At 47.5% G+C, this 57,671-nt stretch carries 51 protein-coding genes (1 of these 51 running past the window's edge); 32 read left to right on the top strand and 19 right to left on the bottom strand.

The features are described 5' to 3' along the window. From L1D44_RS10510 to L1D44_RS10480, 7 genes are all read left to right on the top strand, one after another. Nucleotides 1-1,287, top strand: partial view of a YhdP family protein gene (locus L1D44_RS10510; protein WP_239890449.1) — the final stretch only. 2,991 nt of this gene lie to the left of the window's left edge; only the last 1,287 of its 4,278 coding nucleotides appear in the window; the start codon falls outside the window, past its left edge; its stop codon occupies nucleotides 1,285-1,287. Next, nucleotides 1,211-2,041: a carbon-nitrogen hydrolase family protein gene (locus L1D44_RS10505; RefSeq protein WP_239890447.1), complete on the top strand. Its 831-nt coding sequence runs from the start codon at nucleotides 1,211-1,213 to the stop codon at nucleotides 2,039-2,041. The genes L1D44_RS10510 and L1D44_RS10505 overlap by 77 nt, the downstream gene beginning before the upstream one ends. 87 nt (nucleotides 2,042-2,128) lie before the next feature. After that, the gene (gene tldD, locus L1D44_RS10500; RefSeq protein ID WP_239890445.1) at nucleotides 2,129-3,577 is read left to right on the top strand and encodes a metalloprotease TldD; all 1,449 of its coding nucleotides are present in this window, start codon (nucleotides 2,129-2,131) and stop codon (nucleotides 3,575-3,577) included. 119 nt (nucleotides 3,578-3,696) lie between these two features. Beyond that, nucleotides 3,697-5,088, top strand: a complete 1,392-nt coding sequence (locus L1D44_RS10495) for a TolC family protein (RefSeq protein WP_239890443.1) — start codon at nucleotides 3,697-3,699, stop codon at nucleotides 5,086-5,088. Then, nucleotides 5,078-6,049, top strand: a complete 972-nt coding sequence (locus L1D44_RS10490; protein ID WP_220767060.1) for an efflux RND transporter periplasmic adaptor subunit — start codon at nucleotides 5,078-5,080, stop codon at nucleotides 6,047-6,049. Before L1D44_RS10495 ends, L1D44_RS10490 begins: the two co-directional genes overlap by 11 nt. 30 nt (nucleotides 6,050-6,079) lie before the next feature. After that, complete coding sequence (locus L1D44_RS10485) at nucleotides 6,080-7,243, top strand: ABC transporter permease (protein ID WP_239890441.1); 1,164 nt, start codon at nucleotides 6,080-6,082, stop codon at nucleotides 7,241-7,243. A 1-nt stretch (nucleotide 7,244) separates the two neighbouring features. Then, nucleotides 7,245-8,381, top strand: a complete 1,137-nt coding sequence (locus L1D44_RS10480; protein WP_239890439.1) for an ABC transporter permease — start codon at nucleotides 7,245-7,247, stop codon at nucleotides 8,379-8,381. Between the two features lie 270 nt (nucleotides 8,382-8,651). Here the strand turns inward: L1D44_RS10480 and L1D44_RS10475 are convergent, their stop codons facing one another. Further along, entirely contained in the window at nucleotides 8,652-11,198 is a 2,547-nt protein-coding gene (locus tag L1D44_RS10475) for an Ig-like domain-containing protein (protein WP_239890437.1), read from the bottom strand. Between the two features lie 171 nt (nucleotides 11,199-11,369). After that, nucleotides 11,370-11,912 carry a ribosome biogenesis factor YjgA gene (yjgA, locus tag L1D44_RS10470; RefSeq protein WP_239890435.1) on the bottom strand — a complete coding sequence of 181 codons (543 nt, stop codon included), beginning with the start codon at nucleotides 11,910-11,912 and terminating at the stop codon, nucleotides 11,370-11,372. Nucleotides 11,913-12,118: 206 nt separating this feature from the next. On the opposite strand from yjgA, the gene pmbA reads away from it, so the two are divergent. Then, complete coding sequence (pmbA, locus tag L1D44_RS10465; RefSeq protein ID WP_239890434.1) at nucleotides 12,119-13,459, top strand: metalloprotease PmbA; 1,341 nt, start codon at nucleotides 12,119-12,121, stop codon at nucleotides 13,457-13,459. 120 nt (nucleotides 13,460-13,579) lie between these two features. Here the strand turns inward: pmbA and L1D44_RS10460 are convergent, their stop codons facing one another. Further along, nucleotides 13,580-14,848: an alpha/beta fold hydrolase gene (locus L1D44_RS10460; protein WP_239890432.1), complete on the bottom strand. Its 1,269-nt coding sequence runs from the start codon at nucleotides 14,846-14,848 to the stop codon at nucleotides 13,580-13,582. Nucleotides 14,849-15,075: 227 nt separating this feature from the next. Between L1D44_RS10460 and L1D44_RS10455 the strand changes: the two genes are divergently transcribed. From L1D44_RS10455 to L1D44_RS10435, 5 genes are all read left to right on the top strand, one after another. Next, nucleotides 15,076-15,420, top strand: a complete 345-nt coding sequence (locus L1D44_RS10455) for a metalloregulator ArsR/SmtB family transcription factor (RefSeq protein ID WP_220767129.1) — start codon at nucleotides 15,076-15,078, stop codon at nucleotides 15,418-15,420. A 58-nt stretch (nucleotides 15,421-15,478) separates the two neighbouring features. Beyond that, nucleotides 15,479-16,516 carry an ACR3 family arsenite efflux transporter gene (gene arsB / locus L1D44_RS10450; protein WP_239890430.1) on the top strand — a complete coding sequence of 346 codons (1,038 nt, stop codon included), beginning with the start codon at nucleotides 15,479-15,481 and terminating at the stop codon, nucleotides 16,514-16,516. A 110-nt stretch (nucleotides 16,517-16,626) separates the two neighbouring features. Continuing rightward, a complete protein-coding gene (locus L1D44_RS10445; protein ID WP_239890428.1) occupies nucleotides 16,627-17,637 on the top strand; it encodes an ArsJ-associated glyceraldehyde-3-phosphate dehydrogenase in 1,011 nt (336 codons plus the stop codon). A 323-nt stretch (nucleotides 17,638-17,960) separates the two neighbouring features. Further along, nucleotides 17,961-19,187, top strand: coding sequence for an organoarsenical effux MFS transporter ArsJ (gene arsJ, locus L1D44_RS10440; RefSeq protein ID WP_239890426.1), 1,227 nt, complete (start codon nucleotides 17,961-17,963; stop codon nucleotides 19,185-19,187). A 251-nt stretch (nucleotides 19,188-19,438) separates the two neighbouring features. Continuing rightward, nucleotides 19,439-20,818, top strand: a complete 1,380-nt coding sequence (locus L1D44_RS10435; RefSeq protein WP_239890424.1) for a sodium:alanine symporter family protein — start codon at nucleotides 19,439-19,441, stop codon at nucleotides 20,816-20,818. 65 nt (nucleotides 20,819-20,883) lie between these two features. On the opposite strand, the gene L1D44_RS10430 is transcribed toward L1D44_RS10435, so the two are convergent. The 5 genes from L1D44_RS10430 to L1D44_RS10410 form a co-directional block, all read right to left on the bottom strand. Continuing rightward, a complete protein-coding gene (locus L1D44_RS10430; protein ID WP_220767070.1) occupies nucleotides 20,884-21,063 on the bottom strand; it encodes a hypothetical protein in 180 nt (59 codons plus the stop codon). 330 nt (nucleotides 21,064-21,393) lie between these two features. Beyond that, nucleotides 21,394-22,086 carry a TorF family putative porin gene (locus L1D44_RS10425; protein WP_239890422.1) on the bottom strand — a complete coding sequence of 231 codons (693 nt, stop codon included), beginning with the start codon at nucleotides 22,084-22,086 and terminating at the stop codon, nucleotides 21,394-21,396. 331 nt (nucleotides 22,087-22,417) lie between these two features. Beyond that, entirely contained in the window at nucleotides 22,418-22,690 is a 273-nt protein-coding gene (locus L1D44_RS10420) for an HU family DNA-binding protein (protein WP_202721201.1), read from the bottom strand. Between the two features lie 136 nt (nucleotides 22,691-22,826). After that, nucleotides 22,827-23,624 carry a response regulator gene (locus L1D44_RS10415; protein ID WP_239890420.1) on the bottom strand — a complete coding sequence of 266 codons (798 nt, stop codon included), beginning with the start codon at nucleotides 23,622-23,624 and terminating at the stop codon, nucleotides 22,827-22,829. A gap of 99 nt (nucleotides 23,625-23,723) precedes the next feature. After that, entirely contained in the window at nucleotides 23,724-24,116 is a 393-nt protein-coding gene (locus L1D44_RS10410) for a hypothetical protein (protein WP_239890418.1), read from the bottom strand. Between the two features lie 166 nt (nucleotides 24,117-24,282). Between L1D44_RS10410 and L1D44_RS10405 the strand changes: the two genes are divergently transcribed. Next, a complete protein-coding gene (locus L1D44_RS10405) occupies nucleotides 24,283-24,792 on the top strand; it encodes a DUF4240 domain-containing protein (protein ID WP_220767074.1) in 510 nt (169 codons plus the stop codon). A gap of 83 nt (nucleotides 24,793-24,875) precedes the next feature. Here the strand turns inward: L1D44_RS10405 and L1D44_RS10400 are convergent, their stop codons facing one another. Together L1D44_RS10400 and L1D44_RS10395 are read right to left on the bottom strand one after the other, a co-directional pair. Beyond that, a complete protein-coding gene (locus L1D44_RS10400) occupies nucleotides 24,876-25,184 on the bottom strand; it encodes a hypothetical protein (RefSeq protein WP_220767075.1) in 309 nt (102 codons plus the stop codon). 315 nt (nucleotides 25,185-25,499) lie between these two features. Then, nucleotides 25,500-25,805 (bottom strand): hypothetical protein, encoded by a 306-nt coding sequence (locus L1D44_RS10395; protein ID WP_239890416.1) that lies wholly within the window; start codon nucleotides 25,803-25,805, stop codon nucleotides 25,500-25,502. A gap of 246 nt (nucleotides 25,806-26,051) precedes the next feature. Between L1D44_RS10395 and L1D44_RS10390 the strand changes: the two genes are divergently transcribed. Beyond that, entirely contained in the window at nucleotides 26,052-26,576 is a 525-nt protein-coding gene (locus tag L1D44_RS10390) for a DUF3016 domain-containing protein (RefSeq protein WP_239890414.1), read from the top strand. A 3-nt stretch (nucleotides 26,577-26,579) separates the two neighbouring features. On the opposite strand, the gene L1D44_RS10385 is transcribed toward L1D44_RS10390, so the two are convergent. Further along, nucleotides 26,580-28,334, bottom strand: coding sequence for a bifunctional diguanylate cyclase/phosphodiesterase (locus tag L1D44_RS10385; protein WP_239890412.1), 1,755 nt, complete (start codon nucleotides 28,332-28,334; stop codon nucleotides 26,580-26,582). Nucleotides 28,335-28,437: 103 nt separating this feature from the next. After that, entirely contained in the window at nucleotides 28,438-28,749 is a 312-nt protein-coding gene (locus tag L1D44_RS10380) for a prephenate dehydrogenase (RefSeq protein ID WP_220767078.1), read from the bottom strand. A gap of 45 nt (nucleotides 28,750-28,794) precedes the next feature. Between L1D44_RS10380 and L1D44_RS10375 the strand changes: the two genes are divergently transcribed. The 3 genes from L1D44_RS10375 to L1D44_RS10365 all read left to right on the top strand — a co-directional run bounded on the left by L1D44_RS10375 (nucleotide 28,795) and on the right by L1D44_RS10365 (nucleotide 32,600). Beyond that, the gene (locus tag L1D44_RS10375) at nucleotides 28,795-29,679 is read left to right on the top strand and encodes a TraB/GumN family protein (protein WP_239890410.1); all 885 of its coding nucleotides are present in this window, start codon (nucleotides 28,795-28,797) and stop codon (nucleotides 29,677-29,679) included. Nucleotides 29,680-29,783: 104 nt separating this feature from the next. Then, nucleotides 29,784-30,650 carry a MaoC/PaaZ C-terminal domain-containing protein gene (locus tag L1D44_RS10370; RefSeq protein ID WP_220767080.1) on the top strand — a complete coding sequence of 289 codons (867 nt, stop codon included), beginning with the start codon at nucleotides 29,784-29,786 and terminating at the stop codon, nucleotides 30,648-30,650. Between the two features lie 237 nt (nucleotides 30,651-30,887). Beyond that, on the top strand, nucleotides 30,888-32,600 hold the full coding sequence (locus L1D44_RS10365) for a formate--tetrahydrofolate ligase (RefSeq protein ID WP_239890408.1): 1,713 nt from the start codon (nucleotides 30,888-30,890) through the stop codon (nucleotides 32,598-32,600). Nucleotides 32,601-32,679: 79 nt separating this feature from the next. Here L1D44_RS10365 and L1D44_RS10360 read toward each other — a convergent pair whose 3' ends face one another. Further along, nucleotides 32,680-34,299, bottom strand: a complete 1,620-nt coding sequence (locus tag L1D44_RS10360; protein WP_239890406.1) for a mechanosensitive ion channel family protein — start codon at nucleotides 34,297-34,299, stop codon at nucleotides 32,680-32,682. A gap of 302 nt (nucleotides 34,300-34,601) precedes the next feature. Between L1D44_RS10360 and L1D44_RS10355 the strand changes: the two genes are divergently transcribed. Next, the gene (locus L1D44_RS10355) at nucleotides 34,602-34,814 is read left to right on the top strand and encodes a hypothetical protein (RefSeq protein WP_239890405.1); all 213 of its coding nucleotides are present in this window, start codon (nucleotides 34,602-34,604) and stop codon (nucleotides 34,812-34,814) included. Between the two features lie 94 nt (nucleotides 34,815-34,908). Here the strand turns inward: L1D44_RS10355 and L1D44_RS21760 are convergent, their stop codons facing one another. Continuing rightward, nucleotides 34,909-35,034 (bottom strand): hypothetical protein, encoded by a 126-nt coding sequence (locus tag L1D44_RS21760; protein WP_275660447.1) that lies wholly within the window; start codon nucleotides 35,032-35,034, stop codon nucleotides 34,909-34,911. Nucleotides 35,035-35,265: 231 nt separating this feature from the next. Between L1D44_RS21760 and L1D44_RS10350 the strand changes: the two genes are divergently transcribed. From L1D44_RS10350 to rraB, 6 genes are all read left to right on the top strand, one after another. Then, on the top strand, nucleotides 35,266-35,547 hold the full coding sequence (locus tag L1D44_RS10350) for an ABC-type zinc uptake system zinc chaperone (RefSeq protein ID WP_220767084.1): 282 nt from the start codon (nucleotides 35,266-35,268) through the stop codon (nucleotides 35,545-35,547). Between the two features lie 78 nt (nucleotides 35,548-35,625). Further along, on the top strand, nucleotides 35,626-36,825 hold the full coding sequence (locus L1D44_RS10345; protein WP_239890403.1) for a hypothetical protein: 1,200 nt from the start codon (nucleotides 35,626-35,628) through the stop codon (nucleotides 36,823-36,825). Continuing rightward, nucleotides 36,809-37,735 carry a zinc ABC transporter substrate-binding protein gene (locus L1D44_RS10340; RefSeq protein WP_239890401.1) on the top strand — a complete coding sequence of 309 codons (927 nt, stop codon included), beginning with the start codon at nucleotides 36,809-36,811 and terminating at the stop codon, nucleotides 37,733-37,735. Before L1D44_RS10345 ends, L1D44_RS10340 begins: the two co-directional genes overlap by 17 nt. Nucleotides 37,736-37,847: 112 nt before the next feature. Continuing rightward, nucleotides 37,848-38,633, top strand: a complete 786-nt coding sequence (locus L1D44_RS10335; RefSeq protein ID WP_239890399.1) for a metal ABC transporter permease — start codon at nucleotides 37,848-37,850, stop codon at nucleotides 38,631-38,633. Between the two features lie 241 nt (nucleotides 38,634-38,874). Then, on the top strand, nucleotides 38,875-39,603 hold the full coding sequence (locus L1D44_RS10330) for a 1-acylglycerol-3-phosphate O-acyltransferase (RefSeq protein ID WP_239890397.1): 729 nt from the start codon (nucleotides 38,875-38,877) through the stop codon (nucleotides 39,601-39,603). Nucleotides 39,604-39,632: 29 nt separating this feature from the next. Beyond that, nucleotides 39,633-40,040 (top strand): ribonuclease E inhibitor RraB, encoded by a 408-nt coding sequence (gene rraB, locus L1D44_RS10325; protein ID WP_239890395.1) that lies wholly within the window; start codon nucleotides 39,633-39,635, stop codon nucleotides 40,038-40,040. Between the two features lie 84 nt (nucleotides 40,041-40,124). Here the strand turns inward: rraB and L1D44_RS10320 are convergent, their stop codons facing one another. Together L1D44_RS10320 and L1D44_RS10315 are read right to left on the bottom strand one after the other, a co-directional pair. Continuing rightward, nucleotides 40,125-41,087, bottom strand: coding sequence for a sensor domain-containing diguanylate cyclase (locus L1D44_RS10320; protein ID WP_239890393.1), 963 nt, complete (start codon nucleotides 41,085-41,087; stop codon nucleotides 40,125-40,127). Nucleotides 41,088-41,100: 13 nt separating this feature from the next. Then, complete coding sequence (locus L1D44_RS10315) at nucleotides 41,101-42,096, bottom strand: response regulator (protein ID WP_239890391.1); 996 nt, start codon at nucleotides 42,094-42,096, stop codon at nucleotides 41,101-41,103. A gap of 375 nt (nucleotides 42,097-42,471) precedes the next feature. Between L1D44_RS10315 and L1D44_RS10310 the strand changes: the two genes are divergently transcribed. Together L1D44_RS10310 and L1D44_RS10305 are read left to right on the top strand one after the other, a co-directional pair. Further along, complete coding sequence (locus L1D44_RS10310; RefSeq protein ID WP_239890389.1) at nucleotides 42,472-43,278, top strand: crotonase/enoyl-CoA hydratase family protein; 807 nt, start codon at nucleotides 42,472-42,474, stop codon at nucleotides 43,276-43,278. A gap of 173 nt (nucleotides 43,279-43,451) precedes the next feature. Further along, nucleotides 43,452-43,943 carry a YqhA family protein gene (locus L1D44_RS10305; RefSeq protein WP_220767094.1) on the top strand — a complete coding sequence of 164 codons (492 nt, stop codon included), beginning with the start codon at nucleotides 43,452-43,454 and terminating at the stop codon, nucleotides 43,941-43,943. 30 nt (nucleotides 43,944-43,973) lie between these two features. Here the strand turns inward: L1D44_RS10305 and L1D44_RS10300 are convergent, their stop codons facing one another. Then, nucleotides 43,974-44,849 carry a DUF3530 family protein gene (locus L1D44_RS10300; protein WP_239890388.1) on the bottom strand — a complete coding sequence of 292 codons (876 nt, stop codon included), beginning with the start codon at nucleotides 44,847-44,849 and terminating at the stop codon, nucleotides 43,974-43,976. 167 nt (nucleotides 44,850-45,016) lie between these two features. After that, a complete protein-coding gene (gene rapA / locus L1D44_RS10295; RefSeq protein WP_239890386.1) occupies nucleotides 45,017-47,923 on the bottom strand; it encodes an RNA polymerase-associated protein RapA in 2,907 nt (968 codons plus the stop codon). 318 nt (nucleotides 47,924-48,241) lie between these two features. Between rapA and L1D44_RS10290 the strand changes: the two genes are divergently transcribed. The 5 genes from L1D44_RS10290 (at nucleotide 48,242) to L1D44_RS10270 (ending at nucleotide 57,221) form a co-directional block, all read left to right on the top strand. Beyond that, nucleotides 48,242-49,636: a PhoH family protein gene (locus tag L1D44_RS10290; RefSeq protein ID WP_239890384.1), complete on the top strand. Its 1,395-nt coding sequence runs from the start codon at nucleotides 48,242-48,244 to the stop codon at nucleotides 49,634-49,636. 190 nt (nucleotides 49,637-49,826) lie between these two features. Beyond that, nucleotides 49,827-53,531, top strand: a complete 3,705-nt coding sequence (locus L1D44_RS10285) for a response regulator (RefSeq protein ID WP_239890382.1) — start codon at nucleotides 49,827-49,829, stop codon at nucleotides 53,529-53,531. 200 nt (nucleotides 53,532-53,731) lie between these two features. Continuing rightward, entirely contained in the window at nucleotides 53,732-56,137 is a 2,406-nt protein-coding gene (locus L1D44_RS10280; protein ID WP_239890380.1) for a zinc-dependent metalloprotease, read from the top strand. Between the two features lie 155 nt (nucleotides 56,138-56,292). Next, entirely contained in the window at nucleotides 56,293-56,769 is a 477-nt protein-coding gene (locus tag L1D44_RS10275; RefSeq protein WP_239890378.1) for a hypothetical protein, read from the top strand. A 137-nt stretch (nucleotides 56,770-56,906) separates the two neighbouring features. Continuing rightward, nucleotides 56,907-57,221 carry a hypothetical protein gene (locus L1D44_RS10270; protein ID WP_220767101.1) on the top strand — a complete coding sequence of 105 codons (315 nt, stop codon included), beginning with the start codon at nucleotides 56,907-56,909 and terminating at the stop codon, nucleotides 57,219-57,221. Between the two features lie 114 nt (nucleotides 57,222-57,335). On the opposite strand, the gene L1D44_RS10265 is transcribed toward L1D44_RS10270, so the two are convergent. Further along, nucleotides 57,336-57,671 (bottom strand): DUF6677 family protein (locus tag L1D44_RS10265; protein WP_239890376.1); only part of this gene is annotated, 336 nt, incomplete at its 5' end.

Below are 57,671 nucleotides of genomic sequence, written 5' to 3'. Positions count from 1 at the left end.
GAAGAGAATGCTCATTATAAGTCAGATACCATCATGGCTAACCTGCCGCCATTGGCGATAGATGTGGATGATTTCTCACTCTATGGGCGCTCATTAGGTCACTTAGTGCTGCAGGGGACTCCAAAAGGGGAGTCATATCAGATCCAGACGGTATCTATGACGACACCTAATGTAGAGTTGAAAGGTACTGGCGCTTGGGACATGAGTGAAGGCAAGAACTTAACCTCATTTAAGCTCTCGTTAGACGCCGATAAGTTTGATTACTTATCCGAGCAGCTAGGTATCGATCCAGGGCTGAAGAATGCACCGACCGAAGTAAAGGCCGAGATATCTTGGATTGGCGCGCCCTATGCGTTCTCGTTAGAGACACTCAATGGCGATGTCAGTTTTCAATTGGGTAAAGGCCACCTGTCAGAAGTCAGTGACAAGGGCGCACGGATCTTCTCACTCTTTAGTTTGGACTCGCTATTAAGAAAACTGTCATTGGACTTTTCCGATGTCTTCGGCAAAGGCCTCTACTTTGACTCTTTTTACGGCACGTTAAAGCTTGATAATGGCGTGGTGAAAACCACCGATACCGAGATGAAAGCCGTTGCTGGCGATATGCGCGTTCGTGGCTATACCGACCTAACCACCGAGAGCTTGAATTACGATATTCGCTTCGTGCCGCAGTTGGCCTCTAGCGTACCCACGGTTGTATTGCTCAGCACTGGCGGTTGGACCTTCGGCTTGGGGGCATTTGCACTGACTAAGGTGCTCGAGCCTGTGATTGAGGTGATCTCTGAGATCCGCTTTAGGCTAACAGGCACCATGTCAGAGCCGAAGCTTGAAGAGCTAGAGCGTAAGAGTAAAGAGATTGAGATCCCTGAATCTGTGCTACCGAAGAAGGTCACGGAACCTGAAACACAACAGGAGCCAATGGGGCCACAAGTCATAGGGCAAACTACCACCGACGTGAGTATTCAGGCAGATCCTAAGAATAAGATTAACTCTAAGGCAGAAACAGCAGAAGGTGTGCAAGCATCAGCAGTGGAGCTAAAGGTTGCCACTCCACCAAATACTGATTTTGTCGATAGTAGCAAGGAGCCTGCGAGGCTAACCCTGATAGAGGGTAAACCAAGTGAGCAAGCTAAGCAGAGTGAGCCAGCTGAAGCCCAAGTTGAGTCATCATCAAGGCCACAGCTAGATGAGAGAAAAGAGGGAGAGTTAGATGCAAGTCAGCCTACTGCAATGTCAAAGCAGCCGCAGCGTTTCGGACAACCTAGCGTTTATCGAATCGCAGCTTAGCCAGCTCTCCCGTCAAGCGGATGAGCCACAGCTGGTGGTGCTGCCGGAATGTTGTCTGCTCTTTGGCGGGCATGAAAGCCAACAACTGCAATATGCCACCGATGCGGAGCAAAGCCCGCTCAAACAAGCACTAGCCGAGCTCGCTAAACACTATCGAGTTGTGATGGTGGCGGGGAGCATTCCTATTTTGGCCGAAGATGGCCGTGTCTATAATCGCTGTTATGTATTCGATACCGATGGTAGCGTATTAGGCCAGTACGATAAGCTACACCTATTCGATGTCGAGGTGACCGATGGCACCAAGCAGTATCGAGAGAGCGATGCCTTTTGCCCTGGTAAGCAGATAGTCGTGGTCGATACCCCGATGGGTAAGTTGGGACTGGCGATCTGCTATGACATTCGCTTCCCGGATCTTTTCAGGGCGCTGCGCGAGGCGGGTGCCGAATTGATCGCCGTGCCAGCCGCATTTACTAAGGTGACTGGCGAGGCGCACTGGCAGGTGTTATTGCAGGCAAGGGCTATCGAAACCCAGTGCTTCATTTTAGGCGCTGCCCAGTGGGGACAACATAATCAGGGTAGCCGAGAGACCTGGGGGCAAAGTATGATAGTCAGTCCGTGGGGAGAGGTTATTGCACAGAAGCAACAACAGACGGGTTGGCTACAAGCCGAAGTGGATCTGCAAAGCCTGCAAAGGATCCGCGCTAAAATGCCAGTGATGACCCATAATCGATTTGTATCACCAAGGCTAAAATAGGCTAGAAATTCAGGGTAAACTGAGATTCTCATCGAGAGTGTTCGAGTTGCCGCAGTACTTTATTGAATTAATATTAAGAGAGAATAGATGTCACTTTTAACCCAAGTTGGACAGAGCTTATTACAAGATGGGCTAGCAATCGATGATCTGCAAAGCTATTTGAAGCGGATCCATGAACATCAAATTGACTTCTCAGATCTATATTTTCAAGGTAGCCGTCATGAGTCTTGGGTATTGGAAGATGGCATAGTTAAAGATGGTAGCTTCCATATCGAACGCGGTGTGGGCGTACGAGCCATTACCGGCGAGAAGACAGGTTTTGCCTATGCCGATGAAATTACCCCTGCAGCACTTGAGGCTGCGGCCACCGCTGCACGTGGTATCGCTACAGCCGGTGGTGAAGGGCAAGTTAATGCCTGGAAACAGCAGCAGAGCAAGGCGCTTTACATTAGCTCAGATCCTATTGCCGCGATGGAAGAGGTGAAAAAGATTGAGCTACTTAAGCAGGCCGATGCCTATATTCGTAGCTTAGATAGCCGCATTATTCAGGTTGTGGTTAGCCTGTCAGGTGTACATGAAGAGATTTTAGTCGCGGCAAGCGATGGCACACTCGCTGCGGATATCCGTCCGTTAGTGCGCTTTAACTGCAGCGTGATTTTGGAAGAGGATGGCAAGCGTGAGCGCGGTGCGTCAGGTGGCGGTGGCCGTCATGATTACAGCGTGTTATTGGATGAAGATAAAGATGGCCTACCGTACTGCTTCGGCTTTGCCCGTGAGGCGGTGCGCCAAGCTCAAGTGAACCTACATGCGATCGATGCGCCGGCAGGTGAAATGCCTGTGGTACTCGGTGCGGGCTGGCCGGGTGTCCTCCTGCATGAAGCGGTTGGCCATGGTCTTGAGGGTGACTTTAACCGCAAGGGCAGCAGTGCATTTAGCGGCAAAGTGGGTCAGCAGGTGGCTTCAAAGCTTGTGACTGTGGTCGATGATGGCACCATTGCTAATCGCCGTGGTTCATTGACTATCGATGATGAAGGCGTAGCGACTCAGAAGACAGTATTGATCGAGAACGGCATCTTAAAAGGCTATATGCAAGATAAGCTCAACGCACGCTTGATGGGTGAGCAGTTTACAGGCAACGGCCGTCGTGAGTCTTATGCTCACCTACCTATGCCACGTATGACTAACACTTATATGGAAGCGGGTGAGTCCGATCCTGCCGAGATCATCAAGTCGGTTAAGAAAGGGGTTTATGCGCCTAACTTTGGTGGTGGTCAGGTGGATATTACTTCGGGTAAGTTTGTGTTCTCGGCTTCTGAAGCCTACTTGATTGAAAATGGTGAGATCACTCAGGCGATCAAGGGCGCAACCCTGATTGGCAATGGTCCTGAGTCGATGAGCCAGATCTCTATGGTGGGTAATGATTTAGCCCTAGATAAGGGCGTGGGCGTATGTGGTAAAGACGGTCAAAGCGTTCCCGTCGGTGTCGGCCAGCCTACGCTGAAGCTAGATAAATTGACCGTCGGTGGCACCGCATAGAGCTAGAGTTTTATAAAGCCTAGGGTTTAGTTGTAGATTTTATAGCTAGATCCTAGCGAGCAATATTTAGCAATGCTAGTATCTACCAATTAATTAGAGTAATCACTCTAGAGGTGTTGATGAAACGTTCGCTGTGTGCGCTGTTGCTACTGTTACCTTTAACCGCTCAGGCTAAGACAATGGCCTTCGATGAGGCTTGGCAACAGCTGATTAAGGTCAGCGATAAGCTGCAAGCTGGGGCTCAAGAGGTGAAACGAGCCGAAGCTGAGCGAGAGGCGGGTGAAGATATGAATCTTCCCTCGATCAATCTCACAGGCAGCTACACTCGTCTAGAAAAGCCGATCGAATTAGATCTGCGCGATCTTAACCCTCTAGCCTCTCTCGATCCCGCCACCTTGCCTCCCGCTCTTGGCGGCGCATTAGCTGGTATTCCGGGATCTCTGTTCGTCACACCTTTTACCGAGCAAGATATTTTCCGTTCAAGTTTGCAAGCCATGTGGCCCATCTACACAGGTGGTAAAATTACTGCCGCTCAAGGGATCCATGAGGCCGAAGTGGCCGAGAAAGAGCAACAACTCAAGTTGACCATGCGTGAGCTGTTTGTGCAGCTTGTGGACCGTTATTATGCGGTTGCGGTGACCGAGGCCTTAGCGCAAACCCAAGCGGAACTCGTCGATTCACTCACTCAGCATGCATCTCACGCCGAGAAACTTGAACAGCAAGGACAGATCGCTCGAGTCGAGCGCCTCAATGCTCAGGTTGCACTGGAAAATGCCCGCGTGAGTTATGGCAGCGCCAAGCGTCAGTCTGAGATGGCGATGATCGCCCTGTCGAGAATGTTGCATGAACAGCAGGTCGATACTACCTCTCCGCTGTTTATGCTGAATAAGGCTCCCTCGCTGCCGCAGTTGACTCAACTGACAATTAATCAACATCCGGCACTTAAATTACTGGCGGCGAAAGAGGCTCAGGCTCAGGGCTTAGTGGATGTGGAGAAAGGCAGTTATCTACCGACGGTTTTCCTCTACGGTAATTACACCCTCTATGAAGACGACAGCCTGTTTGCGCAGATAGAGCCAGATTGGATGTTAGGGGTGGGCGTCAAGGTTCCATTACTGAGCCGAGACGGACGCAGCGGCAAGGTTGAAGCCGCTAAGAGTGCCCTGCTACAGGCGAGATACACCAAAGCGCAGACGCAACAGGATTTGAACTTATTGCTCGACCAGAGCTATCGCCAGTTGCTACAGGCGCAAGAGGAGGTGGTGTCGTTAAATACCTCCATGAGCCTAGCTGAAGAGAATAAACGTCTTAGGGATATCGCCTTTAAGCAGGGGTTATCGACCTCAATTGAAAAGGTGGATGCGGAGCTCAAGCTTAACGCGGTTGAGACGCAACAGTTAGGCGCGCAATATCGTTATGTACAAGCCTATGCAAGATTGATGGCCATCAGTGGTCAATTAGATGAATTTATTGGTAGAAGTATTAAGCAAGGGGAACCTAATGCGCACTAACCGTATCTTGGCCGCAGTGGCATTAATCGTATTAATTGGTGCGCTGGTATATGGGTTAATCCTTGCTTACACACCAAAGCCGCAGCTGCTACAGGGGCAGATTGAGGCCCGTGAATATAACGTCTCCTCTAAGGTGCCGGGTCGAGTCGAAGAGGTATTGGTTAGGCGTGGTGACAAGGTTAGCGAGGGCGACCTACTGTATGCCATCTATAGCCCTGAGCTAAAAGCCAAGTTGATGCAGGCAGAAGGCGGACGTGATGCCGCACTAGCGATGCAACAGGAAGCGGATAACGGCGCGCGTAAGCAGCAGGTTGCGGCTTCAAAAGAACAGTGGCTTAAGGCACAAGCGGCAGCAAAGTTAGCCCGTACCACCTTCGATCGCGTCGAAGTGCTGTTTAACGAGGGTGTGCTAGCCAGACAGAAGCGCGATGAAGCCTTTACTCAGTGGCAGGCGGCCAAGTATACCGAGCAAGCCGCGCTGGCCATGTACCAGATGACAGATGAAGGTGCCCGTGTTGAGACTAAGGCTGCGGCAGCGGGTAACGCACGCATGGCCGAAGGCGCGGTAAACGAGGTTTCTGCAATCCTCGCCGATAGTCAGATGCGCTCACCTAAAACTGGTGAGATCAGTGAGGTATTGCTGCAAGCGGGCGAGTTGGCTCCTAGTGGTTTCCCTGTGGTGAGCTTAATCGATATGAGTGATGCTTGGGCGGTGTTCCAGGTGCGCGAAGATCAACTGAAGAAATTTAAGCAAGGTGATCTGCTTAAGCTCAAGATCCCAGCTCTAGATCGAGAAGTGGAGTTCACCGTGAGTCATATTAGCGTCATGGGTGACTTTGCCACGTGGCGAGCGACAGAGAGCGGTCATGACTTCGATATGCGCACCTTCGAGGTCGAGCTACGTCCGAATGAGACTATCGCCGATCTAAGAGTCGGTATGTCGGTGCTATTCACCCTTTAAGGTGGGTCGCACAACTAAGAGGTCAAGGCTTTGATAAAGGTGCTCAAACGAGAGTTTACCGCCCTGCAAGATGATCCATGGCAGTTGGCGTTGATAAGCTATATCCCGCTACTGAGCATTATCGGCTTGTGGCTGCTGTTTAGTGCGGGTTTACCAAGGCAACTCCCGGTTGCTGTGGTCGACTTGGATAACAGCCAAGTAAGCCGCTCTTTAGCACGGCAGTTACAAGCCAATCCTGTGACTAAGCCCGTCAGTTATAGTGAACTCTCGAGTGCAGAAGTGGCAATGAAGCAGGGAGAAGTTTATGCCTTGCTGGTATTGCCATATGGGCTTAATCGCGATCTGCTCACCTCAAAAACGCCGATTATTGATATCCGCTATAACAGCCAATTCCTGCTGGTGGGTAAGTTGTTATCTAGCCAGCTACTAGCAACGATGGCCGATGGACTCAAACCGCTCGGTGAGCTGAAACTGCTCGCTGCCGGAGTGCCTGCAGAGCGGCTCGCAGTTAACTTAAGCCCTGTTAGTAGCCAAACCACGGCGCTGTTCAACCGTAATACTAACTATGTGGGATTCTTAGTCCCACCAGTTCTGATCGCGCTGCTGCAGTTGTTGGCCATGATGGTATTTGCCAACAGTCTTAATCGAGAGCTGCGCTGGAACACCACCAAGCAGTGGTATGAGCTGGGTTTATGGAAGGTGATTGCGGCCAAGGTGCTGTTCTATACGCCGCTAGTATTACTCCATGGCAGCTTTATTCTAGCGCTTATCTATCTGTTTCTTGAGCTACCCATAGCGGGTAGTATCGCCGTGTTATTGATTGCCCAAACCGTGATGTTACTTGCGGTTTGGTTGATAGTGCTGACCATCTTCTTCGCCCTCAAAGATAGCGCGAGAGTGATTAGCTTTTGCACCGCGATGTTTGCTCCGGCCTTTGCTTTTATGGGGGTGACCTTCCCCGTGCATGAGATGCCTATCGCCGCGCAGTGGTGGCGTGTCATCATGCCAACCAGTCACTATATCGAAACCCATATTGCGGTGGTCAGTTATGGCCAAGGCTTACTGGCTAGTTTGTCACAAATGAGTGGTTATTGGGGATTCCTATTGCTGTTCATTCCAATTGCTCTGTTGGCTAAAAAAGGCTTGCCAGAGACTGAAGAGAGCGAGCTTAGCACGTTGGCAAAGGAGCAATAACATGAGCCTTTTACAACTCATTTGGGCTGAGATAAAAGCGGTACTGGCGGATAAGACTATCGTCATCACAGTGTTCGGTGGCGTGCTGTTTTACTCGATTCTTTATCCATTGCCATACCTGAATCAGGTGCCCACCGAGCAGCAGGTGGTGGTGATCGATCATGACCACTCATCACTCAGCCGCCAGCTTATCCGCGATGCGAATGCCAGTCCTAAAATTGAGGTCATAGCTCAGCTAGGCTCTATCGATGAGGCTAAGCGCTGGATTGAAACCGGACGGGCTCATGGCTTACTGGTGATCCCGATGAACTTTAGACGCGATCTATTACTCGGTAAAGGTGTGACCCTAAGCTATGGCGGCGATGCCAGTTACTTCTTGATCTATTCAGCTGTTGTCGAAGGCCTTGTTTCTGCAGGCTTAGATATAGGTAAAGATGTTCAGCGTTTAGGATTATTGGCTAAGGGCGAAAACGCGACGGCAGTTAATCAGAGCCTGAATGTGGTCAAACTCAATAGTATTCCTGCGTTTAATCCAAGCTTAGGTTATACGCCCTATGTGGTGCCGGGACTCTTTCTGCTGATCTTGCACCAAACGCTGCTCATCGGCACCGGAATTTTGGGGGCAAGCCAATGGAGAAAGCAGGGCTATTGGCTGCAGGTGAGTCCGTTTAAGTTGATCTGTGGTCGCATGGCTGCCTTTATGTTGATCTACGGATTACTTAGCAGCTATTACGTGGGTTATTGCTACTATTGGTATGACGTTAGCCTACAGGCAACACTCGCTCAGGTTTGGCTACTGATGTTGCCATTTTTACTGGCTACCAGTGCCGCAGGCATCGCCTTTAGTAGCTTGTTTAGCCGCCGAGACCTACCGACTCAAGTACTGCTGCTAATCTCAATGCCTATTCTGTTTGTCTCAGGCTTCGTGTGGCCAACGGCATTGATCCCTGAGCCCGTAGTCGCCATCTCGCAAATTGTGCCAGCGGTTCCGGCCATTATGGCCATGCTAGAGCTAAATCAGATGGGCGCGCCGTGGCAGAGCATTATGCCCCAGTGGTTGCAATTATGGGCCATGGTGGTGGTTTACTCAGGCTTGGCGTATTGGGGCGTGACAAGGCGGCTCAAGCCCGCAGCATAATGGATGTCAGTTATAGTGCGATGCTAATTCTGATTTTAAGCATCGCATTTATTAACGGCTCATCTTGATATTGACTCCGCAAGACGCCGTGAACTCATCCATGCTGCAGATACTTGCTCTCTCAATACCAAGTTGGTCGTCATCGGACTGTAAGATTCATCGAATTGAATTGCAATTAGGCGATAGAATCAGATGAACTCATGATAAATAAAAGGCCCGCTGTAACCTAAGTTACCGCGGGCCTTTTGTTTGTTACCTGAAGCCGTAGCTTTAGGTTCCGCTAAGCTCAACGATGAATGATATGCCTGACTTCACCGCTTTTGGTGTCTCAACCTTGAGTGAAACCGAGCTACTCTTAGCGGGCTCGCCAACACTGCTAGGATCGATATCGTTAGTTAATACAAAACTGGTGTAACTGCCGCCTTCGCGCGTAAGGTTTTGTACTTCATAGCTATCGGCGTCTAGCTCACCTTTAGTGGCGGTTGTCGTTAGCGTGGTCCCTGCTGGCATGATCTGGTTGGCACTATCGAAGAAACGCACATGGAATACCGATGAGGTTCCCGCTGGGATCGCATTTGGTGTAATGCCTCCTTGTTGGCCGTCTGTGTAGATAACTGCGCCATCTTGATGAATCTCAAAGCGAGCAGTCGAGCCTGACATCGTCATGACTAGAGCCTTACGGATATAGGTCTTGTTAGCTTGCTCTTCAATTTTGCCACATTTGCTGCCTGCACATTGAGGGCCGTTAAATAGCCCATCTGCAACAGAGTACGTTGGATTAGAGGCTGTATTGAAGTATGGCTCGCCTGGTGTGTGTGTACCTGATTCATCATCATCCCGGAATGCATCACCGAGATCGCTATAGCCTTTTGCATGATAGGTCTCAATATCCATACCATTACCAGTGCATTTAGTTGGGGCGCCTTTTGGTGTTAAGCATGCGTTGTTAACCCAACCTTCATTAGTTGAGTTATCTGCATCGGCATCATCAAAAATATTATTACCGTTAGTATCGAAGAAGGTCTCATGACCGAGGGCATACGCTAACACTGTGATGCGATGATCCGGTACACGGGGATCGGCAGAGGTCCACACTACGCTACAGTTGCCGTTAATCGTGACGCAGCTTGGTTCAATTTGACCGCCTTCGGCGGTAAAGTTAATCGTAGTGTCATCGGGGGCCGGGTTACCAAAGCTATCCGAGGCATAAGCGGTAATCGTTACTTTTTCGCCATTGTGGTTTGCGGCCTCTGGATTAAACAAGCTGCTAGATAGGCTAAAGCCTAACTGCTGGGGCAAACCGGTATTAATGGTGAGTTGCTCGGATTGAGTGGTAACCGACTCATCATTAGCCGCTGCGGTTGCAACGACGCGCACTGGGGTTGGCATGGTGCCTGATAGTACCGTAGCGCTGACAAGACCCGCCGAGTTACTGGTGTTGCTAGTAGTCGTCTCACCATTAGCGAAGCTAATGCCGCCAACACTGGTGTCCAGTGAGAAGTCTACCGCTTGCTGAGCGATAGCCTGACCATTGGCATCCGATACCTTAAAGGTGATCAGCGATGACTCACTAGAACCTGTGCCGCCAGCGCCTTTAATGCGAATCGATGTCGGCTCGGCAGAGACAAAACTCAGGTTCGCCAAGGTTTGGCTCGCCAGTGAAAAGTCGAGTGCTGCCGACAGAGTTTGGTTACCCGCAACAACCGATGCGATGATCTGATCATCACGCTCACTGTTGCCGCTACAGCTGGTGTTTTGGAAGGTTGAGCTCGACGTACCTGATAAGGTGGTAACGGGGGAGTCGATGCTGGCATCACTGCTTGAAACACAGCTAGAGCTGAAGTTAACGCTGGTTGGCGTTTGTAGTCGTGTATAGCTACCGTCATCATTTTTAGTGGCCAAGTCGGCAGTTACGCCAAATGTGCCGCCTGCGCTGACAATATATTTACCAGCCTCTAAAGGCAGTGTGGTTGCCAATTCATTCTCTGTAAAAGTGTTGCCGTCTGCTGAGAAGTTACCGATAACGATAATTCCCTCGTCACTAACGGCGTCTTTTGCTAGCACTTCATAGAGGCCTGAACTCTGATAAGTCTTGCCGTCATCTTCTAAGATGACAGATAAGTTAGCCGCGCCAAGCTCGTTTTCACTCGGGGTGTAGCTGACCTGAGCAATACCATTTTCTTTAGTGAGAGCTGAAGCTGGATTGAGGTTGGCGCTACCAGCAGTAAAGCTGGCCATCTTACCCGCTACGCCTTGGCCCTGTTCATCTAAAAACTGGGCTTGTAACTGTACGGTTTCATCAGCTTTAAACTGAGTTACGACGGTAGTGCCGTTGATGATGGCGCTATTTAAAGTGAATTTAGGTTCCGATGGCGACGTTGCCGAAGTGAATTCAAAGTTTCGGCTAGCATCAGCACTGTTATCGCCTTCGGTGAAGCTGGCGCTTAAGGTCCCTGCTCCTTCGGTTGCGGAAGCATTACTCACTATCACCTCGGCTTTACCGTTTGAGTTGGTGAGCTTAGTCGAGACTGAAAGCTGGCCAAAACTTGTGGAGAATGAGATCAGTTGGCCGCTGCGGTCGCTATTGCCTTGCTTTAAATGGGCGACGGCGCAAAAACTGCTATTGGCTGCAAAGCTGAGCGAGTCTGTTGGCTCGGCACAAACGCCATTTTCGACGGTTTTATAGCTTAATGAGAGGCTGTAACTACCGCCGTTGTCGGTATCGCTATTGTCATCCGATGCGCCGTTACAGCCACCGAGTAGAGAAAGACAGAATAAAGATAGGGGGAGGGTAGCCAGTTTTGAGGGCAGGCGCATTTGCATATTCCTTAGTGCTACAAATTTTTACTGAGATAATACCGTTCGGTATAAGCTGGGACCTTCAGTAAAAGCCTAAGAAATAGACCCATAAAAAAGCTCCCTAAGTATGGTTAATACTAAGGGAGCTATTGTGTAGCTATATAGTGATGATGTCTACATATGTAACGATTAATCTTTGATCTCGTTACGTAAATATTTAGCAAATTCTTTCGCTGTCTTAGACACGGCGATATCTGGGTTCTTCGTTAGCTCTTTTTTAGTCTGACGAATAAACTGGCGTAGTTTCTGACGATCGAACTCAGGGTGTTGTTCGATTAGCGCCTGAACTGCCGTATCACCTTCGGCTAGCAGTTGATCGCGAGTCTTATCAGCGACGTTAGTCTTAGCACTCTCGTTACTGTTTTGGTTTAATACATTCTTTAATGCGACTTCTAACTCTTCGAGATCGACATAACGCATTAACTTGCCAATATATTGGATATGGCGACGATATGCTTCGGTATTGATCTTGATTGTTTTGGCTTTCAAGATGTTATCGTAAAGCGTTTCATCGAGTGCTAGCTTTTGCACTTGGCTTTTACTTAGTGCGACTAACTTTTTACCATATTCCTGATAGATAGCGATCTCGCGTTTAACGTCCGCTCTACTTTCGTAGTTATCATCTTGGTCATAGGGCTGGTGGAAGTGTTCTGAGTCACCGACAATCTTCATATCTAAAAATCTCTTACAAATTCTGAGCTAATAATAACATCTATACTCGCTTATTTCCTTTCCTATTTTAATTCTAGCCTAGGCTAAAGAGGCGATATGTTTAGCGATTTCACCACGATTGTGGCTGTTATGACGGGATTATTTAATGTGATTGGCATTTGGGTTTGTTATGCTATCGCCATTGCCGATAAATAAAGAGTAGAGCTGTGTCTTCACCTAGCATTGATATTGAATTGGATTCCTTGAAAGATGCCGTTTCTATGGCACTGGAATATGCAAAAACATTAGGCACCTCTGGTGCAGAAGTTGCGATTAGTAAGCAGCAGGGACTGTCTGTTTCGACGCGAATGAAAGAGGTCGAAACTGTTGAGTTTAATAAAGATGGTGCACTAGGCATTACGGTTTTTAGGGATGGCTGCAAGGGGAGTTCATCCACTTCTGACTTGAGTAAGGCAGCGATTCAACAAGCGGTAAAAGCGGCCGATGATATTGCGCGCTTCACCTCTGCCGATCCTTATAATGGTTTGGCTGAAAAGTCTTTGATGGCGACAGAGTTCCCGGATCTTGACCTGTATCACCCACAAGAGATCTCGCCTCAAGAGTTAACCCATTTAGCGGTTTTGGCTGAAGAGGCCGCACTAGATACCGATAAGCGAGTGCAAACTTCTGACGGTGCCAGTGCCAACGCCCACTCTAGCGTTAAGGTATACGGTAACAGCCATGGCTTCCTCAATGGGTTTTGTAGCTCACGTTACAGCTTGAGCTGTGTCGCCATTGGTGAACAAGACGGTGGTATGCAACGTGATTACGATTACACGGTTGCACGTAAATTTAGCGATATGCTTGATCCTGAGCTGATTGGTAAGAGAGCGGCAGAAAAAACCGCGGGTCGATTAGGCGGACGTAAAATTGCTACGACTCAGCTCCCTGTACTGTTTTCACCAGAGATCGCCACTGGCCTGGTAGGTCACCTAGTCGGTGCGATTAGCGGCGGTAGCCTATATCGTAAGTCGAGTTTCCTGCTCGATGCCATCGACACCCAAGTCTTCCCCGACTGGTTTAGCATTCATGAAGATCCGTTATTAAAAGGCGCGCTGGCAAGTTCTGCATACGACAGTGAAGGCGTTGCCACTAAGGCCAGAGATATTATCGATAATGGCCGTCTTGCGACGTATCTATTAACCAGTTATTCGGCGCGTAAGCTGGGCTTGACCAATACTGGCCATGCTGGCGGGATCTATAACTGGACCCTATCCACTACCGGGCAAACCTTCGACCAGCTGGTGAAAGAGATGGGCACTGGCCTGATAGTCACCGAAGTGATGGGGCAGGGCGTGAATACGGTAACCGGTGATTACTCTCGCGGCGCGGCTGGCTTCTACGTTGAAAATGGCGTAATTATGTACCCAGTCGAAGAGATCACTATCGCGGGTAACCTAAAAGATATGTATAAGAATATCGTCGGGGTTGCGAAAGACAGAGATCTACGTTCATCGATCCGCACAGGCGGGATCTTAATGGATAAGATGAAGATCGCGGGTAACTAGGAACGCTTGAATCTAAGGTTAACTTAGCCGCTTTTGAGCAGTAGAAGGCTTCCCAAGGGAAGCCTTTTTTATTGTATCTTGGCTAACACCAGCAAGATCTCGTTGCGGATTAGATCCGAATTATTGATTATTCGCCTTATGAGCTTGTTCGCTAATTTGCCAAAACGCATGTAGCGCCTCGGCGAGGCTGTTATTAGCAAGAATACTGACGTGATCTTCATTTAACCCGTATATTCGATCGGCCCGCTGCTGGGCGCGATCTCTTAGCTGACTCTCTAGGCTTATCACTCCATCGCTGCTCTTTTTGTTGATGATGCCACTGACTCTATAACCGAAAATAAGTTGATGTGGCGGTCGGCTGAAGTCATCTTCATGGCCTGAAAATCTGTCAGTAAACAGCGTGGCAATAAACTTACTGTTTGGTGCGAGATCACGCCAAGCAGGCATTACCACCGGGGCGTAATCTAGCCCGCTTTGCGCCGATTCGACGCCGCCAAAGGGCGATGATATCGAGGTGAAGCTGGCGATATCATCACAACCTAGTTGGTTACGGCACAGATCTAAATACCCTTGGGTGACGAGTCCTCCCATGCTATGGGCCACCAAGTGTAAGGTTTTAACGTCATAACGATAATCGATGATCTTAATCAGGCTATTAAGGCCATTGGCTAACAGCTCTAAGGGTAAACCACTGGGATAATTCATGACCCAAATCTGGTATTTTTGCCTGTCTACCTTAGCGATGAGCGGCTCGAAATCTCGTGCCGTGCCATTCATACCATGAATAAAAAGCACTGGTATCTTACTCTTATCGAAATCATCGAGAAAGAACACGCCGCTGTTGCCTTGTTTGAGGTGGGTGACAGGTTGCCACATACCTAATTCAGCACTTTCTCTATCAAATTGCGTCGCAGCTAGAGTGGCCATTTCACCTATTTTAGCGGGACTAAATTTGACGTTAAGCAGATTGATTAAGGGGCGATCGACTAAGGCTTGCGGGTAGTTGTCTTGGGTATTGCTGAGCTGAAGTTGTAGTGGCTTATCTGTCTCTTCGGGTAGCGCAATGATGGAAAATGCCTCGCCGACTTGAAAGCGGAGATCGTTGTTGGCGTCATTAAAGGTGAACAGGTATTGGCTCATGTTATCGCCGGTCACGGTAATTGGTTGATTACCAATCACGACTTCATAGCCATCGATGGTGTCGGCGCTGGGCTCTTGTAGCTGAATGAATACGAAAGACTCGGTTTCATGTTGTGACTCGATAATCACCCGATATTCGACATAGATACTATCGAGCATATCGACCTCTTTGGCCAGGTGGCGAAAGTTAGCGCAGCCAGTGACGAGCATAATCATGGTCACCGCGAAAATTATTTTTAATCCCTGCATGCTGGCTGATCCCTTGGCGCTTAATGCGAATGTCATCTAAATCATATAGATAACTTAGCAGCAATTTTACTCTATGTTTAATATTTCACCTTTTTCATCTTAATAGTTCAATTATTGCTTGAACATATGGAAATCCATATATATTATTTTTCATATATGTTGTTTTTCATATGCACCTGTTTCATGGAAATTGTCGGGCGCATATTAGAGTTTATCGAGAGATGATGATGACACCTTTAACCTTTTTTAAGGCGCTGGCCGATGACACCCGACTGCGCAGCTTGCTGCTGATCCAGTCTGAATCAGAACTGTGTGTTTGCGAATTGATGACCGCGCTCGATGAGAGCCAACCTAAGATCTCTCGCCACTTGGCACAGTTACGAAAGCTTGGCCTGTTGGTCGATAGGCGCCAAGGACAGTGGGTTTTTTATCGTATCAACCCAGAGCTTCCCTCCTGGGCGAATGATATTTTACATACCTTAGCTACCGAGCAGGCAGGCTTAATCGACAGTAACTTAGCTAAGCTATTGCAGATGGGTGATCGCCCGGAAAGAGCTAAGAATTGCTGTTAGTTGTCGATTTTATTGAGCAAAGGTTTTTGCTGTTTTTACTCTAATTAGGTCAAACATTATGGGTATTTTTGAGCGCTATTTAAGTGTGTGGGTGGGTCTAGCTATCCTTGCGGGTGTTTTTCTAGGTAATTTATCTCCGGAGACCTTTGCCATAGTTGCAGGGCTTGAGTATGCCCATGTGAACTTGGTTATCGCGGTACTGATCTGGGTAATGATCTATCCGATGATGATCCAGATTGATTTCTCGGCCATTAAAGATGTGGGCAAAAGCCCGAAAGGCCTGATGCTAACCTTAGTCATCAACTGGCTGGTGAAGCCTTTTACCATGGCAGCCTTAGGTTGGTTGTTTTTTAGGGTGTTCTTTGTCGATTTGGTCGATCCACAAACCGCAAACGAATATATTGCTGGCATGATCTTGTTGGGGGTTGCGCCTTGTACGGCCATGGTGTTTGTCTGGAGTCAGCTGACTAAGGGCGACCCTAACTACACCTTGGTGCAAGTGTCGGTGAATGATTTGATCATGGTGGTGGCCTTTGCCCCAATTACTGCCTTTCTGCTTGGGGTGAGCGACATTCAAGTGCCTTGGGCAACCCTGTTATCTTCTGTGGTGCTCTATGTGGTGTTGCCTCTTGTTGCTGGTGTGATAACAAGGCATCTGTTGCAGAAAAATGGTGATGAAACGCAACTCAATGGGTTTGTGGCTAAGCTAAAGCCTTGGTCTATGTTGGGACTGCTGGCTACGGTTGTATTGTTATTCGGTTTTCAGGCTGAGACCATTATCGCCCAGCCACAGAATATTGCGCTCATTGCCATTCCATTATTGATTCAAACCTATGGCATCTTCTTTATCGCCTTCTTTATCGCTAAGCGGATGAAGCTAACCCATAAGATTGCCGCCCCGGCTTGCATGATTGCCACATCAAACTTCTTCGAGCTGGCGGTCGCTGTAGCTATTTCATTGTTTGGTCTACACTCAGGCGCAGCACTTGCTACTGTCGTTGGCGTGCTGGTGGAGGTGCCTGTGATGTTGTCGCTGGTGGCGATAGCTAATCGTAGTCGCCATCTGTTTGCGGATGAGGCTACGGCAGCGAGTTAATCGAGAAACAGAGTTATCTGTGCTAGCAATAGATTCAAGTAATAGTACCGGCTGGCATGTTCAATTAAAGAGTTTACTTACACCCTTAAAAGTTAGGTTGAGAGATAATTATGACAATCAAAATTGGTATCAATGGCTTCGGTAGAATGGGGCGACTCGCATTGCGCTCGGCATGGAATAACAGTGAAGTTGAATTTGTACAGATCAACGATCCCGCCGGTGATGCAGCAACACTGGCTCACTTGCTGACATTCGACTCGATTCATGGCCGCTGGTCTGAAGAGGCGACGGCAGAAGGCGACACTATCGTCATTGGCGATCGCCGTATAGCGACCAGCCAGAACAAAGCGATTACCGACACCGACTGGTCTGGTTGTGACGTGGTGATTGAAGCATCGGGCGTGATGAAGACTAAAGCCTTGCTGCAAGCCTATCTAGATCAAGGGGTAAAAAGAGTCGTGGTTACAGCGCCTGTGAAAGAAGAGGGCGTACTCAATATCGTCATGGGGGTTAACCATGATCTCTACGATAAAGATATTCACCCTATCGTGACCGCCGCATCTTGTACCACTAACTGTTTGGCCCCTGTGGTTAAGGTGATCCATGAGAGCATTGGAATCAAGCATGGCTCGATGACCACTATCCATGACATCACCAATACTCAGACAATTTTAGATGCGCCCCATAAAGATCTGCGCCGCGCTCGTGCCTGTGGCTTAAGCCTTATTCCAACCACCACTGGCAGTGCGACAGCCATTACCCATATCTTTCCAGAGTTAAAGGGTAAGCTAAATGGCCATGCTGTGCGTGTACCGCTGGCGAATGCCTCGATTACTGACTGTGTGTTTGAACTTAATCGTGAAACAACAGAAGCCGAAGTGAACCAGTTGCTTAAGCAAGCGGCTGAGGGGGAGCTTAAAGGCATTTTAGGCTATGAAGAGCGTCCGCTGGTGTCTGTGGATTATAAAACCGATCCGCGCTCAAGCATCGTTGACGCACCATCGACCATGGTGGTTAACGGCACCCAAGTCAAACTCTATGTCTGGTATGACAATGAGTGGGGCTATGCCAATCGCACCGCAGAGCTGGCGATCATGGTCGGCAAGTTGGATCAGGCTTAGAGGGAAAAGCTGGTCCTAGGTTCTAGGTTCTAGGAAAAGCAGGACGCTTTGCTTCTAGGTTCTAGGTTCTAGGAAAAGCAGGACGCTTTGCTTCTAGGTTCTAGGTCCTAGGACAAGCAGGGCGTTTTGCTTTTAGGCTCTAGGAAAAGCAGGGCGCTTTGCTTCTAGGTTCTAGGTTCTAGGAAAAGCAGAGCAAGCGAAGACTGTGCTAGCTGGGACGAATGCTTTGGCTGTTGATTTTTCCTCGCAGCGAAGCGTCCTAGCAGTGGCGAAGCCACGCCCTAGTATCCTAGGTCCTCTTATTGGTATATAGAGAGTAAGCCGTGATAGCTAAATATCGTTCTTTGCCTGATAGCGTTAAGCAATACTTAATCGTTACCGGGAACTACTGGGCATTCACACTCACCGATGGTGCTTTGCGCATGTTGGTGGTGCTGCACTTTTATGATTTAGGTTATACGCCGCTGGCAATTGCCATGCTGTTCCTGTTTTATGAGATCTTTGGCGTGATCACTAACCTTGTTGGTGGCTGGTTAGGTGCGAGACTTGGCCTCAATAAAACCATGAACATTGGCTTAGGGCTACAGATTGTCGCGCTATCTATGTTGTTATTACCAGCTGCAATGCTCACCGTACCTTGGGTGATGGCGGCGCAGGCGCTATCGGGGATCGCTAAAGATCTCAATAAGATGAGTGCCAAGAGCGCGATTAAAACCTTAGTGCCTAAAGATGCCGAAGATAAGTTATATCGATGGGTCGCGATATTAACCGGCTCTAAGAATGCGCTAAAAGGGGCTGGTTTCTTCTTAGGGGGCTTATTGCTGTCGCTTGCAGGCTTTAGCGGTGCGGTGGCGATAATGGCGGTAATGCTGTTGATTGTGTGGTTTGGCAGTATGCTGAGTTTGAAAACCGATCTAGGCAAAGCTAAGTCAAAGCCTAAATTTACTCAGATATTTTCGAAGAGTGATAGCGTTAACATTCTTTCTGCCGCACGCCTATTTCTGTTCGCCGCGAGAGACGTATGGTTTGTTATAGCCTTGCCAGTGTTTCTCGCTAGCCAGCTTGGCTGGGAGCATAGCAGTGTAGGGGCTTTTCTGGCGCTCTGGGTAATCGCCTATGGCATGGTGCAGTCCATCGCTCCCTCTTTTACAGCACGCAAGCAAGCGCCCGATGGCAAAGTGGCAACTTGGTGGGTGGGCTTACTCACATTGGTAACCGCTATCCTTGCCGTGCTGATATTGACTGGCTGGGTTGCTCCTCAATTCACACTGATTGCTGGGCTAATGATTTTCGGCACCGTCTTTGCGATTAACTCCTCTCTACATAGTTACCTGATTGTCAGTTATGCCGGAGAAGACGGCGTCTCGCTGGATATTGGCTTCTACTACATGGCTAATGCGATGGGGCGGTTGCTGGGAACTGTACTTTCTGGTTGGGTCTATCAAGCGGCAGGCTTGTCGGCTTGCTTGTTTATTTCGGCTGCGATGTTGTTTATCACCTTTGTTATCTCCTTCAAATTGCCTCGGACTAACACTCAAATTAAAAGTTGAGCGCTGCTGTATAGCTATAATGCCGCAAGGCGCTATGGCAAAACCGTTCAAGTTTATTTTTCAACCTTTCCAAACGTTAACAATTCGTTGTACTCTGTTTGAAAGTTTGAGTGTGTTTTTCATTCTAGATTACGCACTCACTTTATTAGGACCTTTTGATCTTGCTAAAGCGAGGGAAGATCAAAAAGCCCTAAATGCATGATTATAAATATAAATAATAACGATAAATTCTCTGTATCGACGAGGTTTGAATGGAAGCTATTACGAATTTTGTAAGCATGATCAATGGTGTGGTCTGGGGGACGCCCATGCTGGTCATGATTTTAGGGGTAGGATTATTCCTGACCTTTGGTTTGCGCCTGATGCCAATTTTAAAGCTAGGCACAGGTTTTAAACTCCTGTGGTCTGGGCGTATTCCCGATAAAGATAAGAGAATGAAAGGCGAGATTAGCCCCTTTAACGCCTTGATGACGTCACTCTCGGCCACCATAGGTACGGGTAATATTGCCGGCGTGGCAACCGCGATTTTCATCGGTGGTCCCGGTGCGCTGTTTTGGATGTGGTGTACCGCGTTGGTGGGGATGGCAACCAAGTTTGCCGAGGCTGTGTTAGCGGTAAAGTATCGTGAAGTCGATGACAATGGCAACCACGTTGGTGGCCCGATGTACTACATCAAAAATGGTCTTGGATCCAAGTGGGCTTGGCTAGGCACAGCCTTTGCGCTGTTTGGTTCATTAGCGGGATTTGGGATCGGTAATACGGTTCAAGCCAACTCGGTCGCCGACGCGCTGAGCAGTAACTTTGGTGTGCCAACATGGATTACCGGTGTAGTACTTATGGTGCTGGTGGGTGCGGTATTGATGGGCGGTATTAAACGTATTGCCGATGTCGCCGGTAAGCTGGTGCCTATGATGACCATTTTCTATCTGGCAGCGGGGGTGGCGGTATTAGTTGTCTACGCCTCAGAGATCCCTGCGGCAATTGAGTTGATCTTATATAGCGCCTTTAATCCTGTTGCCGCGCAAGGTGGCTTTGCAGGTGCGGCAGTTTGGGCCGCGATTCGCTTTGGTGTGGCTCGAGGCGTGTTCTCTAATGAAGCGGGTTTGGGGAGTGCACCTATTGCCCATGCCGCGGCGCAGACCAACAATCCTGTTGCCCAGGGCTTAGTGGCGATGTTAGGAACATTCATCGATACCCTAGTTGTCTGTAGCATCACAGGTCTGGCGATTATCGTCTCTGGCGCATGGACTTCGGGTGAGAACGGTGCGGCGCTAACCTCTTTCGCCTTCTCTCACGCCTTCCCTATGGGGAATTATGTAGTGGCTATCGCTTTGAGTATTTTCGCCTTCACCACTATCTTGGGCTGGAGTTTTTACTGTGAGAAGTGTGTGCAGTTCCTATTTGGCATTAAGGCGATCAAGCCATTTAGGATCCTTTGGACAATCGTGGTGCCTTTAGGGGCGGTCAGCTCGCTGGAATTTATCTGGTTATTGGCAGATACGCTTAATGCCATGATGGCGATCCCTAACTTGATCGCCTTGGCGTTACTTAGCCCTGTGGTATTTGCACTTACCAGAGAGTATTTCTTGAAGAAGCGCCAGGCGGATATGGAATCACAACAGGCTAAATAGCCGCGGCTGCATAAACTAAAAAAGCTCCTGATGTGTATTCAGGAGCTTTTTTTATCGCGCTAGGCTTATGCCCAAAAGTCATCTTCACTTAAATCGCGCTTTAATTGTGCGCGTTCAAGATAATCTTCAAGGCGCTTTTTTACCGCTTTTTTGTGTGCTAACTCGTCAGCAGCCTGCTGATTCTTAGGCGTTGTTAATGCCTCAATTTCTGCATCGTTGGGCACAAAGTCAATAGTCTGAGCCATCACGAATTCCTCTTAGCTAGGTATCCATTGGCCCGAATCGCTCTATTAGCGTGTAGGGAATGCTGTCGATACCTTCAGGTTAATAACTAAACAATGTAAGCGCTCATTGGCTTGCTTGGTTAAACCTTATTAGTGAGTGCTTAATTTGGAATTTAGCAGGGAGTGATTTAAAAATATGCGATCAATGTAACAAAATTACATTTTTAGTTCGAAATTTATTATTTTGGATGTTTTTTAGTTGCTTAATGAAATTAAGCAACTAAAAGTCTTATATTAGGGCTTTGGTCATTTACCCTAAATAATAATTAAAATAGACCTTTAAACAGTGAGTTATAGCTCAAAACTGTAATTGTATCCGAGCAAAATCTTGGCATCGTCATTTTTAAGATCTGTATCACTGACAACAAAAGACACCGTTCCGAAATTGGTCTCTTTACTGAGAGTCAGTGAGTAATCGGCATAGCTGCTGACGCCGTACCAAGCGGTTACTACGTCGCCACTGGAGTACCCATAGTGGGCTGCAATCAAGAGGGTATCAGACAGGTCATAGCTTAAGGTGGTTTGCAGATACCCCATATCGGTGTTATCCAGTGGCTCAGTTGTGACGTCATCTCCAGCATTGACTAGGTGAGAGTAGCTTATTTCGATCCATTTCCAGCTAATCGCAGCACTGACTTCACCTAGGTCTATGTTGCCATCTGCGTCAGGGTAGGCGTAGTAGAGATAGCTCACATCATAGCCAAACTCCTCTCCAATGCTGCCAGCAAATCCACCATAGAGATCGATTTCATAGCTAGTGTCATCGCCAAAATCGACATTCGAAGCCCAGGTGCCAAGATAAAAGCCTGAATCGTGGCTGTAGTCGATACCACCTTGCACTGCTGTACTGTCATCGGTCTGAGTGATCCCACGCCATAGGTAGTTAGAGGTTGCACCTATGTTTCCTTCAACCGCTGCATGTGCAGTGCTACTCAGTAGTGTGGCCATTAGAACTGCAGTGCTCTTTATAAGTAACTTGTTCATTCTATTCCCCTTCGTAGAAACATTATTGTGGTTTTACTTCAGATAAGAATTAGCAAACTCTAAGCCAATAATTTTATCGTTTAAAAACAGTTGTTTGAGTTTTGTGGTGTAAGAGGGGGTGAGGTATATGATTCAGCTTGGGGCAACAGGCACCGTGATAGGGCAGTTACAGCAATAGCATTAAGTAATTAGTCTACTCAGCAGCACTCAAGGATTTTAATTCCCACTGAGTGAACAGATACTCAATGCAATTGGTATACGATGAAGACTAATTTAGGATACAAAAAAACCTCCATAAGGAGGTTTAGTTATTTACTGCGGAAACAGTGATTTAGTTAACGCTATCTTTAAGCGTCTTACCTGCTTTGAACTTAGGTACGGTAGCCGCAGGGATCTGGATTTCTTTACCAGTCTGTGGGTTACGACCTGTACGCGCTGCACGCTGTGTTGTTTCAAAAGAGCCGAAACCAACGATAGAGATCTTCTCTCCACTCTTCATTGCTTCAGCAACTGCTTCTTCAAAAGATTTTAGGGCGCGAGCGGCTTCAGCTTTAGTTAGTTCTGCAGATTCAGCCATTTTTGCAACAAGTTCAGTCTTATTCATTTGAATAGTCTCTTCTTTCCGTAGATTTATTTGTTAGTAGCGTTATGTAACATGCCACAAGCTTCTGCAATTTAAAAGCGCTTTAACCCTATGAAATAGGGCTTAAAGTCAAAAATAGGGGCGATTTCTCAGTTTTTTACTCTTCAAGTAGCTGATAAATGATCTGTTTCACGGTATTTGGCTCGAAAGGTTTATCGCACAGGGCATTCACACCAGCCTGAGAAACGTTATTTAAATGGGTCTCATTGGCCTCCGATGAGACCATTAAGATCGGAATATGTGATTGTTGGCTATCGTTGCGAATAAACTGGGTTAACTCGAGTCCATCGACACTTGGCATGTTGTAATCGGTGATGACTAAGTCAAACATCTGCTGCTGCATCAGTTCAATGGCTTGTTGGCCGTCTTCAGCCTCGGTGATGAGCCTTAATCCAAGGTTGGTGATGGTGCGTTTAATGACGTTGCGGGCCATTTTGCTGTCATCAACCACCAAGACGCGTAGATCTTGCACGTCAAAGTGGGTTAAATCTAATTCATCATGGCTGAGTAGGTCGATGGTGGCGTTTAATGCCTTACCTAAGTGTTCTGCTGTAAAAGGTTTAGGCAGTATGGCGACCACGCCAGATTGGCGGTAGCTCTCTAACTGTTCGCGACGACACTCGCTGGAGACCAACATAAACTGAATATCGCTAAAGTGCTGGGATGACTTGATCTGTTGCAGTAACTCCAGCGCGGTGCCATCTTCGTAGTGCATGGCACTTGCCACGAGATCCGGCTGGTGGCGATTGATGATCTTTAGAGCCTGAGCAAGATTGGTGGCTGTTTGGATCTGTTGGATCCCTTCCTGCTCAAGACGCTGGCAGATGATTTTTCTTTGAGTATCAGATGGTTCTACCAATAAGATTGACAGTTCGCTTGGCTGTAAATGGCGCATAGATTCAATTACCGATTTTAGTTATTGCTATTAATGACTGCTATTTTGGCGTTTTCTAGCCTAAGTGCTAACGCAGGAGCCCCTAAGGCAATGCTTTATTTAGGCAAGAGGTTCCGGCTTTAAATAGAGGCGAGTCTTGGGGCTGAAGGCCACCCAGAACTGAAATGTCATCGCGATAAGTGCTGCCACTACGATGGCGACGATAGGGATATTCTGCCCCTTGACGATAACCACGACATCTTCAGGGGTAATTTGATAGGCGATAATGGCTGCGGTTGCTAGTGCAAGCAGCGCAACGGTTTGAATCGCCAGATAGATCTTGAGTACGACACCAGCCCAGAAACGGCGCATGATAAGACCGTAAAGTACTGGGAAGACGCCGAGAGTTAGCAGATCGAATGCTTGCGTGCTCAAAGTGCGCCACAGTGCAGCAATGGCGAGTAGAGCATAGAGAAACATCAAAATAGCTAACAGTGGATGTGGTTTTGTCATTGGGTACCTAAAGTCGTCATATTTTTTATATTCTTGTTGTGTGGAGTTTAAAAAAAACCGAGTGTCGCGTCTATAAAACAAGCCGCTTCGCCGTGAGATTGTTTAGCTAAGCTGGCGGGGAATGCGTTAGAATAGCCAGCATTACAAGGTACGATTAGAGAATCCAATGACAGAATCTGAGTTTTGGGCATTAGTGACCCGAACATCACCACAACAAGATCAAACAGAGCTTGCCGAGGCACTAAAACAGAAGTTGAGCCCGCTGAGTAATGAAGATCTGAGAGATTTTGACAAGATATTTGGTCAGCAGATGCGTCGTTCATACACTTGGGATGTATGGGGCGCGGCCTATATCGTCACGGGCTGTGATTCTGAGTATGCCTTTGCCGAGTTTCGTTGCTTCTTAATCTCTTTAGGCAAAGAGTGGTACGACAGGGTGGTTGAAACCCCTGATGAACTTGGAAATCTAGCTCAATGGCCGGAAAAAGATGGTTATGCCTATCCGTTTGTTGATGAGTACGATCTGATCGCTGGTCAGCTTTATGAGGAACGTGCCGATGATGAGCTACCTTATGTGCCATCCGGTCAGGCAAACCCTGCTGGGAAAAAGTTCTCCCATAAGAAGAAGCAGCTTAAGGCGGCTTACCCTCAATTAAGTGCGGCCTTTCCATTTTAAGTTGCACTGCTTAATAGCAAAACGAGGCCAAAGGGCCTCGTTTTGTATTCAAGCAGCGGTAATGGATTGTGCTAGTCAGCTCTTTATTCATAGCAGACTTCAAATTCGCTGTCGAAATCGAGTCCGTGGCTGGCACAGGTTAGCTCCATAAACTCTTGCTCTGAATCTAGCACCTGTTCATCAAACTCCGCTTGTAACTTTGACTCTAATGCTTGGTCTGACTCGGCTTGATGTTCAGCGAGAATTTCGTAGTGTTCGCTGATTGCTGCTTTCTCTTTAGCGGTAAATTCTTGGGCGTTAGCCTGACCGATAAAGCTAAATGCTATCAGCAGTGCAGCGATAAATGCCATGGGGCCAGAGAATGAGATCTTGCTAGTCGTTGAGTAGTTCATATTTGACTCCAAACAATAAAATGAGTGACCAGTTTCAGTTGCTTACTCTATCGCTGCATCTGTGTTGGCAGCTTAAAGAGCGCTGTTCAATGTTTAACTTGATACGAATGTTAGCGGATGTAACATGTACCAAAGCTGAACAAAAAGTGAACACCTAGTTCGAAGGGCGGTCATTACCCGTTTTGATTATTGTTCAGGCGGGCTGAGGGAAAAGGGATAGAAAACTGGGGAGCAGAGTTAACGCTTGTACAATTTATGCTTATCAAAAGTGAGAGTAGGCTGTAACTGACCCATTTTCATGTCACTTATCACTCGTCACTCATTGGTCATGGTCTGGCAGTGGAAGCCTTGTCGCATAGAGTCAAAGCCACAATTTAAGCCGCACTCCCAAGCCACACCATTAAGCTTGTCAGATGCTTGCTGGGCATAGGCTTTGCAGCTTGGATAGCTGTCGAAGCCATCTTTCATCTCATACCGCCCTGAGTTATAACCATTTTTATAGATAAAAGCCGACCAGTTTTCTGGTTGTGAAGCCGTCTCGCCTTGATTGATGCTAAAAATCGCCGCGACAAGCGCAGTAAATAAGATAACGACAAAGATGATGGGAGTGAACTTTTGCATGGACTCGGTTTCCTAAGACTTACGGATAACGCTCATAGCTTAACGGCTCATTATAAAAATCTAAAGAGCCGTACTGATGGCGTGTGATTCTGATGCAATTTGATGCAACTAGTTTGTTTATAATATGGTCTACTAATATGATTGTATGAATGACAAAGATCTAATGTACTAGGTTAAGCAGCGATACAGGAACTGTGTTGTATAGTTCAATTGTTAATCACTCGCTTATGTTCAAGGGGGAAGCATATGACATTGAAAACTCTATTTGTAGCCGGGATACTCGCATCTAGCTCAGTTTGGGCGGCAGATGAAGCGGCTGAGAATCCAGTGACTGAAGACGGTGTGGTGAAAGTTGAGTGGCAAGACCCAAATAGTTTTCGTGATATTCGCTCTAGTGGCGATATTCAATCACGCTTCGAGACGCGCACCTTTGATCAACTAACCAAGAACCTGAATAAGGAAGCTAGCAAAGTGCTAAAACCGGATCAGAAGCTTGAGATGGTGGTAACCGATCTGGACTTGGCTGGCGATGTGAGACCTACATTTGGTGCAACCACTAACGACTTACGGGTAGTCAAAGATATCTATCCACCACGTATAACCTTTAGTTATAAAGTGATCGAGGGAGATCAGGTGATTATCGCGGGCGACGAAAAGCTAACAGATATGAACTTTATGCATTCAATCAATAAGATGAATAACAAGCCGTATCGATATGAGAATGAGATGCTAACATCTTGGCTTAAAACATCGATCGCCCCTCAGTTGTAGACGTTAACCGCCAACTTGTGCAGCAATAGCGTTATCGACTGTAAACAGGCTAAATGAGCTTACTGCTTGTTTAGCCTGTTTTTTTGCTTGGGCGCTATAAAGTGACAGTTGATGTTCATTGCAATTGATTGTGACGTTAGGTGGCAGGAGCCCCGCAGTGAGGGAGATAAGGCCATGGTAACAGCGTTTGCCATCCCTATCCTCAGCCAACATCCGCTTAGCTTGCCAGTGCTTCGCTGAATAGAAAGTTGCTTTCACTGCGTCGAAATCCTCGATAACTTGTACAGCCTGGCGCTCAATCTCTGGGCTGGTGCTTATTATTACAAAGTCATCTCCGCCCACATGACCAATAAAGTTGCTATTGGTTTGTTGGCGTAAGAGTAGCCGAGAGACTTCCATAATCACTTCATCACCTCGGTAGAAACCGTAAATATCGTTGTATGGCTTAAAATGAGATAGGTCAAAATAGGCCAGATAGAAGGGCCTTTTTTGCTGGCGTAGCCTCTGTAGCTCCTCTTGAATGGGGATGTTTCCGGGGAGTCCGGTTAGCGGATTCGCATGCCTCGCCATGGCAATTTTCTGTTCAGTTATCTTAGCTAACAGATCTTTGGTTTGGCCGATACCGAGTAGCTTGCCTTGCTTTAGGATGATAAATTGCTGCACGACAAGATCGCTCGATTCTTTAGTGAGTCGTTGGCTAACCTGAGAGATGGGCATATCGGCTTCGATATGGATAAGCTCAGTGGTTAGCACCTCATTCACGCTTCTATTTTCGTGCAAAGCTCGGCCATAGGGAGTGCTAAACAGCTCTATGATTTGACTTCTTTGCACCATACCTATCACGCGCTCGCCTTCCATCACAACGATAGCTTGTAAGCTAGAATTTTGATTGAACTGCTCACCGATAAGCTTAAGTTTGCTGTGAGATAGGCAAGTTGTGGCCTTGCTACACAGGCTCTGAGCTGACTCGGCAAAGCGCACCTTTTGCGTAGTGGGTTCTAAGGCGGGGTCAAATGGGATATGGCGGTTGGGCGAGGAAGCTGGGCGGCCGAGCAGAAAACCCTGACAATAGATGATCCCTAACTGCTTCAGAACCGCAAGCTCTCCATGAGTCTCAATGCCCTCGGCTATGACCTTGCAACTGAGGTTTTGACACAGGGCGATGATGGATCGAACAAACTCCTGTTTTACCGAAGAGGTATCGATTGATTCGATAAAGTGGCGATCGATTTTTACATAATCGGGGGCCAATTCTGACCATAGCCTTAATCCAGAATAGCCCGCCCCGAGATCATCGATCGCTGTTAAAAAACCTTGGCTACGGTAATGATTGAGACAGGACTTAAGCAGATCTATGTCATCGGCTGGATACTGCTCCGATAACTCGATGACAACCTGAGAAGGATCTAGCCCTAGCTCTTGTACTAGGCTTAGGGTGAGCCCTTTAGCATGGTTGGGCTCGAGTAGCGCCTTAGGAGAGATATTGAGAAACAGTTTGCCGGGGAGCTGGGTATTTTTAAATTGCTGAATGGAGATCCGTCGACACAAGGTTTCGAGTTCCGATAGGCGTCCCTCGTAGGCAGCCGTTGTAAATAGTGGTACAGGTGAAAATAGTGGACTATGCTCAGGCCCTCGGCTTAGTGCTTCATAGCCGTGAATTTGATGGGTAGAGAGATTACATATAGGTTGAAAGACTGCTTTGATTTTTTCTTTATCGATGATCTTTGAGAGTTCGAATTGCAGATCGATTGCGGACATCCTTTCCTACCCGATTGTGTGTGTGGTAGCAAAGTGTATGACACAGGTGTGACAGTGAGATGACAGATATCAATCCGCTTTTAACGGATTGATATTCTGGGTGTTACTTTGAATTTGACTTAAAAGCCTGCATGGTTTGTAGCAATAAACCAAGCTTAGGTACATGGCTTTCAAGGCCTTTAGCCATAGACTCTGGATCTTGAATAAAGCCTTCCATCTCGGCAGCTAGCTCTTGCACGTATGGGGTAAAGCGATTGCTTTTAGTGGTGAAGCCCTCAGATGGACTGAAAATGGCATCAAATTTTACGTGGCCAGCCTTTTTAAGCTCGTCGAGTCTCGCATCGGCATCGATGGCTTGGCGGTAGGCGGTTTGCAAACTGGCTTTAAGTTGCTCGATAACCTGTGTGTGTGGCATAACAGCCTCTCAATTAGAAATTTTGCTAAATTATAAGGGGCAAGCATGATAGCAACAAGTGTCGTTAAGCGTTTATTCGCCATGGTAGGCTTAGCTATGCTGTTTGTGGCATTGACTACCCAGGCAGCACCGAGTGATAAGCCGCCATTTTATCAAATATCCTATCAAGGAAAGGTTGCCTACCTACTAGGGTCCATTCATGTCGGTGAAGCCAACTTTTTTCCACTCGCACAGCAGATTGAGCAGGCGTACAAACAGTCGGCTGCTGTGGTGGTAGAGGCGGATGTACGAGATGCCGATGTGCCTGCGTTGTTAGCTAAATATGGCTCAAAGTCACTGCCTATGGATGATCAGACTCAATCGATTATTAGCCAATATTGCCAAGATAAGCAGCCCTTCTGTACGGCGATTGAAAACTATGCGCCCTGGCTACAGTCGATGCAGGTGAGCATAGGTCGTTATGCCGCATTAGGCTACAGCGGTGACTACGGGGTGGATGCCGTATTAGTGAGCAAGGCTGGCACTAAGCCCATATATGAGTTGGAAAGTACTGAGTTTCAATTTGAGCTATTGGCATCTTTCGATGCCAGCACTCAGTGGAGCATGGTGCGTGAGGCAATAGAGGCGCAAGATACCGATATGCTTAAGCTCATTTCGGCTTGGCGTAGCGGTGATGAAGCCGAACTGGCCGACTTGATGGAGGGGGAGATGCTCCGCGAAGGTGAGATTGAGATGGTTGAGAAAATGCTCTGGGGGCGTAACCAGACTATGGCGCAAGGGATCGTTAATTTAATGGAGTCTCCCGAGACGGCGCAGCCACTATTTGTTGTGGTGGGAGCCGGACATCTGGTGGGGCAAAAGAGCGTACAGTCATATTTGCAACCTCTAGGTGTGAAGACTAAAAATTGCTGGCAGCAGCAGTGTTTGTAAGCTGAATATTCTTCATTCTGGATGTGATTATCGGGTTTGGCCGTTTTGGGGTATAATGCGCCGCTTATTTTAGTTTTCCTGTCATTTTGAAAGGTTTTATCGGTTTGAATAAAGAATACTGTATCGATTTGAAGGCGTTGCCATCGCTATTCACTCTTTATCGCAAGATATTTTTTGGACGCAAGCCCGGTTGGGATGAGCAGCCATTGCCGATGATCAAAGTGAGCAGTGAGAATGTTGCTCTGTCTCAGGACAAAGTGGCGCAATACGCTAAAGTGTGTGGATTCGACTTCGATGGCAAAACACTGCCGCCGACCTACCTTTATGTGATGGCGTTTAGGCTGCATGCGGTTATCTTTACCCATGATGCGATTACTTTTCCATTACTTGGGATGATCCACCTAAAAAATAGCATCACCTTACATCGCAGTGCGCGTGTGGATGAGAAATTCGATATCCAATGTGCATTGACAGATAGCCGTATAACGGACTCTGGACTCGAGTTTGAGTTAGTCTCTAAAGCTTACATTGCTGGCGAGCTGGTGTGGGAGTCGGTGTCGACCTATCTGTACCGCATAGAAGGAAAGACTAAACGAGTCCGTCCACCTAAGGCTAATGATATGGCTTGGCAAGAGCCGGTAAGCTGGAGTTTGGCGGAAGACTTAGGTCGTCGCTATGCCAAGGCATCGGGTGATTATAACCTGATCCATCTTCATCCTGTGATGTCTAAACGTTTCGGTTTCGATCGCGTTCTCGCTCACGGCATGTGGTCGAAAGGTCGCTGTATCGCGCAGTTGATGCCAACTATTGGTGATCGCGCCTGTCAGATTGATGTGGCTTTTAAGTTACCGCTGTTTATGCCTAGCAGTGTTAGCTTTGCAGCCGAGCAGCTTGAGGATAAAACTGTATTTGAGCTCAGAGATCAAAAGGGACGCCGTCCACATCTGAGTGGCGAAATCACTTTTTTATAAGCAGTCACATCAATAAATGAGAGGCGCTTTTAGCGCCTTTTTTAATGCTATTTTCAGCGTTATGAAGAAACCTCTCCTCGCCAGTTTGAGCGTAAAATCGGCAAAAAAATAACCAGTTTATTGACGTAGATTACAAAAAGCTAAAATAACACCCTATTGTTATTTTCTCGCTATCTGAGATCACCTATATTGCAGCGGTAACTACCCTACATAAAAATAAAACGTGGAAAAATTCGAATGCATTCAGATATTGAAATTTCGCGCCAACATACCTGTTTACCTATAACCGAAATCGCCAATGAGTTGGGCCTACTGCCCGATGAAATTTCCTTGTGTGGTGCCAACAAGGCGAAGGTTTCATTGTCAGTCGCTAAAAGATTAGCGGATAGACCAAATGCCAAGTTAGTGATTGTGACGGCTGTGACACCGACCCCTTTTGGCGAAGGTAAAACCGTAACGACCGTAGGCTTGACCCAAGCCATGAACCTTAATGGCATTAAGACCTGCGCCTGTATTCGTCAGCCGAGTTTAGGGCCTGTATTTGGCACTAAGGGCGGGGCTGCGGGCGGTGGTTATGCGCAAGTCGTCCCAATGGAGGAGCTGAATCTGCATTTGACCGGTGATATCCATGCGGTCAGCAGTGCCCACAATTTAGCGGCAGCCGCTATCGATGCGCGTCTATTCCATGAGACTCGTCTTGGGGCAGAAGCCTTCGCTCAAGAGTCTGGTTTAACTGCACTCGATATCGACCCAGATAATATCCTTTGGCGCCGAGTGGTTGATCATAATGAACGTAGCCTAAGACAGATAAAAGTAGGTTATGGTGCAGTCAATGGTCCAGTACATGAGTCGGGATTTGATATTACCGCCGCATCAGAGTTGATGGCGATTCTAGCACTAAGCCAAGATCTAAAAGATCTTAGGCAGCGCATTGGCCGCTTAGTGTTGGCGCTTAATACTCAAGGTGAACCTATTACCGCCGAAGCGCTAGGCGTAGCGGGTGCGATGACGGTGATTATGCATGATGCGATTGAGCCAACCTTGATGCAAACTTTGTCAGGTGATCCTTGCTTTATTCATGCAGGGCCGTTTGCCAACATTGCTCACGGTAACTCCTCGATTATCGCCGACACCATTGCGGCAAAGCTTGCGGATGTGGTCGTCACAGAGGCGGGCTTTGGCTCCGATATGGGCTTTGAAAAGTTTAGTAACATCAAGGTGAGAGAGTCGGGTTATGCTCCGAGTGCGTCTGTCGTTGTGGTAACACTTAAGGCGCTTAAAGCTAACAGCGGCATCGAGTCTAGCAAAGATATTAATCTACCCGATATGGAGCGCCTACAGGCAGGGTTCGCCAACCTAGAGTGGCATATCAACAACGTCAGCCAATATGGTGTGCCAGTTGTGGTTGCGATTAACCGCTTCCCAACCGATACCAACGAGGAGCTTGAGTGGCTGAAGCAGGCCGTTGAGCAGACGAAGGCCTTTGGTAGCGAGATTAGCGAAGCCTTTGGTAAAGGTGCCGAGGGAGCGACCAAGCTTGCGGATATGGTTTACCGAGCGACACAAACCACCTCTGACTTTAACCTGTTGTACCAGAGCAACAGCAGTCTTGAGTCTAAGCTGATGACGCTGGCGGAAGTGGGCTACGGTGCATCGAGTGTCACCTTATCTGAAAAGGCTAAGTCACAGCTAAGCTGGCTGACTAAGCATCATTATGGTGAGTTACCTATCTGTGTCGCCAAGACCCCGATGTCGATAAGTCATGACCCTAACATTAAAGGGATCCCGACAGGCTTCGAGCTGCCTATTACCGAGCTAAGGCTCAACGCAGGGGCGGGGTTCGTCACGGCGCTGGTGGGCCAAGTGATGACCATGCCAGGGCTTGGATTAAAGCCAGGCTACCTCAATGTCGATATCAATGATGATGGTGAGATTGTCGGCCTAGCTTAAGGACGATAGCAATAGATAATAAAAAGCCCCGATAACATAAGTTGTCGGGGCTTTTTCATATTAGAGCGCGAGAATGAATTTATTCTGCAGCGGTTTGATAGATATGCACATCGCGTTGTGGGAACGGAATGCTGATCCCTTCTGCGTCGAAGCGCATTTTAACTGTGCGGGTGATATCCCAGTATACATCCCAATAATCTTCAGGCTTAGCCCAAGGACGGACGATAAAGTCCACCGAAGATTCACCTAAGGTGTGTAGCTTAATCATAGGCTCAGGATCTTTAAGCACGAGTGGATGTGCCATTACGATATCGGTAAGTACTTTCTCTGCATGCTCGATATTATCGCCATAACCGATACCAAAGGTCATATCTACACGACGCTGATGTTCAACGGTAATGTTGTTGATGGTATCGCCCCAAATCTTATTGTTTGGCACGATAAGTCTTTGGTTATCTAAGGTCTTAATGGTAGTTGATACTAAGCTCATGTGGCTTACACGACCTGTTACACCGCCGGCGTTGATCAGATCGCCCACATCGAATGGACGGTAGATCAGAATCATCATGCCAGAAGCGAAGTTAGACAGGGTATCTTGCAGCGCAAAACCGATAATCACACCGGCGATACCGAAACCGGCAAGCAGTGGAGCGAGCTCGAAACCAAGCTGAGATAGGGCGATTAGTAGACCCAGAGCAAATACGGCTTTACCCGATAGCGAGATAAAGAAGTCTTGCAGTAGCATACTGAATTTAAGCTTAGAGTTGCTTACAGTCTTCTGTACTACGCGCTTAACGACTTTGCCGACTAGGCTAGAAAGGAACAGGATTAGGCTGAAAATGATCAGCTTAAATAGAATGCCTGCGCCATTTTCCATTGCTTGAGTCTTAGCGATAGTCATCCACTCAGACAACAGGCTGCTAGCCACATCGAAGTTCAATACATCTTGGGTGATATCTCCGGAAATGCTAAACAGTGTTTGTTTATAAAGTGCGGTATCTTGGCCTAGAGAGTCAAGCAGCTCGATAGTGGTCGAAAGGCTAGTAGAACTCTGATCTAAGCGTTCCTTTAGCTCAACCACAAGCGACTTTTGCTCGCTACTCACATCGGCGCCAGCCACTTGCACATCGGCCACAGCCTGAGTTAAGCGCTCTTGGTTGTAGTAGACAAAACTGTTGAGATCGTCGGCACGAGTAATCAGGGTGGCGATAAAGGTTTTGCTTTGTGCATCGGTATCGATTCCAGCATCTTTAGCCCAGCTTAATAGACTTTTTTCAGCCGTGAACAGTTTGTCTTGCTCGCGCTGGATCTGCATCAGACCCACCATGATCTTATTGTCGTCGCCGCTACCGACTTGACCCATAAGGTTAGCTCTTTGTTTCTCAAAGTAAGCTTCTACTTCGTTGGTAAAGACTAACTGCTTAACGATATAAGGCTTTAGAAAAGCGTAATCAGGATCGGCTTTTTCCACCTGAGTCTTTAAAGTGTCCTGGAGTAAGGCTGCATTGCGACCAATGCGATATTCAAGGAAACTTTTAATTTCGCCTTTAGTATTCGGTAGTGCTTTTACATCAGCATCGATCAGGCTTTGAATTTTGTTTAGGTTATTGCTTAATTCAGTATTCTCTGTACTTGCTGTCGCTGCATATGAGCAGAAGCAGAAAATAAGCATTAAAATTTTGGGGAGCATTCTATGCATTAGGTGTGTCCGATAGGTCTCTGGATCTAGTAATAATATTACGACATTGGAAAACTGTCGATTTGTTATTGTAATAGTGACAAGCAAAATAGCGAATACAGGGATAAATCTGCTAAGCTTTGCGGCTTTAATATTGGAGCAAAAGTGAGCCAATATGCAGCCTAAGAGAGATTACCTCAGTGATATGCGCCCATTGTTCTAAATCATTTGCGATAGATAAAATTGAAAACCAAAGAGGAAAGGGGCTGAGTACTGAGATCCAATGCCCTTTTTGTCAGGCTTGGTTAGGTAAAAGTGTGATTTTGTCTTGGGTTAAAATTATTAGTTTTTATACTGGTGCAATACTATTTGCGTGGAGTTACTTCGATACAGAGGTTAGAGCGGTGGGGATCCCTGTCGCTATTTTCGCTATTTTATTGATGCTGGTGAGCCATATCATGGATAACTTGAAAGTAAGGCAAGCGCCCGAAGTTGAAGTTGTTGATAACAGCGAACATCTTAAAAAATATCGTTAGTAGCGGATATTCAGACATTCACTCTGATGGCTTCGGGCCATCAGAGTATAAATACAGAGCTACTTATTCGAGCTAAAATTAGTCAATGACTTGTTTAGTCAACGACTTGGACTTGCGCTTCAAGTGCCGCTTCTACGTAATAAATACCGCCGAGTATCGCAACAAAAAATAGCGTTGTCATGATGATGAACTTTAAGTTTCTACGAATTACTTCAAGCATGATATTTGCGCCTTTTTAAAAGATAAACTCTTGTTTAATATCACTATGGATACCATTTTACGCTAGCAATATTAGTGGTTAGAGCTTAAGACAGTATTAAATGCTATTCAAGTTTAGGTGATCTATCTCACAAACACTTTGTAACTCTTACCTTCATTGAAGGCTTGACTTCAATCCTCAGCCACATAAACTTGTCATGTTTTAACACACAAGGTTAACACTGTGATTCTAATGAGTAACGTAAAGCAGAAACTGGTAATGGGGCTTCTAGCCGTATTCCTGTGTCTGTCATTTGCCGCGTCCGCTCATAGTTTGAGTCATTTGGACGATGGCGCTAAAACCCATTGTACTCTGTGTTATCACCAACACCAGGTCAACAACCTGCTTCCCAGTTGTGAGCTTCATATCGCTGTAGAGCGTCAGGGAGTTGTCAGCCAAGAGTACATCCTTCCAAAGTCTGACTCGCGTCATGTGAGTTTCTTTAATAGCCGCGCCCCTCCAGTATCAGCGTAATTCTTCATATCAAACAATAACTAAGAATTTTTTTAAGCATTCCCACCGGGAAGGCTTAGCTGTATTTCGGAGAATAAAATGACTATTTCAACTATGCGCCTATCAGGCGTAGCTGCAGCATGTGCGCTACTTTCAACTCAAGCATTGGCAAGTGATCCTAGCCTGACAAACCCTGCCATTAGTGCCGTGCTAGACGGCTATTATCAAAGTGGCGAGCGACCGATGTCAGAACGGGTTGAAGGCTTTGGTTTAGGCCATACCGAGTTGGCGATGAGCGCCAATATCGATGATATGTTTTATGGTAAGTTAACGGCGGTTGTCGAGATGCATGACGGCGAAACTGAGCTGGGTTTAGAAGAAGCCTTCATTCAAACCTTAGCAATGCCAGGTGGCTTCTCTATTCGTGCAGGCCGCTTCTTGTCGGATATCGGCTACCTGAATAATCAGCACGTACATACAGATTCCTTTTCCGATAGACCTGCCGCTTACCGCGCATTTTTAGGCAGCCACTATTTCGATGATGGTGTGCGTTTGAGCTATGTAGCACCGACGGATCTGTATTGGACCATGGGGGTTGAGGCTTTCAAAGGTGACAACATGCGCGCCGCCGATGAGCATGGTGAGCGTGACTATGAAAACTTAGGGGTGTATACCGCATTTACTAAGCTTGGTGGCGATGTGGGCGCTAACGGTTCATGGCAGGCTGGTTTGAGCTACTTGCGTAATGAGAATGGCCGCATGACCGCTGATGAACATGATCATTCTGAGCCAGAAGGGCATGAAGATCATGGTCACGACCATAGCCACAGTGCGCAGTACACAGGTGAAAACACTTACGTTGCCGACTTTGTCTATAAGTGGGCGCCAAACGGTAACTACAAGTATCAGCACCTAACACTGAGTGGTGAATACTTCCGTGTTACTGATTTTAAGCCTCTGGAAGAACACGATGATCATGAAGAACATGGCCATGGTGATGAAGGTAAAGACTATCAAGAGGGCTGGTACTTAAGCAGTGTTTACCAATTCTCGCCTCATTGGTCTGCGGGTCTACGCTACGGCCAAGTCGATACCCAACTGATGCATGGCGATCACTTCGATCCGCAAAAGCTTAAAGAGACTGAGGTGAGCCTAGCTTGGCACCATAGTCACTTTTCTACCGTGCGTTTGCAGTATACCAACCAGCAAGGCACTAACTTTGATGGCTTCGAAGATGACAACATCATCACGCTACAATATGTCATGACTCTGGGGGCCCACGGTGCGCATCAATTCTAAGCAGTTATTATCTAAAGGGGCAAAAGCCCTCACGCTAGCATTAGCCCTTGGTGTGACCAACAATGCGGTTGCAGGCTTAAATATTTTTGCTTGTGAGCCGGAATACGCCGCATTAGCGAAAGAGCTGGCGCCAGATGCCAAGATCTATTCGGCCACGACGGCGATGCAAGATCCGCATCAAGTGCAAGCGCGCCCCAGTCTGATCGCTAAGATGCGCCAGGCCGACCTGGCAATCTGCGCCGGAGCGGATCTAGAGGTAGGTTGGCTACCTATGCTGCAGATGAAGTCGGCAAACGCCAAGGTGCGTTCGACGGATCAAGGCTTGTTCTTTGCGGCCGAGCAGATCGACACACTGGATCAGCTCGAGTCGGTGGATCGCTCCATGGGAGATGTGCACGCAAAAGGTAATCCGCATCTGCATTTCGATCCCAATCGTTTACTCGATGTGGCAACAGCCTTGACGGCCAAACTTGTGCAGTTAGATCCCGATAATAAAGCACAGTACCAGTCGTCATTAGTTAGCTTTAGCGAGCGTTGGCAGGCTGCGATCCCTCATTGGGAAGCAAAGGCGCAAGCCTTGCAGGGCAGCAAAGTGATCGCCTATCACTCCAGTTTTAAATACTTGTTTAACTGGCTAGGGCTGGAGCAGGTTGCGGATCTCGAGCCAAAGCCAGGGATACCGCCGAGTAGCTCCCACCTAGCAAGCTTATTAAATCGTGCCAAGCAGGGCGATATATTGGCAATCGTTATCGCCTCATATCAGAGTGAGCGTGGGGCTGATTGGTTAGCCGAGCGCTCGGATCTTCCGGTTCTCGTCTTGCCTATGTCGGTTGGTGGTAACGATCAGAGTGTCGATCTGTTTACGCTATACGACAGTGCAATTGCGCTCTTGTTGAGTGCCAAGCAGTAATCGTTAGTTGCAATGCTACACGCCTAATCAGCCAAGGTTAGGCACGAATAGGACGGATCTCGACTAAGGGATCCGTCCTAGATTTATCAATTATGATATAGAGTCATTACCTATGTTTGATCTCGATCTTCTCTCTATCCTGCTGCCTGCTTTCGCTGCGGGGATCTTGGTGTTATCCACCCATGTTGTCTTAGGGCAACAGGTATTAAAGCGAGGCATTATCTTTATCGATCTGGCGATCGCTCAGGTCGCAGCATTGGGTGCGATCGTTGGCCATCTAAATCATGACATCGAAGCTTTGCCATTTTCAAATGTGTGGATGCCTGCATTATTTGCCATCGCAGGGGCCGGTTTTATCGCTTGGCTATCTAAGCGGATGGCCGATGAACTGGAAGCCATTATCGGCTGTTTCTATGTATTAGCGGCTGTGGCGGCCATGTTACTGCTATCAAACGATCCCCATGGCGCAGAGATGTTGAAGCAATTGATGTCTGGCCAGATCTTATGGGTGAGTTGGAGCCAGCTAATCTTGCCTGTTGTTGTCTACTCGGCTATTTTGCTCGCCCTGATCTACCGCCCCTCTCTACTCGAAGGGCGAGCCTTCTACCTGCTCTTCGCCGTGGTCATCACGCTTTCTGTGGAGTTGGTTGGCGTATATCTGGTGTTTAGTAGCTTGATCTTGCCTGCGTTGGCGGTGAATCACTTCAATGGCCGATTCAAGTTAGCTTGGGCTTATTTCGTTGGTTTAGTCGGTTATGTTGCGGGTTTAGTCCTCTCTGCCACTTTAGATCTTCCTAGCGGCGCAGCCATAGTGGCGACGTTAGCTGTGACAGCAATAGTGTTTAGGCTTTGCCTCTCTTTGAAGAGCAGACATTCGGCTTTAGAGGGCGGCGGATGAACTAGATTTATGTCAGGTCAGACCTTACGGCCAAAAGAACTAAGTTAAAATCCTCGGCTTAGAATGCATGAGATTAAAGTTCGCTTAAGCTATTTACGCTAAAGTTCCGTGATTTTAACTTCGTTTGGTCTGCATTCAGGCTACACGTGTAAACTAATGTTCATTGACATAAGTCGTATTTATATTGAGTCGCATCTAGTTGGTGGCTATACTGGCGCCAATTAAATCGCGGGAGATTCTAGTGCTGTTAATCCTTAGATGTTTGATCTTGTCTATCATGCTGGTATTAGCCTTTATTATCGGTGGCTTAGCTTGTATTTTACGTCCTCGTCATCGAGACAACGTACATATGTTCGCCAAAGTATTTTCTTGGGCGGCTCCAGTATTGGGCATTAAGGTCATTGTACGTAACCCGCAAAGTCAAAGTGGTAAGCCGTGCATTTTTCTGGCAAACCACCAGAATAACTTCGACATGTTTACCCATACCGCGGTTGTGCCAAAAGGCACCGTGAGTCTAGGTAAGAAGAGTCTCGCCTGGATGCCGTTATTCGGACAGATCTATTGGCTATCGGGCAATATTCTTATCGATCGTAAAAACCGCAGCAAAGCCTTTGACACTATGGCGGCTACGGCGCGTAAGATTAAAGATAAGTGCTTATCGGTATGGATTTTCCCTGAGGGCACACGCTCTCGTGGTAAAGGTCTGCTGCCATTTAAAGCCGGTGCATTCTATACGGCGATAGCCGCCGGGGTGCCTATGGTACCTGTGTTAGCCTCAAATCAATGTCATATTAAGCTAAACCGTTGGAACAATGGTGTAGTGATCATTGAGATGATGGAACCGATTGAAACTACAGGCATTGATAAGACACAGGTGAAAGAGCTCTCTAAACGTATTCACACTATGATGTCGGAAAAGTTGTCACAGTTGAACCAAGAAGCTTCTGCATTAATGACTAAAGCGGTATAATCGGTCGCGAAATTTTTGAGGAGTCATCGATGTCTATTGAACGCCAGTTAAACGAACAGAAACAAGAAAACCGTGAGATCGTTGAAGCGATTCTTGCTGACGGTTCATTACCCGATGCCGAGTACACTATCGAGCATCACTTTTCATCGACAAATTTCGATCGTTTAGAAAAGGCGGCTGTTGACGCATTTAAGCTAGGCTATGAAGTCAATGACGCCGAAGAGATGGAGCTAGAAGATGGCTCTGTGATCTACTGTTTCGATGCCGTAGCTAACCATGAGTTAAAGACGGATCTGTTAGATAGCGCTTGTGAGAAAATGATCGAGCTAGCGGCTAAGCAGAAGATCGATTATGACGGTTGGGGAACTTATTTCATCGATGAAAATGGCGAAGAAGTCAGAGATGAAGATGAATATGAGGACGAAGACCTACACTAGGTCTTTGTTGCTTAGAAACAAAATGCCCATCTAGATGATGGGCATTTTTGTTTTTAACGTCTATCACTCAAACTTAATTAATGCTTACTCGTGCACGATAGTGCAGTTGCGGCCAGCCTCTTTCGCCTGATACAGGGCTTGATCGGCTTGTGACACCCAAGTATCGCTATCGATTATGCTCGGAGTGAGTTCGCAAATGCCTAAACTCACGGTGATCTTGATAAGGTGTTCTTCATACCAGATCTCTGACTGCTCGAGTTTCTTACGCAGACGTTCGGCAAAGAAGCGTGCGTTAGCCGCCGGTGTATTTGCCAAGATGACGCCAAACTCTTCTCCACCATAACGCCCGGCACAATCGGTTTCCCGTAACGATTTTTTAATGGTGTGAGAAACGTTTTGGAGCACTCTGTCACCCGCTTGATGGCCATAGGTATCGTTGATCGATTTGAAGTGGTCGATATCGAGCATTACTAAAGTCGTGTCGCTGCCATAACGTGCATGGCGATCAAATTCTTTCTGTAGGCATAATTCCCAGTGACGACGATTAAACAGCTGAGTTAGACCATCTACCTGACTTAGGTATTCCAAGCGTTCATTAGCAGACTTTAACTGCAGTTTATTGATCGCAACGTCAGTAACATCATAGACAATCATGCTGATGTGGGTCACTTCACCAGTCAATGACGACAGTGGTAGCAGAGTGACGTTTTGGTACATGAAATCGGCTCGCCCTGTAATAGGTCGATAGTTCTTGAACTGGAACACGAATGGACGCTGTTCCCAGCTAATAAAAGCCCTGTTCTTCAGTAGGTAAACCGACTCCATCTTTTGCTTCAACCACTTTGCTGGCAGGTAATCAAACTGCTCAAACAGGTTTTTGTCTTTGATCGAGTTCGGGGTGACACCGCTGTGGTTTTCCATGAAGCCGTTCCACAGCTGGATGTTGTAGTCTCTATCAAGAACGACTAAGCCTACTTCTATGGTCTGTACCATATCGATGAGCCAGTGGAGTTCGTTCATTGCGGTTAGATCTGTATTTTTATCCATCTTATCAGGTATCTTAATCCAGCAAGTAGCCGAGCTTATAGTTGAGTGTTGGTAGCGAGTCTTCGGTAAACAGAAGCAAGAGATCGCATTGAATATCATGGTCTTCGATACGGTAATTGATCTCCATCGCCAGCGTTCGGTTCCATTTATCGGAGTTTTCACTGATCAGGTTATTGACGCTGCAGTGTCGTCCCAACACGACAGGGTGACTCTGGCTGAACTTCATGTGCAGCTGTTCAGAGATCCCGTTGAGAAAGGCGCCAATGAGCACGTTGGCGGTATCTATCATCACCTCGAGCTCTGTCTGCTCATCTTCAGGGTGATCAAGCTTCATTAGCTTGGCCATATCTTGAAATGATGAGTCATGGAAAAGTAACAAGGCTTCGCCTGCCACCCCTGCGCCGATAAAGCCTTGGCAGAGTGCCGATACCGTACTCTGCTCCTCTGTGGCCTTAAGCGTCATGGTGAGCTCGCTGACCTCCAATACGTTTACATTTGGGATCGGCAGCTTCACAAAGACATTTAATAGCTTAGAGAGTAGATCCGCTGCGCGTCCCATGGCGACGTTAGCCACCTCTTGGCAGGCATCACGCAGATCGACTTTGATCATGGGGGAGCGATCTTGCCCAGCGCCCTGAGCTAATTCCAAAATGCCGTACTCTTGCAGAATGTGGCTGATGGAATCGGCACTGACAGGTTTTTGAATAAAGTCGAGTGCGCCTAAGTTTTTGACTCGTTCATGAGCCTTAATCTGAATATCGCCAGAAACGACAATCACCAGCGCGGGCAGATCTTCTTTCTGGATCGCTTCTAAAACTTGATAACCGTCCATCACAGGCATGTTCAGATCGAGAAAGACGACTTCGCCTTTACCTTCACGAATTGCTTCGATGCCTTCTAAGCCATTGGTGGCATAGGTGATCTCGACATCCCAGTCTTTAGGGAGAGTGCGTGCCATCTGCTTACGGGCTAGCGCAGAGTCATCACAAATTAATATGGGGAGCGGCATTGCTATTGTTATTTCCTATTCATCAACTACTGAGATCTTCGCAGCCAATAAAGTCCTAATCTTGGTCGCTAGAGTCTGTGTCATCTATATAGAGCCAGTGGGTCGCAGCTGGAATATCGATCATTCAGTAGCGCGTCCATGGATTGTGTCGTCAAAACGGATACTCTGACTACCTTCCATGACGTAGTCCCTTAACATAGGGTAGCACTACAACCCGATTATTCATCATCAACTTAGCTAATAGAAAGCTATTTGCAGTGACAATAAAATGACGAGCGTCAGAATTACCGCTTTATGTTATAGCTATTAACGAAATATTCCAAATGTGTTAACTTGCTCATCTGGACAGACCACTTTCCGAGAAAGGACGCCAAGATGAGTCATGACTTAGTACGAGTAACCAAAAACGGTGGCATTGCTTATGTGAGTCTCAATCGACCTGAAAAGTATAACGCTTTGAATTATAAGCTTTTCAAAGAGATTGATCTCTGTATTAAAAAATTAGCAAAAGACAGAGCGCTTACCGCAGTGGTGCTTTTTGGTGAAGGCGATAATTTTAGCTCAGGTTTAGATGTGAAAAGTGTGATGAGCTCGCCATTAGACGCGGTCAAATTATTATTTAAGTTTGTTCCGGGTAACGCTAATTTAGCTCAGCGAGTCTCTATTGGTTGGCGTCGATTGCCAGTTCCCGTTATCGCGGTGCTCGAGGGAGTCTGCTATGGCGGCGGCATGCAAATAGCTCTTGGGGCGGACTTTAGAATCGCTGCTCCAGATTGCAAAATGTCAATAATGGAAGCTAAGTGGGGGCTGGTTCCTGATATGGCAGGTCTTGCAGGTTTGCGAGAGTTAATGCCAAAAGATCAAGCGCTTAAGCTTACTATGTCGGCAGATGTTTTATCGGCCGAGCAGGCTCTATCCATCAATTTAGTCACAGCAGTAGAGAAGGAACCCTTGGCGGCGGCGACAGCGTTAGCAACTCAATTAGCACGTACATCCCCCGATGCTAATGCCGCGATTAAGCACAGTATTAACAAAAACTGGTCGAGCTCAATTCGACAATTATTGGGACGTGAGTCCTGGTATCAGGTGCGATTACTCATGGGGAAAAATCGAGTCATAGCGGCCCAGAGACAGAGTAAAAAAACCGACAAAACTTATCTGAGTCGGCAGTCAGGTTGGTAATTTTTAGGGAATAGTACAATACGTGATCTAACTCACGAATTTTTGTGAATTTTCTGTAGTAGGTAGAGGCTTATTTTACACTCCAGCTTATTCTAGGGTTTTGATGATTGAGCTACCAGCTGTTAGTCATTTCTTAAAACCTCTCTATCTTAAGTATTGGAATTTATTGAGCTATGCGCGAACTGTTTGAACGTTTTCTCTGGAGCAGCCGTTTATCGGTTATGTTTGGTGTCTTGTCATGTATCGTGGCGGCGTTTGTCGTATTTGCCATGGGGCTGAGAGATGTCGTACATATGATTGATCTTATTCTTGGTTATATCTTCAGTGGTAGCCATGCGGTGCGTAACGATTTAGTGATGGTCGTGGTGGAGATCTTAGATACTTTCCTACTCGGCGCGGTATTACTCATTTTTGCATTCGGTCTGTATGAGTTATTTATCAATAACCTTAAAGGTGCCAGTCAGAGTGAAGCTGCAGGTAAGATCTTGATTATCAGCAGTATCGATTCGCTTAAGAGCAAGCTCGGTAAAGTGATCTTAATGATGCTAATCATTAAGGTGTTTTCTTTCTTTACCGATATGAAACCGACCTCTATGTTGGAGCTGCTCTATATGGGCATTACCGTGGTATTGATCGCTGGGGCTTTGAAGCTGAGCAAAGATTAATTCCACAGTTCATATTTAATAAGATAAAGCCTATCCATTTGGATAGGCTTTATTGATCCTAGTGGCAAAACCTTCGATTAACTCAAGGCAGTCATCCCAAGTCACCTTAAGGGTTAAGTCTAAGGCTAATACTTGCTGACTATATCGGGTGGGCGTATTAGCGGGTGCCAGTGTTAATCGCTGCACCTGAGTGGCAAGGGATTGTGCAGTGCCATCCTTAGATTGAATATCTAATACCGGAATTGAGAGCGCCGCCAGTTTCTCGGGTAGCGCTTGGTTAGCCGATTCCAGCTCGCTATAGGGATTCACTATCACCATCAAGTCGGGCTTAGGTAGACGCTTGGTTTCTAGCAACTCAATAATCAAATTCGCGCTGTCACCTATCGTCACTAGCATTCGCTTACCCGCAAAATGTTTGCCTAAGGTATCGAGTTGAGCCATGGAGGCGAGCATAAAGTCTTGCTGCTTAAGTTGGATCTTTTGTGACTCTAAAAGCGCCTGTTGCGTGTCTGGAGTCGCTGCCGTACTAGCTGTATCAGACGCTTCAATTTCGGTGTGGGTATCCAATAGTGGCGGTGGTGTCACCGCCAGAGTTGCCCAGCCTACACTATTTAGCTCGCGCCTAAGGTAGCTGGCTAAACCTGGCGCATCGGCGCGCTCGCCTATGGCCGGCACTATAATGGCTAACCCAAGCCGTTTCTTACCTATCCAGGGGCGCAGCAGCGCAGGAACGCTCTTATCTTCAACTTGCAGTTGTTTGACTTCATTGGCTGGAAGGTAGTTGTATTCAGGGTTAGATGCCGATGCCATAAAAGAGCCGAGGCAAAGTAGGGCACCACAAGTGAGACTCATGAGTGACAGGGGCTTAGCTAAAATGGGCTTAGCCAAAGTAGACAACAATTTCATACTGGCGACTTAATTTACTGAGATAACAAGGCGCCTGCAGTATATATGTTTATGGTATTAGCATCATGTGTTTATAAAAACAGGCCATAAAAAAGCCCTGAAACATCAGGGCTTATTTTAGCTGAGCCAGTGACCTACTAAGTTAGGCCTAGCTGATTCGTTTGACCTTAGGCGTGGCTAACTAGCACCAATCTAATCGCATCAAGTTGTAGCTTGCTGCTGTCTAAGTAACGGTTTAGCTCGCTCATCTGTTCGCTTAGGTGGCTTAGCTCTTCGTCACGAATGTTCGGGTTCACCGCTTTTAACGCCTTCAATCGTTCAAGTTCGCCCGATAACTGACTGGTCATCTTCTCACGAGCGCACTCTGTTAGCGTTTGCAGTTCGGCACTCGCCACACTCTCGGCTTTAGCAAGCAGAGGGTGCAAAATTGCCTGTGAAGCATTAACCAGCTTGCTGGCGATATGGCGATTCACCGCGCTTAACTGTTTGTTAAAGCTCTCGTAAGTCACGTTGTCAGACAGGTTGTTGCCGTTCTTATCCAATAACACACGGATAGGTGTTGGTGGTAGGTAACGGTATAGCTGGCTAGACTTAGGCGCTGACGCATCGGCTAGGTAGATAAGCTCTAGGAACACAGTACCCGCCGGCAGAGCCTTGTTCTTCAGTACCGCAACGCTAGTGGTACCCGTCTCAGATGAGGTGATCAGATCCAGACCCGTTTGCACCAGTGGGTGCTCCTGGGTGATCAGTGCGATATCATCACGAGACAGTGCCATCTCACGGTCGAAGGTGACGGTAATGCCATCTTCAGGTAGACCCGGATAAGTCGGGAACATCATGTGCTCACTTGGGTGCAATACGATGGCGTTTTCACCGCTATCTTCCTGCTCGACACCGATAATATCCCACAGACGGATAACAGAGCCGATAAGCTGAGTATCTTCATCTTTGTCCGCTAGGCTTTGCACTAACTTGTTAGCACGCTCACCGCCGTGAGAGTTGATCTCAAGCAGTTTATCGCGGCCTTGTTCCATCGCGATTTTCAGCTCTTGATAACGCGCCTTAGTGCTATCGAGTAAGCTCTCTAAGGTTTCTTGGTCGTTATTAAGCAGACTCTCTAATAGCTCGCCAGAGAATTCGTTAAATAGAATGTGGCCACTTGGGCAGGTGCATTCAAAGGCATTTAGCCCTTGGTGATACCACTGCATCAATCTCTCTTGTGCCGTGTTAGCTAAGAAAGGTAGGTGGATCTCAACATCGTTCTTCTGACCGATACGATCGAGACGACCGATACGTTGCTCCAGTAGATCTGGGTTTAGCGGTAGATCGAACAGCACCAAGTTGCTAGCAAACTGGAAGTTACGACCTTCAGAACCGATCTCGCTACAGATAAGTGCTTGTGCGCCGCCAGTTTCTTGCGCGAAGTAGGCGCCCGCTTTGTCGCGTTCGATGATCGACATGCCTTCATGGAACACGGTTGCTTGAATACCTTCACGGGTACGCAGCGCTTCCTCTAGGCTCAAGGCGGTTTCGGCTTGGCTGGCAATAATGAGCACTTTCTTGCTGCGGTTGTTCTTTAAGAAGTCGATTAGCCAATCCACACGAGGATCGAACTTCCACCATGCAGCACTGCCACTGTCGAAGTCTTGGTAGATCTTCTCAGGGCTTAATACTTGGCGAACTTTAGCATTAGTGTCTAAATGCTTGTTCATCATAGAGCTAACGCGAGATGCCGTGATGTATTGCTCAGGCATCTTTTGTGGGTGCACATGCAAGTTACGCACAGGGAAGCCTTTTACCGATGCGCGGCTGTTACGGTAAAGCACGCGGCCTGTACCATGACGGTCTAGCAGATCTTGCAGCAGTTCATCACGAGCTTGGAAGCGACTGTCAGCATCGGCCGCTTCGTCTTGAATGAGAGCGATTGACTCGCTGATATCTTTCTCAGACAGTAGCTGCGTTAAGCTGGCCACAGACTCATCCGATAACGACTCGCCAGAGGCTAGGGCATCGGCGGCGGTTGCGACGTCTTTGTAGCTATCCTCTTCTTTAAGGAAGGCTTGGTAATCGTAGAAACGATCCGGATCCAGTAGGCGCAGACGCGCAAAGTGGCTCTGATGACCAAGTTGATCCGGCGTTGCGGTAAGCAGTAACACCCCAGGAATTTCTTCACTCAAGGCTTCAACAATTTGGTAAGCACGGCTTGGTGCTTCTTCCGACCACTCTAAATGATGGGCTTCGTCCACTACCATCAGATCCCAGTCTGCATCCAAGGCTTGCTCTAAACGGCGTTTCTTACGCAATAGATCCAGTGAACAGATCACTAGCTGCTCGGTATAGAAAGGGTTATCGTGGTCGGCATAAGCCTCAACGCAGCGGTCTTCATCGAATACCGAGAAGCGTAGGTTAAAGCGGCGCAGCATCTCAACTAACCATTGATGACGCAGAGTATCAGGTACGATAATCAAGATACGCTCGGCGCGTCCTGTCAGTAGTTGCTGATGGATAATTAAACCCGCTTCGATGGTCTTACCTAGACCTACCTCATCGGCAAGCAATACTCGCGGCGCAAAACGCTGACCCACTTCGTGAGCAATCCACTGTTGATGCGGGATCAATCCAACACGAGGCCCTTGCAGTCCTAGTAGATCTGAGGTCGCTAACTTATTGCGTAGCTGTTGACATTGGTAACGCACATTAAATCTGTCTAGGCGGTCGATTTGCCCGGCGAATAGACGATCTTGTGGCTTATTAAAACGGATATTGTGATTCAACAAGGTTTCACGCAGGCTCACCTGCTCACCAGTTTCACTATGGGTGCCGTGGTAAATAATCAGTGAATCTTTCTCTTCAACTTCGGTCACCGTCAACTTCCACTCTTCGTGGCTTTCTACGGTGTCGCCTGGGTTGTAAATAACACGAGTAAGTGGGGCTTCTGTACGAGAGAACAATCTGTTCTCGCCTGTTGCAGGGAAAAGAACGGTCACCATGCGACCCTCCACTCCAACTACGGTACCTAAACCTAATTCTGATTCGGTGTCACTGATCCAACGTTGACCTAAGGAAAACGGCATTTAAAACTCTCATATACTGGGTGAATCACAAGGGGCGCGTATGGTATACCAATCGTGAGCATATTGAAAATTGAACCCACTAATATTCGCCCCAATCTGAAATAGTAGTGTACAAAATAATCAGTTGCTCTGGAGTATTTTTTTGTTTCACAGCCCGGTCACATTCCCTCGATATTAATGAATCAAGTTTTACAGCTTAAAAACTATACCGGGCATTGAAGCCAAGTAATATTGGTGGCAGTATGAGATTAGGGCTAACAATAAAAGGGAACAGAGTCGATCTCATAATCAAAAAATTAATGCACAATTGGAGGCGCCATGGAACAAGACGACAGAAAGTTGTTTGTACTGGATACCAACGTATTACTGCATGAACCTTTGGCTATTTACTCGTTTAAGGAGCATGACGTAGTCGTGCCAATGACAGTTCTGGAAGAGCTGGACCTAATTAAAGATAGAAAGCGAGATGTGAGTCGCGATGCAAGAGTTGCGATTAGAGCGTTAGAAGATATTTTAGGAGGACAGACGACACCCGAGCAGATAGTGCAAGGTGTTTCGCTACCAAGCCGAGAGGGTCACGGTGACGCTTCAGGCACCCTGTCGATTTTCCCCGACCATCAGATTGAGTTCACCATCGGCAGCATGCCCGGTGACAACAACGATAACCGCATCATCAATACCGCGCTGCATCTACAGCAGCTACATCAACCTCGCAAAGTGGTGCTGGTCACCAAAGATATCAATATGCGCCTCAAGGCCAAGGGCGCGGGCATTCAGCAGGTAGAAGATTATCGTACCGACCAGTTGATCGATGATATTCGTTTCCTCACCAAAGGATTTCACCGTTTCTCTGGGAGCTTCTGGGAGCGTACCGATGATGTCACTACCGAAAGCGATGGCCGCCATACGGTGCACAGCGTACCTATAGATAAGCTCGGTGATGACACCTTCTATACCAATCAGTATCTATTGGATGACAGCGATGATTTTTGTGGACGCATTGTCGAGAAGACTGATGCTGAACTTAAATTTTTAGACTTGGGGCAAGAGAGGTTACTTAACCTTGAGGCGTGGGGGATCAGGCCGAAGAATGTCTATCAAGGCATGGCGATGCAGGCCTTACTGGATCCGGAGATCGATTTAGTGATCCTAACGGGTCCCGCAGGGTGTGGTAAAACCTTACTAGCCTTAGCCGCAGCGCTTGAGCTGGTGGTTGAGCGAGCTCAGTATGAAAAGGTCATCGTCACTCGTAATACCCCAGAGATCGCCGAGTCTATCGGTTTCCTCCCCGGTACAGAGGAAGAGAAGATGGCGCCTTGGTTGGGAGCGATCACCGATACCCTAGAGGTATTGCATAAGCATGACGTCAATCCTAGTGGCAGTATGAATTACATCATGGATAAGGCCAATATTCAGTTTAAGTCGATTAACTTTATGCGTGGCCGCTCGATTCAAAACTCGGTGGTTATCCTCGATGAGTGCCAGAATCTAACCGCATCGCAGATCAAGACTATGATCACCCGAATGGGTGAGGGAACTAAGCTTATCTGTAGCGGTAACTTGTCGCAGATCGACTCAAATTACTTAACCGCAGTCACTTCGGGACTTACCTATATCGTCGAACGATTTAAGGATTTCGATGGTAGTGCCAATATCTACCTAAATGGCGTGGTTCGTTCTCGTTTAGCCGAGTTTGCCGAAGAAAACCTCTAGTTCGCGCTGTTTTAGCTTTCTCGAGTTAAGACGGAGTTTACAGATATAAAAGGCCTCACTATTATTGAGGCCTTTTTATACATTTTTAGGCTATGATTGAAAGCTATCTTCCTGATATTATTGGTTCGAGCCGAGAACTGTTTGGCACATATTTTGATTGCTCACCAGAGAGTATTACCAAGGGTTGTAAATGAAACGGAATGAGCCGACTCTTCAGCTAAAGTCAACGATTCAAAAGAACTATAACAGAGCGGTTTTTTACACCTATATCGGGGTAATCATCATGGCTTTGGCAACGGCTTGGATGTCGTTTGACCGTCAAAAAGCGCAGCTGATCGAGCAGACCGAAGAGTTGGTTGAGCGTCATGTTTTGCAGGTGGATCTACTACTCGAGTCGAGCATTCGTGCGGTTAAGAGCCTGCGCAACGTGGCGGTAGATCATCTCAGATTAGGTGAGTTGGTGCGTAAAGAGCGCTTGCCTCAGTATGAGAAGTTTAACGAGAGTGGTCAGTTTTTTACCCTAGAGCCTAGCTACGCCAAGAGTGGCGAGCCCTTTACCAACATGGGGCGCATCACAGGTGCAGGTTCTCTCAATGGTCGCAGCGATAAGTTTTATCAAGAGCTGGAGATGCTATTCGAGCTATCTCTGTCTTTTCCGGTCGCCAATGAAGCGGCGCCTAAAGCCTCTTCTATCTATTACATCTCTAAACGCCGCATCATGTCTTACTTTCCGTGGCCGTCGGATGAGCAGCGCTTTCGTGATGAGCTGCTGAATAAGAAACAGTTTCAGTTAGTCACTCCGGCTAACAACCCCCAGCGCAGTGTGGCTTGGAGCCCGGCCTATGTTGAAGCCACGGGTAAAGGGCTATTAACCACCTTAGGTGTGCCTATCTACCTCGAAGATGAGTTTATCGGTTCGATCAACTTAGATATGACGCTGGCATCGCTACGTAAGCAAATTCGTCTCTATTTTAAGATGCCCGGCACGGTGATCTTGCTGGATCAGAACAATAATATTCTGACCCACAGCGATATCGATAATTCGGATATTAATCGGGTCTATCATATCAGTCAGAAGATCCCATCAGAACTGCACTCGATCCCTGAGTCAGAACTCTTCGATGCCCATGACGGCATGATCCGCAACGGCTATTACATTCACTCGGTGGCGCTGCATAATGCTCCGTGGCGCTTGCTCTACCTGCAAGATGTCGATGAATTATTTAAAGATTCATGGGAAAAGTTGGAGCTCACCTTCGTGTTGGTGGTGATGGCGTTATCGGTATTGGTAACCATCGTTCACTGGTTGACTCGTCGTTCATTCGTCAACCCAGCCTCAAGATTGTTGACTCATCTCGAGGAGTGCTCGGCCGAGCCTATCAAGCCGCCAGAGAAAATAACCGTCGGTTGGGCCCCATGGTTCCAGCTGGTGAGCCGGATTTTTGAAGAGAACAAGCAGTATACTCGCCACCTCGCGGAGCAGAATCGCCGCCTAGATAAGTTGGTGGCTCAGCGCACCGAACGGCTAAAAGACACCACTGAGCAACGTGAGAAGGAATACGCCTTGCTACGCTCTTTGCTGGACTCGATCCCAGAAGCGATTGTCTTTAAAGATAAAGAGGGGCGTTATCTCGGTTGTAACAAATCGGCTGAACGGATGTTGGGCTTTAGTGAGAGTGAAATGATCGGTCAGCTCTCTGATGCGCTAACACCTGATGAGCAATCGGTGCGTATTCGCGCCGAAGATGAGCGCGTACTGACGGAAAGAACACCAGTGCGCTATCAAGAGAAGGTTGAGCTTGCGGGTAAACCTGTACTGCTAGATACCTTGAAGCTGCCGTTCTATAACCGTCATGGTGAGCTATTGGGCTTGATTGCCGTCTGGCGTGACGTGACCCGAGAGTACGAGTCTGCAGAGCAACTGCGTCTTTCCGAAGAGCGTTATCACCTTGCCATGGATGCGGTAGAAGATGGTCTATGGGACTGGTATCTAGACTCAGAGCAGATCATCTGCAACCCAGCTTATTATTCGATGCTGGGCTATAAGGTCAATGAATTCCCGGCCTTAGTATCGACCATCGATGAGCTTATCCATCCGGACGATCGTATTCGAGTGGAAGAGTATCGTGAGCAATACCTAGCTAACCCAGTTGGTGCCTATGACATCGAATTTAGAATGTTAGGTAAGAGCGGTGAGTACCATTGGCTGCTTTCCCGTGGGCGAGTGGTGGAGTACACCCCGAACAAAGAACCTAAGCGTATGGTGGGCACTCACAAGGATATTACCCGTCATAAGCGTAACGAAGTGGCGATGCTCGAGGCGAAGCAGGATGCCGAAATGGCTAACCTGTATAAGAGTGAGTTCTTGGCTAACATGAGCCACGAAATTCGTACTCCGATGAACGCCATTATTGGTATGTTGCAGCTGGCGCAGCGCACTTCACTCACCGCGCAGCAGAAAGATTACCTTGAAAAGGCAGGCTTCTCGGCGCACTCATTGCTACGGATCATCAATGACATCTTGGACTTCTCGAAGATTGAGGCGGGTAAGCTGGAGCTTGAACGTGTGGCCTTCCCGTTAGATAAGGTGCTGGATCACGCGCTGGATCTTAACGCGCTTAAGGCGCAAGAGAAGGGGGTCGAGCTTCTGCTTTATGCACCCGTGACCGCAGGTCTTATCCTAGAAGGTGATCCGCTACGTCTGGGACAGGTGTTAATTAACTTACTGTCTAATGCGGTTAAGTTTACCCAGTCTGGTGAAATTGAGCTTGGCTGTGAAGATGTGGGCGAGCGCGATCACCGTATCACCCTTAAGTTCTGGATCCGCGATACCGGGATCGGCATTAGCAAAGAGCAGCAGGCGACCCTTTTCGATGCCTTTGCGCAGGCCGATGGCTCTACCACCCGTAAATACGGTGGTACCGGACTTGGCTTATCTATCAGTAAGCATTTAGTGTCTATGATGGGCGGTCAGATGCAGGTAGAAAGTGAGATGGGTGTGGGCAGTACCTTTAGCTTTACCATCAGCTTTGAGATTGCCGAAGAGGCCGAGGTACAACCTTTAGTCGTGCCCGAAACCTTAGGTAACTTAAAGACCTTGGTTATCGATGATAACCCAACTGCGCTGCAGATCTATTCGAGCGTGATGCGTGACTTCCACTTTAATGTCGATACCGCCGCCAGTGGGCCTGAGGGACTGTATAAGTTAACCAAGAATCCTGTCGATCTTCTACTCGTCGATTGGATGATGCCAGAGATGGACGGCATCGAGGTGATCAAAGAGATCGATGAGATGGTGGCCGATGGTCGATTGGCGAAACGGCCTATCATCATGATGATGACAGCTTATGCTGCAGAGCCGATACACAAAGATGTAGAAGGTGCCAATGTGTTCGCCTTGCTGCAAAAGCCGTTTAAGGCTTCAACACTATTCGATGAGATTATCTCTGCCTTCGCCGATGAGCCGAGCTTAAATCCACTCCCCGAAAGTGTCGAGGAGGCGGCCGATGAAGACACTGGCTATGTGTTATTAGTTGAAGATAACTTTATCAACCAGCAGGTGGCGACCGAGCTACTCAAGAGTGCGGGTTATACGGTAGATGTGGCTGAAAATGGCCAGATAGCCTTGGATATGATCGATAAGGCCAACTATGACGCGGTGTTGATGGATATTCAGATGCCAGTGATGGATGGTCTCACCGCCACCAAGGAGCTACGTAAGCGTTACTCTGCAGAAGAGTTACCTGTGATTGCTATGACGGCCCATGCCATGTCTGGCGACAGAGAGAAGAGCTTGGCGGCGGGCATGAACGCGCACATTACTAAGCCTATCGTGCTCACAGAGCTGTTTGATACCTTGAGCCATTGGATCGCAGAATGCGGTAGGAAATCTTAAGTCCGGTGTTAACTCAATCTGTGATGGGTATTAGGCGGTAAGTGATACTTATTCAAATAGACTAATATAGGCTTGCTAAAGTGCAAGCCTATTTATTAAGCTAAATGCCATTCATTATATAAAGCAAACAAACTCATTAATAATAAAGGCTATTGTAGGCAACGAATACGATAGCGACCAACAAGGATCAAGGAGATCGAATGAGACCCTACAAGCTCGCACTGGCAATTGCGCTCGCCGTCGTGCCTATGACCAGTGCTGTGGCTGCCACCACAAACACTGCCACACTGATTAAGAAAAGTCAGGCAGCAACAGGTTTCATCAATCTGTTTTATGAACAAGCATCGGGGGATCTCTACCTCGAAGCCAATAAATTAGATCAACCTTTTTTAATGCTCACCAGCTTGCCCCATGGTGTCGGATCCAATGATATCGGTCTCGACAGAGGTCAGCTTGGCCGTACCCGCATGGTGCAGTTTGAGCGCCACGGCCCCTATCTGATTTTAAAGCAGCTTAATACCTACTACCGCGCTAACACTGACAACGCCGCCGAGCAGCGCGCGGTAAAAGAGGCCTTTGCCGAGTCTGTTTTATGGCGTGGCAAAGTGGTAACCGGTAAACGTAATCTGGTGGCGATCAATGACTTAGTCGTTAACGATCTACATGGTATTAGCGATGTACTCGAACGAACTAAGCAGGGCAGCTATCAGCTAGATCCATCAAAGTCGTTGATTTTGCCTGAAGGGGTAAAATCCTTCGAGCGCAACAGCGATATCGACGTGCTGCTGACCTTTAATGCCGCCAAAGAAGGTAACTACGTCGCTCAGGTGACTCCCGATGCTAAGCATCTATCAGTGCGTCTGCGCTACTCATTTGTCGCGCTACCCGAAGAGGGCTATCAGGCACGCGCTTATCATCCTTTAAGTGGCTACTTGTCGGATGAATATCTCGATTACGGCACCCGTGTCGATGAAGATATTCGTCAGCGTTTTATTCTGCGTCATCGCTTAGAAAAAGTGACTCCAGGTAGCGCGCCAAGCCAAGTGGTTAAACCTATTACCTATTATCTCGATCCTGGGGTACCCGAGCCGATTCGAACGGCACTTCTAGAGGGAGCAAGCTGGTGGGAAGATGCCTTTACCGATGCGGGCTTTATCAATGGCTTTAAGGTTGAATTACTGCCGGAAGATGCCGATCCACAGGATGTGCGTTACAACGTGATCCAGTGGGTACACCGCGCGACTCGTGGCTGGTCTTATGGTTCGGCAGTGACCGATCCGCGCACCGGTGAAATTATTAAGGGCCATGTGACACTCGGCAGTCAACGCGTGCGCCAAGATCACCTGATCGCCCGTGGCCTAACCGCAGGCTGGGAAGATAGAGCCGCAGCGGACGAGGCTTCGATGGCGCTGGCGCTGGCGCGTATTCGCCAACTGTCTGCCCATGAAGTTGGCCATACATTAGGACTGGATCATAACTTCGCGGCATCGAGTAATAACAACGCCTCGGTGATGGACTACCCGCACCCTATGGTGACTATCAATGACGACAAAATTGATATCAGTAAGCCTTACGATGAAGGTATTGGCGAGTGGGATAAATATACCGTGGCCTATGGCTACGGTGAGTACACAGCTGCCGCAGAGGAAGCGCAAGGGCTTGCTAAGCTTAGAGACGATGTCACTATACAGGGGCTGAGATATATAGGTGAGGCTGACTCACGTAGCGCAGGGGCGAGCAATGCCTACGCCAGCCTTTGGGATAACGGCAACGATCCCGTGGCGGAGCTGACTCGACTCGGCGAGGTGCGCACCAAAGCCATTGCGGACTTTTCAGCAGAGGCCTTACTTGCAGAGCAGCCACAAGGTGAGCTGCAAGATGCGTTTGTCCCCATCTATCTACTGACACGCTTTCAGATCGCAGCGGCGGCCAAGATGATTGGCGGCACCACATATAGCTATAGTAATGGTGTCGATGGAATGAGTTGGCATTATGTGGCGCCAGCAATTCAGCAGCAGGCATTAGAAGCCCTGTTAGCAACACTTTCTCCAGATGTGTTAGTGGTAGATGAGAAGCTACAGGAACTCTTGGTACCAAAGGCGGGCAACTATTATAAGACTCGTGAGAGCTTTGACTCAGGCTTAGGAGTGATTACCGACCCTCTCGGTATGGCGGAAGTATTGAGCCGCTTAACCCTGTCACAGCTCTATACACCGGAGCGCATCAACCGAGTTAACCAAGCCTACTTGAGTGACAAAGAGCAGCTATCGGTGACTAAGTTGACCGATAAGGTGCTGGCGAGCACGCTATTTAGCGATATTCCAACTGGGGCAGAACTGGGCGTGTGGATGCGAGTGAATACCGTGACAGTCGATAGTCTGTTAGCGGCTTTGCATGATCCCAAGACCAGACCCGAAGTGAAAGCTCAGTTAGCAGAGCGTTTAGCTTATACGGTGAAGCAGCTTAAGCGTAAGGTGAAGCGAGTGAGTAGTTATGAAGCCGCTCATTATGCATGGCTACAGCAAGGTATTGAGAAGGGGCTTACGGATGCTAAGCATAAGCTGATTGCTAAGCCATTGGCGCTGCCGCCAGGATCGCCTATCTAAGCTCTGTATTTAGTCGGGGAGTTACTCGATAAAAAAAGCGCGAATATTCGCGCTTTTTTTTATCTTAAAAATTTGTGCTGTCGTTGAAACTATGTCGCTATCGCTTTGTCTACAGAGTAGATTTCATTTTAGTTTGCAACAGAATTGGTATATTGATGGCCAGACGTTTCGCGCATTGGGTATTGCTCTTTTCCTTGCTGGGGCAATTTCTGCTTACCCCGGCAATGGCATTGCCCGATCAGTTACATCAGTTTGGCCAGTCCTATCTGCAAGAGTTTGAACAGCATCTGCAGCAATCTGCTGTGCAGCTCAATAGTGAGCCCAGCATTACCGATAGCCGCGTATCTCCAAATGATGCGAGTTATACTCACATAGACCCCAGTTTGTTTAGCGATAACTTATTTAACTTAGTCGCCGACTTTGGCGAGCAAGTGAATGCGTTACTTTGTGAAGCAAGTTGTCAGATGTTGTCTTCAGGGCATTGCACTAACCACAGTAGCTGCGCCCCAGGTCTAGCTTCGCCATGTGTTTTGTCGCTAAAACAGAACATTGGCCAAGAGCAAATAGACGGGCCAAGCTGGTCAGTTAAAACCTTTAAACTTCATGTCGTTACCCCTCCTCCAATAGCGTAACTAGTTGTTAAAAATTCAGCTTTTTATGTTTAAATTGTATCAAAATGCAAAATTTGCTTCTTTTTTATTCTCTATAACAGGCAGATAACGTAGACTGTTTGTTAAGCGAATGTAGGCAGATAAGATTGGAGTTGTATATGAATAAGTTAACCAGCGTAGCCTTAACACTAGCAATTGGCTGTATCTCTACCTCAGCAATGGCAGAACGACCAGATTTTTCGAAGACAGAAGCAGCACGTGCTGATTATGATTTTTCAAAAAATGTATCAGCAGCTTTAAAGGTAAATGATATTAAGCGTATCTCTACACGTCACGATTTTTCAAAGACATTAGCTGCCACAAGTAGTTACGACTTTTCAAAAAATCCTCACGTTGAGCCAGTCAAGCATGCTCACCCTTCTAGTCAGCACGATTTCTCTAAAACCGAAGCACTGCTCGACGGCAGTTTATAATGCTAGATCTAGATTGCTAAATTTAGCTTTTTAGTGAAATGACAGAGTAAAAGGGCTACTGCAAAGTAGCCTTTTTTTGTGGTTGAAGCTTAAGCGAGATTAACGCCAGTGTGACTAGGGCTTCAGTTCTGCATCATCGAGTCTTTTACCTTGTCGGTAGGCGTCGATGACACCTATTGCCCAAGCGGCAACAAACGCCATGGTGGCGATATTGATATAGAGCGCCTCATTGCCCACAGGTGCCTGAGTCACGGCACTATAGATGGCATTAAGCTCAAGCGGGATCTCGCCGTTTAAGATCTGCTGCGAGATAAGCTGAGCACGCTGATAGGCATGCCAAATTAAAAAACACAGGCTGGTTATGGTCGTGAACAGTAACAGCTTACCCATAGCGTGTTTCTTTAGATAAAAATGACCACTGCCTGGGCAAACAAAGGCTGAGAGTAGTGC

This window comes from Shewanella sp. Isolate13 (genome assembly GCF_022398325.1).
In the GTDB taxonomy this organism is placed as follows: domain Bacteria; phylum Pseudomonadota; class Gammaproteobacteria; order Enterobacterales; family Shewanellaceae; genus Shewanella.
This window is presented reverse-complemented; position numbering and strand designations above follow the sequence as displayed.

Coding starts and splice junctions, on each gene's coding strand:
- L1D44_RS10505 (WP_239890447.1), top strand. CDS start 1,211: ATGCAAGTCAGCCTACTGCAATGTCAAAGCAGCCGCAGCGTTTCGGAC.
- tldD (WP_239890445.1), top strand. CDS start 2,129: ATGTCACTTTTAACCCAAGTTGGACAGAGCTTATTACAAGATGGGCTA.
- L1D44_RS10495 (WP_239890443.1), top strand. CDS start 3,697: ATGAAACGTTCGCTGTGTGCGCTGTTGCTACTGTTACCTTTAACCGCT.
- L1D44_RS10490 (WP_220767060.1), top strand. CDS start 5,078: ATGCGCACTAACCGTATCTTGGCCGCAGTGGCATTAATCGTATTAATT.
- L1D44_RS10480 (WP_239890439.1), top strand. CDS start 7,245: ATGAGCCTTTTACAACTCATTTGGGCTGAGATAAAAGCGGTACTGGCG.
- L1D44_RS10475 (WP_239890437.1), bottom strand. CDS start 11,198: ATGCGCCTGCCCTCAAAACTGGCTACCCTCCCCCTATCTTTATTCTGT.
- yjgA (WP_239890435.1), bottom strand. CDS start 11,912: ATGAAGATTGTCGGTGACTCAGAACACTTCCACCAGCCCTATGACCAA.
- L1D44_RS10460 (WP_239890432.1), bottom strand. CDS start 14,848: ATGCAGGGATTAAAAATAATTTTCGCGGTGACCATGATTATGCTCGTC.
- L1D44_RS10455 (WP_220767129.1), top strand. CDS start 15,076: ATGACACCTTTAACCTTTTTTAAGGCGCTGGCCGATGACACCCGACTG.
- arsB (WP_239890430.1), top strand. CDS start 15,479: ATGGGTATTTTTGAGCGCTATTTAAGTGTGTGGGTGGGTCTAGCTATC.
- L1D44_RS10445 (WP_239890428.1), top strand. CDS start 16,627: ATGACAATCAAAATTGGTATCAATGGCTTCGGTAGAATGGGGCGACTC.
- L1D44_RS10435 (WP_239890424.1), top strand. CDS start 19,439: ATGGAAGCTATTACGAATTTTGTAAGCATGATCAATGGTGTGGTCTGG.
- L1D44_RS10430 (WP_220767070.1), bottom strand. CDS start 21,063: ATGGCTCAGACTATTGACTTTGTGCCCAACGATGCAGAAATTGAGGCA.
- L1D44_RS10425 (WP_239890422.1), bottom strand. CDS start 22,086: ATGAACAAGTTACTTATAAAGAGCACTGCAGTTCTAATGGCCACACTA.
- L1D44_RS10420 (WP_202721201.1), bottom strand. CDS start 22,690: ATGAATAAGACTGAACTTGTTGCAAAAATGGCTGAATCTGCAGAACTA.
- L1D44_RS10415 (WP_239890420.1), bottom strand. CDS start 23,624: ATGCGCCATTTACAGCCAAGCGAACTGTCAATCTTATTGGTAGAACCA.
- L1D44_RS10410 (WP_239890418.1), bottom strand. CDS start 24,116: ATGACAAAACCACATCCACTGTTAGCTATTTTGATGTTTCTCTATGCT.
- L1D44_RS10405 (WP_220767074.1), top strand. CDS start 24,283: ATGACAGAATCTGAGTTTTGGGCATTAGTGACCCGAACATCACCACAA.
- L1D44_RS10400 (WP_220767075.1), bottom strand. CDS start 25,184: ATGAACTACTCAACGACTAGCAAGATCTCATTCTCTGGCCCCATGGCA.
- L1D44_RS10395 (WP_239890416.1), bottom strand. CDS start 25,805: ATGCAAAAGTTCACTCCCATCATCTTTGTCGTTATCTTATTTACTGCG.
- L1D44_RS10390 (WP_239890414.1), top strand. CDS start 26,052: ATGACATTGAAAACTCTATTTGTAGCCGGGATACTCGCATCTAGCTCA.
- L1D44_RS10385 (WP_239890412.1), bottom strand. CDS start 28,334: ATGTCCGCAATCGATCTGCAATTCGAACTCTCAAAGATCATCGATAAA.
- L1D44_RS10380 (WP_220767078.1), bottom strand. CDS start 28,749: ATGCCACACACACAGGTTATCGAGCAACTTAAAGCCAGTTTGCAAACC.
- L1D44_RS10375 (WP_239890410.1), top strand. CDS start 28,795: ATGATAGCAACAAGTGTCGTTAAGCGTTTATTCGCCATGGTAGGCTTA.
- L1D44_RS10365 (WP_239890408.1), top strand. CDS start 30,888: ATGCATTCAGATATTGAAATTTCGCGCCAACATACCTGTTTACCTATA.
- L1D44_RS10360 (WP_239890406.1), bottom strand. CDS start 34,299: ATGCATAGAATGCTCCCCAAAATTTTAATGCTTATTTTCTGCTTCTGC.
- L1D44_RS21760 (WP_275660447.1), bottom strand. CDS start 35,034: ATGCTTGAAGTAATTCGTAGAAACTTAAAGTTCATCATCATGACAACG.
- L1D44_RS10350 (WP_220767084.1), top strand. CDS start 35,266: ATGAGTAACGTAAAGCAGAAACTGGTAATGGGGCTTCTAGCCGTATTC.
- L1D44_RS10345 (WP_239890403.1), top strand. CDS start 35,626: ATGACTATTTCAACTATGCGCCTATCAGGCGTAGCTGCAGCATGTGCG.
- L1D44_RS10335 (WP_239890399.1), top strand. CDS start 37,848: ATGTTTGATCTCGATCTTCTCTCTATCCTGCTGCCTGCTTTCGCTGCG.
- rraB (WP_239890395.1), top strand. CDS start 39,633: ATGTCTATTGAACGCCAGTTAAACGAACAGAAACAAGAAAACCGTGAG.
- L1D44_RS10320 (WP_239890393.1), bottom strand. CDS start 41,087: ATGGATAAAAATACAGATCTAACCGCAATGAACGAACTCCACTGGCTC.
- L1D44_RS10315 (WP_239890391.1), bottom strand. CDS start 42,096: ATGCCGCTCCCCATATTAATTTGTGATGACTCTGCGCTAGCCCGTAAG.
- L1D44_RS10310 (WP_239890389.1), top strand. CDS start 42,472: ATGAGTCATGACTTAGTACGAGTAACCAAAAACGGTGGCATTGCTTAT.
- L1D44_RS10305 (WP_220767094.1), top strand. CDS start 43,452: ATGCGCGAACTGTTTGAACGTTTTCTCTGGAGCAGCCGTTTATCGGTT.
- L1D44_RS10300 (WP_239890388.1), bottom strand. CDS start 44,849: ATGAAATTGTTGTCTACTTTGGCTAAGCCCATTTTAGCTAAGCCCCTG.
- rapA (WP_239890386.1), bottom strand. CDS start 47,923: ATGCCGTTTTCCTTAGGTCAACGTTGGATCAGTGACACCGAATCAGAA.
- L1D44_RS10290 (WP_239890384.1), top strand. CDS start 48,242: ATGGAACAAGACGACAGAAAGTTGTTTGTACTGGATACCAACGTATTA.
- L1D44_RS10285 (WP_239890382.1), top strand. CDS start 49,827: ATGAAACGGAATGAGCCGACTCTTCAGCTAAAGTCAACGATTCAAAAG.
- L1D44_RS10280 (WP_239890380.1), top strand. CDS start 53,732: ATGAGACCCTACAAGCTCGCACTGGCAATTGCGCTCGCCGTCGTGCCT.
- L1D44_RS10275 (WP_239890378.1), top strand. CDS start 56,293: ATGGCCAGACGTTTCGCGCATTGGGTATTGCTCTTTTCCTTGCTGGGG.
- L1D44_RS10270 (WP_220767101.1), top strand. CDS start 56,907: ATGAATAAGTTAACCAGCGTAGCCTTAACACTAGCAATTGGCTGTATC.